Annotated in this window: 44 protein-coding genes and 2 pseudogenes; 29 read left to right on the forward strand and 17 right to left on the reverse strand. The window is 61.6% G+C overall.

Annotation, left to right across the window (positions count from 1 at the left end; translation table 11 throughout):
• Positions 1-601: 601 nt before the first annotated feature.
• The gene (locus D0550_RS23245; protein WP_116811585.1) at positions 602-1,078 is read left to right on the forward strand and encodes an Hsp20 family protein; all 477 of its coding nucleotides are present in this window, start codon (positions 602-604) and stop codon (positions 1,076-1,078) included.
• Between the two features lie 8 nt (positions 1,079-1,086).
• Here the strand turns inward: D0550_RS23245 and D0550_RS23250 are convergent, their stop codons facing one another.
• Positions 1,087-1,887, reverse strand: coding sequence for an iron-containing redox enzyme family protein (locus tag D0550_RS23250; RefSeq protein ID WP_116811586.1), 801 nt, complete (start codon positions 1,885-1,887; stop codon positions 1,087-1,089).
• 301 nt (positions 1,888-2,188) lie between these two features.
• Here D0550_RS23250 and D0550_RS23255 point away from each other — a divergent pair, with 301 nt between their 5' ends.
• Together D0550_RS23255 and D0550_RS23260 are read left to right on the forward strand one after the other, a co-directional pair.
• Positions 2,189-3,685 carry an FAD-dependent oxidoreductase gene (locus D0550_RS23255; RefSeq protein ID WP_161965995.1) on the forward strand — a complete coding sequence of 499 codons (1,497 nt, stop codon included), beginning with the start codon at positions 2,189-2,191 and terminating at the stop codon, positions 3,683-3,685.
• Positions 3,678-4,997: a flavin monoamine oxidase family protein gene (locus D0550_RS23260; protein WP_116811588.1), complete on the forward strand. Its 1,320-nt coding sequence runs from the start codon at positions 3,678-3,680 to the stop codon at positions 4,995-4,997. Before D0550_RS23255 ends, D0550_RS23260 begins: the two co-directional genes overlap by 8 nt.
• A 61-nt stretch (positions 4,998-5,058) precedes the next feature.
• On the opposite strand, the gene D0550_RS23265 is transcribed toward D0550_RS23260, so the two are convergent.
• Positions 5,059-6,171, reverse strand: coding sequence for an ROK family protein (locus D0550_RS23265; protein ID WP_116811589.1), 1,113 nt, complete (start codon positions 6,169-6,171; stop codon positions 5,059-5,061).
• An 80-nt stretch (positions 6,172-6,251) separates the two neighbouring features.
• The gene (locus tag D0550_RS23270) at positions 6,252-7,352 is read right to left on the reverse strand and encodes a sensor histidine kinase (protein ID WP_206606486.1); all 1,101 of its coding nucleotides are present in this window, start codon (positions 7,350-7,352) and stop codon (positions 6,252-6,254) included.
• A 187-nt stretch (positions 7,353-7,539) separates the two neighbouring features.
• Between D0550_RS23270 and D0550_RS23275 the strand changes: the two genes are divergently transcribed.
• Positions 7,540-9,111: an alkaline phosphatase D family protein gene (locus D0550_RS23275; protein ID WP_161965996.1), complete on the forward strand. Its 1,572-nt coding sequence runs from the start codon at positions 7,540-7,542 to the stop codon at positions 9,109-9,111.
• 40 nt (positions 9,112-9,151) lie between these two features.
• On the opposite strand, the gene D0550_RS23280 is transcribed toward D0550_RS23275, so the two are convergent.
• Positions 9,152-10,315 carry a CaiB/BaiF CoA transferase family protein gene (locus D0550_RS23280; protein ID WP_116811591.1) on the reverse strand — a complete coding sequence of 388 codons (1,164 nt, stop codon included), beginning with the start codon at positions 10,313-10,315 and terminating at the stop codon, positions 9,152-9,154.
• A gap of 87 nt (positions 10,316-10,402) precedes the next feature.
• On the opposite strand from D0550_RS23280, the gene D0550_RS23285 reads away from it, so the two are divergent.
• A complete protein-coding gene (locus tag D0550_RS23285; RefSeq protein WP_116811592.1) occupies positions 10,403-11,566 on the forward strand; it encodes an acetyl-CoA C-acetyltransferase in 1,164 nt (387 codons plus the stop codon).
• Positions 11,567-11,593: 27 nt separating this feature from the next.
• Here D0550_RS23285 and D0550_RS23290 read toward each other — a convergent pair whose 3' ends face one another.
• A complete protein-coding gene (locus D0550_RS23290; RefSeq protein WP_116811626.1) occupies positions 11,594-12,490 on the reverse strand; it encodes an enoyl-CoA hydratase/isomerase family protein in 897 nt (298 codons plus the stop codon).
• 230 nt (positions 12,491-12,720) lie between these two features.
• Between D0550_RS23290 and D0550_RS23295 the strand changes: the two genes are divergently transcribed.
• The gene (locus D0550_RS23295) at positions 12,721-13,413 is read left to right on the forward strand and encodes an SDR family NAD(P)-dependent oxidoreductase (protein ID WP_116811627.1); all 693 of its coding nucleotides are present in this window, start codon (positions 12,721-12,723) and stop codon (positions 13,411-13,413) included.
• A 55-nt stretch (positions 13,414-13,468) separates the two neighbouring features.
• Here the strand turns inward: D0550_RS23295 and D0550_RS23300 are convergent, their stop codons facing one another.
• From D0550_RS23300 to cofC, 3 genes are all read right to left on the reverse strand, one after another.
• The gene (locus D0550_RS23300; RefSeq protein WP_116811593.1) at positions 13,469-14,596 is read right to left on the reverse strand and encodes an acyl-CoA dehydrogenase family protein; all 1,128 of its coding nucleotides are present in this window, start codon (positions 14,594-14,596) and stop codon (positions 13,469-13,471) included.
• A gap of 168 nt (positions 14,597-14,764) precedes the next feature.
• Positions 14,765-17,206 (reverse strand): 5-amino-6-(D-ribitylamino)uracil--L-tyrosine 4-hydroxyphenyl transferase CofH, encoded by a 2,442-nt coding sequence (gene cofH / locus D0550_RS23305; RefSeq protein WP_116811594.1) that lies wholly within the window; start codon positions 17,204-17,206, stop codon positions 14,765-14,767.
• Positions 17,203-17,802, reverse strand: coding sequence for a 2-phospho-L-lactate guanylyltransferase (gene cofC, locus D0550_RS23310; protein ID WP_116811595.1), 600 nt, complete (start codon positions 17,800-17,802; stop codon positions 17,203-17,205). Before cofC ends, cofH begins: the two co-directional genes overlap by 4 nt.
• A gap of 174 nt (positions 17,803-17,976) precedes the next feature.
• On the opposite strand from cofC, the gene D0550_RS23315 reads away from it, so the two are divergent.
• On the forward strand, positions 17,977-18,720 hold the full coding sequence (locus D0550_RS23315; RefSeq protein WP_116811596.1) for a 2-oxo acid dehydrogenase subunit E2: 744 nt from the start codon (positions 17,977-17,979) through the stop codon (positions 18,718-18,720).
• Here D0550_RS23315 and D0550_RS23320 read toward each other — a convergent pair whose 3' ends face one another.
• Positions 18,721-21,243 carry a hypothetical protein gene (locus D0550_RS23320; protein WP_153067293.1) on the reverse strand — a complete coding sequence of 841 codons (2,523 nt, stop codon included), beginning with the start codon at positions 21,241-21,243 and terminating at the stop codon, positions 18,721-18,723. It lies immediately after the preceding gene.
• Positions 21,244-21,395: 152 nt separating this feature from the next.
• Complete coding sequence (locus D0550_RS23325; RefSeq protein WP_116811598.1) at positions 21,396-22,457, reverse strand: family 43 glycosylhydrolase; 1,062 nt, start codon at positions 22,455-22,457, stop codon at positions 21,396-21,398.
• Between the two features lie 148 nt (positions 22,458-22,605).
• On the opposite strand from D0550_RS23325, the gene D0550_RS23330 reads away from it, so the two are divergent.
• The 3 genes from D0550_RS23330 to D0550_RS23340 are packed head-to-tail and all read left to right on the forward strand — an operon-like array spanning position 22,606 to position 28,952.
• Entirely contained in the window at positions 22,606-25,374 is a 2,769-nt protein-coding gene (locus D0550_RS23330; RefSeq protein ID WP_116811599.1) for a TonB-dependent receptor, read from the forward strand.
• 3 nt (positions 25,375-25,377) lie between these two features.
• On the forward strand, positions 25,378-27,081 hold the full coding sequence (locus D0550_RS23335; protein WP_116811600.1) for an arylsulfatase: 1,704 nt from the start codon (positions 25,378-25,380) through the stop codon (positions 27,079-27,081).
• On the forward strand, positions 27,081-28,952 hold the full coding sequence (locus D0550_RS23340) for a family 43 glycosylhydrolase (protein ID WP_206606487.1): 1,872 nt from the start codon (positions 27,081-27,083) through the stop codon (positions 28,950-28,952). Before D0550_RS23335 ends, D0550_RS23340 begins: the two co-directional genes overlap by 1 nt.
• On the opposite strand, the gene D0550_RS23345 is transcribed toward D0550_RS23340, so the two are convergent.
• The 4 genes from D0550_RS23345 to D0550_RS23360 all read right to left on the reverse strand — a co-directional run bounded on the left by D0550_RS23345 (position 28,949) and on the right by D0550_RS23360 (position 32,063).
• On the reverse strand, positions 28,949-29,530 hold the full coding sequence (locus tag D0550_RS23345) for a hypothetical protein (RefSeq protein ID WP_116811602.1): 582 nt from the start codon (positions 29,528-29,530) through the stop codon (positions 28,949-28,951). The genes D0550_RS23340 and D0550_RS23345 overlap by 4 nt on opposite strands.
• Positions 29,531-29,604: 74 nt before the next feature.
• Positions 29,605-30,201 carry a type II secretion system protein D gene (locus tag D0550_RS23350; protein ID WP_116811603.1) on the reverse strand — a complete coding sequence of 199 codons (597 nt, stop codon included), beginning with the start codon at positions 30,199-30,201 and terminating at the stop codon, positions 29,605-29,607.
• Entirely contained in the window at positions 30,201-31,514 is a 1,314-nt protein-coding gene (locus tag D0550_RS23355) for a substrate-binding domain-containing protein (RefSeq protein ID WP_116811604.1), read from the reverse strand. Before D0550_RS23355 ends, D0550_RS23350 begins: the two co-directional genes overlap by 1 nt.
• Before the next feature lie 18 nt (positions 31,515-31,532).
• Positions 31,533-32,063, reverse strand: a complete 531-nt coding sequence (locus D0550_RS23360; RefSeq protein ID WP_153067294.1) for an RNA polymerase sigma factor — start codon at positions 32,061-32,063, stop codon at positions 31,533-31,535.
• A gap of 117 nt (positions 32,064-32,180) precedes the next feature.
• On the opposite strand from D0550_RS23360, the gene D0550_RS23365 reads away from it, so the two are divergent.
• The 13 genes and pseudogenes from D0550_RS23365 (at position 32,181) to D0550_RS23420 (ending at position 46,751) form a co-directional block, all read left to right on the forward strand.
• Positions 32,181-32,642: a hypothetical protein gene (locus tag D0550_RS23365; protein ID WP_116811606.1), complete on the forward strand. Its 462-nt coding sequence runs from the start codon at positions 32,181-32,183 to the stop codon at positions 32,640-32,642.
• 83 nt (positions 32,643-32,725) lie between these two features.
• Complete coding sequence (locus D0550_RS23370; protein ID WP_116811607.1) at positions 32,726-33,931, forward strand: OmpA family protein; 1,206 nt, start codon at positions 32,726-32,728, stop codon at positions 33,929-33,931.
• A 50-nt stretch (positions 33,932-33,981) separates the two neighbouring features.
• On the forward strand, positions 33,982-35,862 hold the full coding sequence (locus tag D0550_RS23375; protein WP_153067295.1) for a hypothetical protein: 1,881 nt from the start codon (positions 33,982-33,984) through the stop codon (positions 35,860-35,862).
• Entirely contained in the window at positions 35,841-36,653 is an 813-nt protein-coding gene (locus D0550_RS23380; RefSeq protein ID WP_116811609.1) for a hypothetical protein, read from the forward strand. The genes D0550_RS23375 and D0550_RS23380 overlap by 22 nt, the downstream gene beginning before the upstream one ends.
• 81 nt (positions 36,654-36,734) lie before the next feature.
• Positions 36,735-37,460 carry a protein-L-isoaspartate(D-aspartate) O-methyltransferase gene (locus D0550_RS23385; RefSeq protein ID WP_206606488.1) on the forward strand — a complete coding sequence of 242 codons (726 nt, stop codon included), beginning with the start codon at positions 36,735-36,737 and terminating at the stop codon, positions 37,458-37,460.
• Between the two features lie 2 nt (positions 37,461-37,462).
• Complete coding sequence (locus tag D0550_RS23390; protein ID WP_116811610.1) at positions 37,463-38,656, forward strand: glycosyltransferase; 1,194 nt, start codon at positions 37,463-37,465, stop codon at positions 38,654-38,656.
• A 217-nt stretch (positions 38,657-38,873) separates the two neighbouring features.
• Positions 38,874-39,662, forward strand: coding sequence for a GlcG/HbpS family heme-binding protein (locus D0550_RS23395; protein WP_116811611.1), 789 nt, complete (start codon positions 38,874-38,876; stop codon positions 39,660-39,662).
• Positions 39,663-41,006: 1,344 nt separating this feature from the next.
• Positions 41,007-41,240 (forward strand): annotated as a pseudogene (locus D0550_RS37180) (PAS domain-containing protein); the annotation flags it as partial.
• A 198-nt stretch (positions 41,241-41,438) separates the two neighbouring features.
• Positions 41,439-42,092 carry a sensor histidine kinase gene (locus tag D0550_RS36080; protein WP_241520896.1) on the forward strand — a complete coding sequence of 218 codons (654 nt, stop codon included), beginning with the start codon at positions 41,439-41,441 and terminating at the stop codon, positions 42,090-42,092.
• Positions 42,093-42,212: 120 nt separating this feature from the next.
• Complete coding sequence (locus D0550_RS23405) at positions 42,213-44,699, forward strand: TonB-dependent receptor (protein ID WP_116811613.1); 2,487 nt, start codon at positions 42,213-42,215, stop codon at positions 44,697-44,699.
• Between the two features lie 100 nt (positions 44,700-44,799).
• Positions 44,800-45,285 carry a nuclear transport factor 2 family protein gene (locus D0550_RS23410; RefSeq protein ID WP_116811614.1) on the forward strand — a complete coding sequence of 162 codons (486 nt, stop codon included), beginning with the start codon at positions 44,800-44,802 and terminating at the stop codon, positions 45,283-45,285.
• An 86-nt stretch (positions 45,286-45,371) separates the two neighbouring features.
• Positions 45,372-46,262: a glutathione-dependent disulfide-bond oxidoreductase gene (gene yghU, locus D0550_RS23415; protein WP_116811615.1), complete on the forward strand. Its 891-nt coding sequence runs from the start codon at positions 45,372-45,374 to the stop codon at positions 46,260-46,262.
• A 105-nt stretch (positions 46,263-46,367) separates the two neighbouring features.
• Positions 46,368-46,751, forward strand: a complete 384-nt coding sequence (locus tag D0550_RS23420; protein ID WP_116811616.1) for a DoxX family protein — start codon at positions 46,368-46,370, stop codon at positions 46,749-46,751.
• Positions 46,752-46,786: 35 nt separating this feature from the next.
• Here D0550_RS23420 and D0550_RS23425 read toward each other — a convergent pair whose 3' ends face one another.
• Positions 46,787-48,382 carry an amidase family protein gene (locus D0550_RS23425; protein WP_116811617.1) on the reverse strand — a complete coding sequence of 532 codons (1,596 nt, stop codon included), beginning with the start codon at positions 48,380-48,382 and terminating at the stop codon, positions 46,787-46,789.
• A gap of 227 nt (positions 48,383-48,609) precedes the next feature.
• Entirely contained in the window at positions 48,610-49,404 is a 795-nt protein-coding gene (locus D0550_RS23430; RefSeq protein WP_161965998.1) for a 2-keto-4-pentenoate hydratase, read from the reverse strand.
• Positions 49,405-49,522: 118 nt separating this feature from the next.
• Between D0550_RS23430 and D0550_RS23435 the strand changes: the two genes are divergently transcribed.
• Genes D0550_RS23435 through tsaA form a run of 3 tightly spaced genes read left to right on the forward strand, consistent with a single transcriptional unit; the run spans position 49,523 to position 51,487 of the window.
• Positions 49,523-49,843 carry a DUF1330 domain-containing protein gene (locus D0550_RS23435; protein ID WP_116811619.1) on the forward strand — a complete coding sequence of 107 codons (321 nt, stop codon included), beginning with the start codon at positions 49,523-49,525 and terminating at the stop codon, positions 49,841-49,843.
• A 19-nt stretch (positions 49,844-49,862) separates the two neighbouring features.
• Positions 49,863-50,600, forward strand: coding sequence for an SDR family oxidoreductase (locus D0550_RS23440; RefSeq protein ID WP_116811620.1), 738 nt, complete (start codon positions 49,863-49,865; stop codon positions 50,598-50,600).
• Positions 50,601-50,656: 56 nt separating this feature from the next.
• Positions 50,657-51,487 carry a tRNA (N6-threonylcarbamoyladenosine(37)-N6)-methyltransferase TrmO gene (tsaA, locus tag D0550_RS23445; protein ID WP_116811621.1) on the forward strand — a complete coding sequence of 277 codons (831 nt, stop codon included), beginning with the start codon at positions 50,657-50,659 and terminating at the stop codon, positions 51,485-51,487.
• Between the two features lie 44 nt (positions 51,488-51,531).
• Here tsaA and D0550_RS23450 read toward each other — a convergent pair whose 3' ends face one another.
• A complete protein-coding gene (locus tag D0550_RS23450; RefSeq protein WP_116811622.1) occupies positions 51,532-52,302 on the reverse strand; it encodes a hypothetical protein in 771 nt (256 codons plus the stop codon).
• 450 nt (positions 52,303-52,752) lie between these two features.
• Here D0550_RS23450 and D0550_RS23455 point away from each other — a divergent pair, with 450 nt between their 5' ends.
• From D0550_RS23455 to D0550_RS23465, 3 genes and pseudogenes are all read left to right on the forward strand, one after another.
• A complete protein-coding gene (locus tag D0550_RS23455; protein WP_116811623.1) occupies positions 52,753-53,616 on the forward strand; it encodes a hypothetical protein in 864 nt (287 codons plus the stop codon).
• 537 nt (positions 53,617-54,153) lie between these two features.
• Complete coding sequence (locus D0550_RS23460; protein WP_116811624.1) at positions 54,154-54,843, forward strand: DUF222 domain-containing protein; 690 nt, start codon at positions 54,154-54,156, stop codon at positions 54,841-54,843.
• A gap of 54 nt (positions 54,844-54,897) precedes the next feature.
• Positions 54,898-55,285 (forward strand): annotated as a pseudogene (locus tag D0550_RS23465) (hypothetical protein); the annotation flags it as partial.

Here is a 55,285-nt window from a genome sequence, read left to right on the forward strand (position 1 = left end):
GGCNCGTNAGATGTGTATAAGAGACAGGATTTGAGCTCGCGCTTTGTCGCAACGGCAGTTGCGGCCGCGCTAAAGCGCGGCCGCTCTGGCGACGTTGCAGCTGGCATTTCGGGGCGGTGGCTGTCGGGGGTCTCGGGAAGTTCGCAAGCACCGTGACTCTAAGCCCGCCGCCATTCGAGCAAACCGTTGCACGCTGGCAGTACAACCGACGCCCAGCGTTGCAGCTCGCAGCGCGTCAGCGCGTTAAGGGCGAGCGACACTGCCGGTGAAACGGCCACGGACCAAATCGTGCGGCAGCCATCGAACGCACGGCCCGCCAACGGTGAAGAGGCTCGCGAGTTTCCCGAGACCCCCGACAGCCACCGCCGAGCCACCGACACTCTTATCTCCACGCCCCCCGCCCAGCAAACCAATACCAAGCCCCCACCGGAACAAGATCAGGGCGACCCAATCTGACGCCTCAATAGCTGCCGCAAATCAACGCCGTTTCCCGCCACCAGGCCCCCTTGAAGCCCAATCCGGCGTCCCTACATACCTGTCGCGGTTGCTGAGTTTTCGGGGCCGCGAATATTTTTCCATTTCGCTCATTGAGGATATGGCTATGAGAACTGCGTTCGATTTTTCCCCTTTGTTCCGTTCCACCGTGGGTTTCGATCGGATTTTCGATCTGCTCGATAACGCGCAGCGCGTTTCCACGATCGATAACTGGCCGCCGTATGACATCGTCAAGACCGGTGAGGACCAGTACCGGGTCACGCTGGCCGTGGCTGGTTTCGGTGAGAACGAGTTGAATGTCACCCAGGAGCGTAATCTGCTGCTGGTGAGCGGTGAGAGAGCCGCTAACGACGAGACTCAGTATCTGCATCGGGGCATCGCTGGGCGTTCGTTCCAGCGTCGCTTTGAGCTGGCGGACCATGTTCGTGTTGCCGGTGCCGGTCTCGCCAATGGTTTGCTGACTATCGACCTGAAGCGTGAGATCCCCGAGGCCATGAAGCCGCGTCGGATCGATATCAAGGGCGATCTCAGCTTGCCGAAGGCGGATGCGCCGAAGATCGAGTCGGGCGTCAAAGCCGCCTGAGTTCGGTCTTAGCTGGCGAGTAGAGTCGGAACGCCGGGGCGGCACTGCCGCCTCGGCGCGTTCCGTTGTTCTGCCGCGAAACAATCGTCGAACGCGGCGCTCATGTAGTGATAGCTCTTCACGATCGCCGATCTCACATTCGCGATGTCGCGCGCTTCCGGTTTCTGGCCGAGCAGCGTTGCGATGATTTCGAGTGCCTCCCACGGATGAGTGTCATCGTAGTGCGCGTGAACGCGCAGCCACTTCATCGCCTGTTTGCGCGCCTCGTTCGAAAAGCCATTCTCATACGCTGACGAGCTGCACACGAATGCGGCCCATTCGCCTGTCGTGCCTTCGATCGCATAGTTCGTCGCGGCCATTGCGATTGCCAGGGGATCTCGCTCGCATGTGTGCCAGCACCAGTGGCTGAGTGCGTCGGCTGAGTTGGAGCGCCAGCCCGAGAGCAATTCGTCGCGGGTCAGGCCATGGGCCTGCGACCAGTCGATCCAGTACTCGACGTGGTTCTGCTCCACGCGAATATTTCGAATCAGATATTTCCTTGCCATGGCGTGGCCCGCGCCGAGGCCGTACTGCACCTTGAGCAGATTCATCGCCATGTACTGCGGGAACTGCTCGATGACCGGCCAGAAGCTGCCGAGAAAACGGCGCATCGCCGTCGCCGGCAACATACCTGCGTGCATTTGCTGAAAGATTTCGTGAGTGACGACCGCGTGTCGCGCGACATCGCAGTCGGCAATGAGCTCTTGCAGCCAGTGCGGATAACTTGCCAGCGCCATGAGTGGGCCGGTTCTAACAAACGGACTATCCATGTCGGCACGCTCCTGATCCTGTCGTCGCAATGACCGGAGCATGCTTGCCGCTCGACCACTCGTGCGTCAGGCGACATCGGGCACGTGCGTCACGAGTGCGCGTTGCGCATTGATTTGCCTTGCAGTTGCATTGCTCGAAGCAATGCACACTACAGCGGTGACAGAGTTGTGAAGTTGTATGTGCGGGAATATCGCACGCCTGCGGCCAGGTCGGAACTTGCCGGAAAACACGCACGTTCAGATCGGGATAGCAACTTACGCCGTTCCTATGTCGTCAGTACCCACCCATCGATCGCCGTGGATGAATGTCTCGCTGCCGGAATTTCCAGCGCTGCAGCGGGATATCGACGTGGATGTGCTGGTCGTCGGCGCCGGTCTGACCGGCATTACGACGGCGTATCTGCTGTTGCAGGAGGGCGTGCGGGTGGCGCTGATCGATCGCGAAAAAGTTGCCAGCGCCGACACCGCGCGCACGACTGCACATCTCACCTATGTCACCGATGAGCGCTTGCATCATCTGGCAAGTAAATTTGGCACAGATGCGGCGCGTAAGTTTTGGGAAGGCGGGGTCGTTGCTATCGATACCATCGAGCGCATTGCCGAGGAGACGGGCAACGATGCGGAGTTCGTCCGCGTGCCCGGCTATCTGCATGCTCGCATTGGGCAGATGCCGTACCCGCGGGACATCGAAGCGCTGAAGAAGGATGCTGAGCTCGCGCAGTCGTTCGGCTTCGATGCCACCTATGCCGAGAGCTTGCCCTACAGCAACATGCCCGGTGTGCACTTTGCGCAGCAGGCGAAGTTTCATCCGCGTCGGTATCTCAAAGGACTCTTGACCGTCATCCGCCAGCAAGGCGGCCTGGTGTTCGAGAACACCGCGTTCGAAGCCGTGGACGATGGCGATCCCATGACGGTGCATGCCAACGGTCGCAAGATTCGTTGCAAGTATCTGGTCATCGCCACTCACAATCCGTTGATGGGCAAGAGGGGCGCGCTGACCGCGGGCTTGTTTCAAACGAAGCTGGCGCTTTACACGAGTTACGTGCTCGGCGCCCGCTTACCGAACGGTGCGGTTCCCGAGGCTTTGTATTGGGATACAGGGGATCCGTACGAATATCTTCGCATCGAGCAGCACGACGATCATCAATACGCCATCTTTGGCGGCGAGGACGTCAAGACCGGTCAGGAGGACGATCCCGAGCGGGTGTTCGACAGATTGACGCGGCGGTTGTTCGAAGTGCTGCCGCAGGCCAAGGTCGATCGGCGCTGGCTGGGTCAAGTCGTAGAAACGGATGATGGCATGCCCTTCATCGGCGAGAACGAGGAGCGCGAGTTCATCGCGACCGGCTTTTGTGGCAACGGCTTCACGTTGGGCACATTGAGCGCGTTGATGGCTCGGGATCGGTTCCTCGGGCGCGACAACCCGTGGTTCAGCCTGCTCGCGGTGGGGCGCTCGCCGTTCCATGGGGGAGCGTGGCGCTACGTGCAAGAGAACGTCGATTACCCGTATTATTTTGTGCGCGATCGGCTGCGGCGGCCGCAGCTCGACTCCCCCGATCAGGTGGGCACGGGCGAGGGTCGGATCGTCAGCTATCAAGGCAAGAAGGTCGCGGCCTATCGCGATGAGTCCGGCAAACTGACGTTGTTGGCGCCGCAATGCACGCATCTGAAATGTCTGGTGAAGTGGAACAGTGCCGACCGCACTTGGGATTGTCCTTGCCATGGCTCGCGCTTTCGCCCGACGGGCGAGGTGCTGGGTGGGCCGGCGGAGCAGCCCTTGAAGCGGTTGCATGAGTAGGGCCAGCGACGAATACGACGTCATCGTCGTTGGGGCCGGTGCGGCGGGGTTGGCTGCAGCGGCGCATCTCAGTCGCAACGGCAAATCCGTGTGCGTGCTCGAAGCACGCGATCGCATCGGCGGTCGCATTCTCACCGTTCGTCCGCGCGGCGCGGCCGTGCCGCTGGAGCTCGGTGCCGAGTTCATTCATGGCGAATCGCCGGCGATTTTCGAGCAACTGCGCTTGGCGGGCGACGTGGCAGTGGACGCGGCGGAGACGCGATATCGCGTGCCGCAGCCCGGCCGGATGAAGCGCAGCGAAGATTTGTTCATGACCATGAAGGAACGGCTCAAGCGCATTCCCAAGCCGCGCGCCGATCTGCCGTTCGCCGAATTCCTCCAGAAACATCAGCGGCAGTTGTCGCCGACCGTCCGGGCGTTCGCGACCATGCTGGTCGAGGGGTTCGATGCAGCCGATCCCGCGCGGGCGAGCGCGGTCGAAATATTGAAAGAGTGGGCCGGCGGCAGTGCAGCCGATGCGCCGACGTTTCGGCCGCAACGAGGCTACGGCCCGTTGATGGACTCGTTGGCGGGCAGCCTCGATCCCGCGAAGACGTGTGTGCAGTTGGAATGTGCCGTCAACGAAGTGCGTTGGCGACGAGGGGAGGTGAATGTCTCGTTCGCCCAGCACGGAGAGCCCGGCTTGGTGCGTGCGGCTCAGGCGATCATTACGTTGCCGCTATCGGTGTTGCAGCTGCCGGCGCTAACGCCGGGAAGTGTTTTATTTACGCCGACACTGCCGCGGAAGCAGGTGCCGTTGTCGCGGTTGTTGATGGGGCCGGTGGTGAAGCTGGTGCTGTGTTTCTCCAGGCCGTTCTGGTCGGAGATCGACAATGGCCATCATCGCGACGTTGCGTTCTTTCATGCGCAGGGGGCGCCGTTCCCGACGTTCTGGACGACACTGCCGGTGAGAGCGCCAGTGCTGATGGCGTGGAGCGGTGGGCCGAAGGCGATGCGCCTCGTCGCGCGAAGTACGGACGAGGTGTTGCGGCCGGCGCTGGCGAGCGTCACGCAGATCTTTGGTAAGCGTCGCGATTATCGGAAGATGCTCGAAGCGGTGTATTGGCACGACTGGCAGAGCGATCCCTACTCGAGCGGAGCGTACAGTTACTCGGGCGTGGGCGGCGGTCCGGCGAGAAAGCAGTTGGCGAAGTCGGTGGAGCAGACGTTGTTCTTCGCGGGCGAGGCGCTGGACGCGGAAGAATCATCCAGCGTCGGCGGAGCACTCAGCACCGGGCAGCGGGCCGCCAAAGCATTGCTCCAGGGCTCATAACGCAGCAGCAATTCCTTTCTGTGGCTGCCGCCGGCGGCAATTAAAAAACGAGTCAGCGGCGTTATTCATCTTCGTCCGAATCCTTTTCTTTTTTCGTCTCATCCTCACTGAACCGATTCGTAAATCTCGCATTCCCCAAGCCCGTGCCAATCGTGAGCACGCCCCAGTGCTCGTACTCTCGCATGGTCGGCACTTCGCTCAGCCCCTGCACGACTGCGTCGTTATGCATCACGATCACGGTTTCGTGATCGCCAATTTTGGGAATGGCAGCGCGCAGTTTCTCCGGCAGATTGAAATTCTTGTGTTCCCAATCGCCCGGTAGATTCTGACCGCCGCGCTCGATCGAGCCGTCCGCGCCGATCACTCCTGGACAGCCGATACCGATGAACGGCGCAAGGTTCGCGCCATCCTTCTCCGCTCGCTTGATCAGACCGACCAACATATCGATGAGCCGCTGCACGGCATCTTCGCGCTCCGGTTCATCCTCGCGATGCCGCCACAGCTCTAAGTGTCCGACCGCAGCCTGCGCGAGATCTTCGCTTTTCTTGCGTCGCAGCTCCACGATGCCCGCGCGGATGTTGGTGCCACCGATGTCGACGGCGAGGATGCTGTCGTGTCCCGACAGAATCCAGGACGGCACCAGCTGAATGCAGCCGATCAATCCCGCATGATCGGCGTGATTGCGAATCGGTTTGAGATCCAGATCGAAGCCTTCCGCTTTGAGCAGCACCGAGGTGCGGCCGATCGCCAGTTCGCCGATGCGGCTGGTGCGCAGGCCGCCGCCGATCACGATGGCTTCGGTGTGTTTCCAGTCTTTCAGCTTGAGAAAGCGCCGGATGACCTGGGCGAACTCCTGCGCGAACTCCTCGATCGCGCCGTGAATCACGCCGGCCGCTTCCGCGTCGCCTTCGGTGAGCATCTTGTCGAGTTGTTTCTTGCTGATCTGCTCGCTCGGCTCGTCGCCGAGCGGATCGTCGCCAGCGCGACTGACGCGATCGCGCCAATCATCCAGGATGGCTTGAAAGGCGCGCCGGCTGGCGCGATCGCCGAGGAACCCCTCGGAGCCGCGCATCTCGGCGTTGTACGCGTCCACCGAGACCAGGCTCAGCACCTTGCCGCCATGAGCCAGCAGGGGCGGCGTGTCGTCCGTCTTCTTCGCGGTTTTCTTGGCCATTCGTGAATGCTCGAATCACCTTCGTGTAAGGCAAACACGCGCCCGAGGCATTACGTTCCAGCGGGCGCGGTGTTGCAAATCTACACACCCACGCGCGTGCCCTGATCCGGCAGGTTGCTGAGCTTCGTGGCCAGTTCGAAGCGCAGCCCGTCCGGCTCGTACGAGAGACTGACTTTGCCGCCGAAGTCCTGTGCGAGCACTTGTTCGATGAGCAGCGAGCCGAAGCCCCGCCGTTTGGGCGGCGAAACGGGAGGGCCGCCGGATTCGGCCCAGCGCAGTCGTAAGCATTGGTCGCTGTCGATGGGCTCCAGTGACCAGCGCACCGCGACCTCACCGCCTGCGGCGGACAGCGCGCCGTATTTCATCGAATTGGTCGCGAGCTCATGAATGGCCATGCCGAGCGACAGCGCCTGGCGCGCCGACAGATTTACCGGCGGTCCCTGTGCACATATTTCGCCGGGCGCCGTGCTGTGGGGGACCAATGCGCCTTCGATGATGGCGGCCATCGGCGCGCTGATCCAGCTCGATTGCGTCAGCACCATCTGTGCCTGGCCCAGCGCCTTGAGACGGCGCGAGAAAGTGATACGCGCCTCATCGAGCGAGCTGGCCGCCCGGAAGGTTTGGTCGCAGATGGAGTTGACGATGGCGAGCGTGTTCTGGATGCGATGCGCCAGCTCGGTGTTGATCAAGCTTGCCTGTTGTTGTGCCTGCATTTTGGGCGTCGTTTCGATCACCGTGTCCAGCATGCCCGCGACGCGTCCATCGTCGTCGCGGATCGGGCTGTAGCAGAAGGTGAAGTAGGCCTGCTCCGGGCGGCCGCGGCGTTCCACCATCAAAGGATAATCCTCGATGAAGGTAGGCTCGCCCGCGTAGGCGCGCTCCACGAGCGGCTCGATCATTTGCCACGCCTCCGACCAGACGGCACCGAACGGCCGGCCGAGCGCCGCCGGTTTATTGCCCAGGATGGGCTGAAAGGCATCGTTGTAGATCATGATGTGCTGTGGCCCCCACACCAGGCATTGAGGAAACGCGGAGTCCAGGACGGCGCCCACCATGGTGCGCAGTGAATGCGACCAGTCGTTGATCGGTCCGAGTGGAGTGTGGGCCCAGTCGTAGTGTCGTACCGCTTGCCCGCTGGCGCTGTGGCCAAGGAATAGATGCAGGGCGTCCGTCATTGTCATGCGCGCCGTCCTGAAGAGGTGGAGCGGAGCTGTCATTGAAATAGAGCGACGCTCTGGCCCAGGAATTCCGCGCGACTGGCATTTGTTCCGTCGCTGCCTTGCTTACCGTCACGAAATCGTCAAACACCTGACTTACTCTGGCGCGCCCGCAAAGTCTGTGCCTGCATTTGGAGTTCGTGGCGTAGCAATGACCTATCGTATGATCGCGCGCCGCGATGTTCTCAAGCTCGCGGCATCCGGCAGCCTCGCGCTGCTATCGGGAGTTGGCCAGCGCGTCTGGGCCAGCAATCCGTCCAAGGACTATCCATTCTCACTCGGCGTTGCCTCCGGAGATCCCTGGCCGGACGGCTTCGTGCTGTGGACTCGACTCGCTCCGGCGCCGCTCGAGCCCCATGGCGGCATGAAAATGGCGGTCGTCGCCGTCGATTGGGAAATTGCGGAAGACGATCGGTTCACTCGCGTCGTTCGCTCAGGGGTCGCTGCAGCTCGGCCGGAGCTGGGACACTCGGTGCACGTCGAGGCGAAAGGGCTGAAGCCGGGCTGGCGTTACTGGTATCGGTTCCGAGCCAACGGCGAATCGAGCCCGGTAGGAACCGCTCGCACGGCTACACCAGTGGGCGTCGGAATCGATCGGCTGCGCATCGGCGTGGCGGGCTGCCAGCACTACGAAGAGGGCTGGTACACCGCCTATCGTCATCTAGGTGAAGTGCCGGATCTCGACGCGATCTTTCATTACGGCGATTACATCTACGAAGGTCGCGCCCGCGACTGCGCGAAAGTGCCGAACTGCGTTCGTTCGCACGCAGGCGATGAGATCTATTCGCTCGATGACTATCGTCGACGCTACGCCCAATACAAGCTCGATCCGGATCTGCAGTTTGCGCACGCCGCCGCGCCGTTCCTGGTTTCTTACGACGACCATGAGGTGGATAACAACTGGTACAGCGAGTGCGATCAGGATGGCTCGCCCGCCGAGATTTTCCTGTTGCGGCGAGCGGCAGCGATGCAGGCGTGGTACGAGCATATGCCCGTGCGTCAGGCGCAGTATCCGACGAACGGTGGACTCAAGATGTATCGTCGGTTTGACTACGGCGATCTATTGCGCGTGCAGGTGTTGGACACGCGACAGTATCGTCACGGTGGCCTGATACAGACGGGACGGCCGCCGAAAGGTTGCAGGCTCGACAGTTCTGGACCGGTGACGATGCTGGGCACACAGCAAGAGGCTTGGCTCGCAGCGGGGCTGAGCTCGTCAGTACGCTGGAATCTCCTGGCGCAGCAGGTGATGGTGATGCCATTCACCTATCCGCAGAGTCGTGACGCGGGACGCACGAATGTCGATTCATGGAGCGGCTATGCACAAGCTCGCGAGCGGCTGGTCGCACAGATCGCTGCGCGTGATTTGAAGAACGTCGTGATTGCGACCGGTGACGTCCATCAGCATCACGCTGGCGTTGTGCCGGTGCGCGAAGGTGAGTTGGACGGGCCGGCCGCTGCAACCGAGTTCGTTTGCACGTCGATCAGCTCGGGAGGCAATGGGGTCGAGTTGAGCAAGGCGTGGCAGGACGTGCCGGCGGACAATCCTCATTGTCAGCTCTATGACGCGCGTCGCGGCTATCAAGTCTTCGATATTGGCCGCGACTCGTGGCGCACGAATGTCTGGACGATGGACAAGGTTTCGGAGCAAGGCGGCCGTGCGACGCTCACGACCAGTTTCGTCGTCGAGCATGACCGCGTCGCGTTGCATCGAGATTCCTGATCAGCCCGGCAAGCCGGCAACCGGCGCTCGATATATCGAACTAGCGATTGCGCGCGGGCAGGAGCTGCTCGATCAGAGCGTCCGGCACTTGCCACGCACGCAGCGTATTCGCGTCGACTCGGGCACTGTCCTGAATCGTCGTCGGTGTGCGCGAAAAGCGTGGCGCCGGCGCAGGTTGAACGATTCCGGCATGAGTGGTGAAGGTGCCCCGGGCGACGTTATGCGGATGGTGGATGGCTTCGCTCATCGGCAGCACCGGCGCGAAGCACGCATCGCTGTTTCCCAGCAGTTCGCACCAGTGAGCCTGCGTCTGGCTCTGAAAGATCGTCTCGAAGCGAGCGCGCATGGCCGGCCAGCAGGCCGGATTCCAATGATCCGGATAGTCGCTCACCGGAATTGCCAGTTTCCCGAGCAGCGCCGCGAAGAACTGCGGTTCGAGCGCGCCCACGCAAATCCATTTGTCATCGGCGCAGCGATAGGTGTCGTAGAAAGGTGCGCCACCGTCGAGCAGATTCGCATGCCGCTGCTCGCGCCAATTGCCCCCCGCGCGCATGGCGAACATCATGCTCATGAGCGACGCGGCGCCATCGGTCATCGCGCAATCGACGACTTGACCGACGCCTGTGCTGCGGGCATTCAACAGCGCTGCGAGTACACCCATGGCGAGATACAACGCGCCGCCGCCGAAGTCACCGACCAGGTTCAGCGGCGGTGTCGGCTTCGCGGCGTCGCCGACCGAATGCAGAGCGCCGGACAGCGCGATGTAGTTGATATCGTGACCGGCAGTGTGCGCGTTCGGTCCGTATTGTCCCCAGCCCGTCATGCGTCCATAAATCAGCTTGGGATTGTCTTTGAGCAGCACGTCCGGCCCGAGGCCGAGCTTTTCCAGCACGCCGGGACGGAAGCCTTCGATCAGCACGTCGGCGCTGCTGGCCAGGGCCCGGCACGCGGCGATGCCGACGCTCTGTTTCAAATCGACGGTGAGCGTGACGCGGCCGCGGTCGAGAATTGCGTCGAACGGTTGGGCCGGCGCATTGGGTCGCGAGATCCGAATGACTTGTGCGCCCAGGTCGGAGAGCAGCATGCCGCAGAATGGCGCCGGGCCGAGGCCGGCAAATTCCAGCACGCGCACGCCGTGCAGTGGGCCTTTTGCGGGTGCGTGCGTCGTCGCTTCGGACGATTTCGTGGGCTCGGTCGAGTTCATCGGTCACCGTGGGGTTTCAGTGCCCGANNNAAAATAGTAGTCCAGAGCAGGGCGTTCAGTACAACTGGAGTCAATGTGAGAAGCAGTATGGGCGAAGCATATATCGTGGCAGCAGTGCGCGCCGCCGGTGGCCGACGCAACGGCAAACTCTCCAGCTGGCATCCGGCGGACCTGGGGGGCGAGGTGCTCAATGCGCTCGTCGATCGCTATGGGATCGATCCGCGAGCGGTCGAGGATGTGATCGTGGGCTGTGTCAGCCAGGTCGGCGAGCAGAGCTTTCACATCGGTCGCAATGTGGTGCTGGCTTCCAAGTTGCCCGACAGCGTGCCCGCCGTTTCTATCGACCGTCAGTGCGGCTCGTCGCAGCAAGCAGTGCACTTCGCCGCGCAGGCGGTGATGTCCGGGACGCAAGACGTCGTGATTGCGGCTGGCGTCGAGAGCATGAGCCGAGTGCCGATGGGCTCGCCCGTTGCGTTGGCCGAGAAGGCGGGAATCGGTACGGGTCCCTGGAGCGAGCGCATTCGCAAGCGCTACGGTGTGCAGCAGTTCAGCCAGTTCACGGGCGCGCAGATGCTTGCCGAGAAATATGGCTTCAGTCGCGAGCAGCTGGATCAATACGCATTGCGAAGTCATCAACGCGCTGCCGCTGCGATTCAAGCCGATGCGTTCAAAGATGAGATTGTGCCTTTGCGCGCAGCCGACGGCAGTCTGCATACGACGGATGAGGGCGTTCGCTTCGATGCGAGCATGGAGGCCATCGGTTCAGTGAAACTGTTGCAGGAAGGCGGCGTGCTGAGCGCAGCGAATTCGAGTCAGGTCTGCGACGGTGCGTCCGCGGTGCTCGTCGTCAACGAGCGTGCTTTGAAGACGCACAACCTCCAGCCGCTGGCTCGCATCCACAATCTCACAGTCACTGCCGGCGATCCGGTCATCATGCTCGAAGAGCCGATTCCGGCGACCCGGCGCGCCCTGGAGCGAGCGGGCCTGAGCATCGATGACATCGATTTGTTTGAGATCAACGAGGCGTTCGCCTCGGTAACGCTGGCCTGGTTGAAAGCTACCGGCGCAGATCCCGACCGGCTGAACGTCAACGGCGGGGCGATCGCGTTGGGCCATCCCCTCGGGGCGACGGGTGCCAAGCTGATGGCAACGCTGGTTCATGCTCTGCGCAAACGCGGCAAGCGCTATGGCTTGCAGGCGATGTGCGAGGGCGGTGGTATCGCCAACGTGACCATCGTCGAGGCGCTCTGATCGGGCGCGAGCTGCGAACGCAGGTGATCAGAGCTTGGTGTCGTCCGTGCAGAACACGGGGCGACGCTTTTCCTGCATGGCCTTGACTGCTTCACGGTGGTCGGCGGATCGCGCCGACACCGACTCGTAGGCGATGCCAGCGTCCATTACACCGAGCGCGACGCGCTTCAGTTCCAGGTTCATCAGCACTTTGGTCCAGCGAATCGCCTGCATGGAACCGTGCTTCAGGCGGTTGCAGAACGCCGTGACCGCATCATCGAGCTGACTGGGACTGACGCAGTGATTGATGAGGCCGATGTCCGCGGCATGCTTTGCCGTCATCGGCTCGCCGGTCAGCAAATATTCCTTGGCGCGACCCAGACCGATTCGCTGCGCCCAGATCGCCGCGCCGCCGTCGCCTGCAACCAGGCCCACGCAGACGTGCGGATCGCCAATCTTCGAGCTGTCGTGTGCGATGACGATATCGCAGAGTAACGCCAGCGTCGCGCCGAGGCCGATTGCATGGCCATTCATCCGGCACACCAGCGGCTTGTCCAGATCCAGCATGGCGAACACGATGCGCTTGGCAATGCGAGCCTCGTGATCGAACAGTTCCGGCTTCGAGGCATTGCGAGCGAGATGCTCGATGTCGCTGCCGGCGCAGAATGCGCGCCCCGCTCCAGTCAATACGACGATATCGGACTGCGTATCAGTGGCGGCAAAGTTGAATGCGTCGGCCAGCTCATCGTGCATTTCCAGGTTGACGGCATTGAGTGCGTCGGGACGATTCAGCGTGATGGTCAGCACCCGATCCTTGTGTGCCAGTGTCAAAGTGTTATAGCTGCGCACGAGGTCACCTCTTGGAATTTTGCCCGGATCGAAACGCCCGCGGTCGCCGGAGCCCCCCAAGCCCGCGCGGATGCCGGTCGCATTGGCTCGAGCCATGGTGAGGTACTGCTCGTCTGTTAAGTTATCACCGTACACGGCGAAGGTGTATCGGTTCGACGGATCGGTCCATTCCGCCCGCAGCGACAGCAGCTCATAACCTTGCTGAGCAAACTGCTGTGTCGAAATAGAATTTTGACGTGTGATATAGATTGCCCGCGAGCGCCGGCGAACTGGTGAACCAGGTTTGATAGCATTCAGTCAACGAATGATTGGATGCGGAGCTCGCCATGAATCTGTCCGGCAGGAAGATCGTCATCACCGGTGCGTTCGGCGCGCTGGGTTCCAAAGTAGCTGTTGCTGTGCGCGCCGCCGGCGCAAGCGTCACTTGTATCGACTTCTCGTCGCCTGACAGGGCGCCGGAGTCGTTGCGGGGCTGCGTGCTGCTCGGCGGGGTCGATCTTGGCATACCCGACGCGGCGGCGGCGGCGTTGCGAGCCGCCGCCAAACAAATGGGCGGGCTCGACGGGCTGGTCAACATCGCTGGCGGCTTTCGCTGGGAAAAGATCCAGGGCGGCGGCATTGCCACCTGGGATCAGCTCTACGGCGTCAACCTACGCACTGCCGTCAATGCGGTGCAGGCCGCGTTGCCGTTGGTCGGCAAAGAGCACGGGCGAATCATCAACGTTGGCGCCGCCGCTTCAATCAAAGCCGGCGCGGGCATGGGCGCATACGCGGCTTCCAAAGCAGGCGTTGCGAAGCTCACGGAAGCGCTCGCCGATGAGCTGAAGGATCAGGGCGTGTGCGTCAACGCCATTCTGCCGAGCATCATCGACACGCCGGCGAATCGCGCTGACATGCCCGATGCGGATTACGCACGTTGGGTCCAGCCCGAGCAGATCGCCGATCTGGTGGTGTTTCTGTTGTCGAATCACTCCAGTGCGATCACTGGCGCACTGATTCCGATCGTGGGCCGGGTTTGAGGGCAAATGCCAGACCGCGGCGTGGAGTGTTCCACGACGCGGTCTGGCACCCCAGTCACAGCGAGCGTGCGATCACCATGCGTTGAATGTCGGAGGTGCCTTCATAGATCTGGCACACGCGCACGTCGCGATAGATCTTGGCCAGGCCGAACTCTTCGAGATAACCGTAGCCGCCGAGCGTCTGGATGGCGCCGGAGCAAACGGCTTCCGCGGTTTCGGATGCCACCAGCTTGGCCATCGAGGCTTCTTTCAAGCAGGGGGCGCCGGTGTCTTTGACGCTGGCGGCATGCAGCACCAGCTGACGAGCGGCTTCGAGTCGCGCGGCCAGATCGGCCAGACGGAAGCCGACGGCCTGATGCTCGATGATGGCCTTGCCCATCGAACGGCGTTCCTTCGCATAGCCGCTGGCGATTTCGAGCGCGGCCTGCGCCATACCGATGGATTGCGAGGCGATACCGATGCGGCCCGCTTCGAGATTCGACAGCGCGATCCGATAGCCCTGACCTTCGGCGCCCAGGCGCAGCGCGCTCTCGATGCGCAGATCGTCGAAACGCAGGCTGCAAGTGTCGGAAGCCAGCTGGCCCAGCTTGTGCTCGACTTTGTCGACCACGTAACCGGGACGATCGGTCGGCACCAGGAAGGCCGAGATGCCTTTCTTGCCCGCTTCGGGATCGGTGACCGCGAATACGATCGCGAGTCCGCCGATCTTGCCCGAGCTGATGAACTGCTTGCTGCCGTTGATCACATAACCGTCGGCGACTCTGGTGGCGCGCGTGCGCAGGGCGGAAGCGTCCGAGCCCGCATCCGCTTCGGTCAATGCGAAAGCGCCGATCATGCGGCCGCTGAGCAGGTCGGGCAGGAAGCGATCCTGTTGTTCGGCGTTGCCATCCTTCAGCAGCGCGGAAACGATCAGGCTGTTCTGGATGGAGAGGATGGTGGACAGCGCGCCGTCGGCGGCCGCGACTTCCATCAGCGCGAGCGCATACGACACATAGTCGGCACCGGCGCCGCCTTTCTCTTCGGGCGCGGTCATGCCCATCAGGCCCAGCTCGGCGAGCTCCTGGAACAACTCTGGCGGATAAGCGCGGGCGGTTTCGTAGCTCAGCGCGTTCGGGCGAATGCGTTCCTGAGCGAACTCGCGGACGGCTTCGGCAATGGTTTGCTGCGTGGGGGTGAGTAACATCGGCTCGATCTTCGGTAAACAGGACGACGGCGTCGGACGGCAAGGATGGCGGTGGAGCCGCTCGGGTGCAAATGGCAGCGGCTGCGGCCTGCTGCCGAGCGAAAATCATGTCGCATCCAGCCAAAACAGCGCATTTGTGTTGCAAAAAATGGCCATTCGACGGGCAGGTCAATACCGGACGTGAGGCGCTGATTCCGCCTGCCTTCCCGGGCCGAGGGGTGTTTTACTTCCAAGCGGCGCGTTATAGGGCTTGACCAGCGCCGCTGCGCAGCCGGCACGCTCGATCTGCTCCGAGCTCGCGTCGTGGTACAGCGTCGTTCGCTGCCGGCAAGGGCGGCCCAACTCCGCTATGAGCTGCTGCATTTGCCCAGGCTTGAGTTCCTGGCCGTGTGCTGCGCCGGCGGCGCGGCTGATGGACTCGTTCATGAGTGTGCCGCCCAGGTCGTTCGCTCCAGCCCGCAGACAGCGTTGTGCCCACTGCGGCCCTAGTTTCACCCATGAGACCTGCACGTTCGACACGAGGGGATGCAATACCAAGCGAGCCACTGCATGCATCAGCAACGTTTCTCTCAATGTCGGCCCCTTGCGTGCGCGGCCGCGTAGATACATTGGAGCTTCCATGTGAACGAAGGGCAGGGGGACGAACTCGGTCAATCCCCCGGTCACCTGCTGCAGCCGTCGCAACAGCAACAGATGCCTGGCACAGTGCTCATACCCTTCCACGTGACCGAACATGATCGTCGCCGTCGTCGACAGCCCGACTCGATGTGCCTCTGCGACGACGTCCAGCCATTGCTGCGTGCTCAGCTTGTCAGGCGCGAGGATGCGGCGAACGTCATCGTCTAGAATTTCCGCTGCCGTGCCTGGCAGCGACCCCAATCCCGCCCGCTTGAGCTCGATGAGAAACTCCTGCACCGAGATTCCCAACGTTTGCGCACCGTGGCTGACCTCGAGCGGCGAGAACGCGTGAATGTGAATCTGCGGTTGCGCCTGCTTCGCCGCTCGGCAAATCTCCAAATAGGTGTGTCCAGTAAAGGATGGATGGATCCCACCCTGCATGCATACTTCCGTGCCGCCGCGTTCCCAGGCTTCTCGCACACGCCGGCGGATTTCATCCAGGTCGACCAGATATGGCGCGCCACGAAGGTGTTCGTGAGTACGGCCTTTGGAGAAGGCGCAGAAGCCGCACTTGTACAAGCAAACGTTCGTGTAATTGATGTTGCGAACGACGGCATAGCTGACAGTGTCGCCGACCGCTTGCTGTCGCACTTGGTCGGCGATTTCACAAGCGCGGACGAAATCGGCGCCCCGCGCGGTGAAGAGCTCGGCGATCTCGCTTTCCGCCAGCTCGTTGCCAGCAGTCGCTCGCTGCACGAGGTCAGCGATTCGCGAGCGTCGCGGCACTGCTGACACCGGCACATCGCGATAGTCATCTTCATACGTCGGCTCTGCCGCTCCAGCACACCAACGACCGACGCGTGCCCATCCGGCACCGTCCGATTGTCTGAGCACCGGCGTTTGCAGCTCATCCGCCAGCCATTCATGACGAGCCCGAACATAGCTGGGGTAAACAGTGAGTCGCTCGACGAGATCACACCCTGCGCGAGCCGTCTGCGCCGCAAGCTGCTCCAGATGCGGCCAAGGCGCCTCCGGATTGACATGATCTGGAGTGAGCGGCGATACACCGCCCCAATCGTTGATGCCCGCCGCGATGAGATCAGTCAGATCGCCGTCGTACAAATTCGGCGGCGCCTGAATACTCATCTGCGCGCCGAACATCAATCGAGCGACGGCGATGGTCCAGCACAACTCATCATTGGACGGCTCTGGAGCGTGCTGCATTTTTGTGCCGGGTTTGGCGCGGAAGTTCTGAATGATGATTTCTTGCAGATGGCCGTAGCGATCGGACAGATCGCGCAATGCCAGCAGTGCATCGATACGTTCGCGCCTTGTTTCACCGATGCCGATGAGAATGCCGCTGGTCATCGGGATTCGTGCTGCGCCGGCCAGGCGCAATGTTTCCAACCTTCGCGCAGGCAGTTTGTCGGGCGAGCCGTAGTGTGGGCCGCCACGCTCGCACAGACGTTCCGATGCCGACTCCAACATGATGCCCATGGATGGCGCGACGTGCCGCAGCCGCGCAAGATCCTCCGCACTCATCAACCCAGGATTGAGGTGTGGGAGCAGCCCGGTTTTACGCAGCACTAGCGCCGCGACGTGTTCGAGATAGGCCAGGGTCGTCGCAAAGCCCAGCTCGGCGAGCGCGTCGCGCGCCCACGCATAACGCAGCTCTGGCTGATCGCCCAGTGTGAACAGCACCTCTTTGCAGCCTAACGCGGCACCGTCTTGGGCAATCCGAAGCACCTCCTCCGGGCTGAGATACGGTTTCGACAAGCGGCCAGGCGTCTTCGCAAACGTGCAATAGTGGCAGACGTCACGACACAACTGCGTCAGAGGTACGAAGACTTTGCGCGAGTAGCTGACGCGCGTTCCCCACCCTTGTTCGCGAAGTCTTGCAGCGAACGTAGCAAGCTCACGCCAGTCAGTATGCAACAGGAACTCGGAGCATTGCTCCGAGGCCGGTCGCGATTCCAGCCAGGGGAATGTCATCGCATCCCCCACAAATATTCCAAGTCGTCGGCGCAATCCAGATCGAGCGCGAGCTCCTCGATCTCCAGTACACGCGTCACGAGATTGGCCGCGCGAGTGGCTTCGAGATGTCGCGCGAAGCTGGAGTTGCCGAAGCACGGCGCAATCACATGCGGCGGCGAGCAGAGCAATGCGTTCGTGCCTTCGTGTCGACGATCGGGTACGAGCACCACTTGCTCGCGCGATGTTTGAGCGTCGAAGAGTGCATCCACCGCAGGAACGCAGATTAACGGCAGGTCACCAGGCACCATCAATACGCGCGCGGGTGCCGTATGCAAACACTGCAGCGCCGCTTCGAGCGCCGCCGACATCCCGATATCATCATTTTGCATGATAGTTCTCGCCCGCAGCGACCGGGCGAACCAGGCGACTTCGCGGCTCGACGTGACGACCGCGACGGCATCGATATTCCTGCTCTCGTGCAGGGCGAGGATCACCCGTTGCGCCAGCGTGAAGAAAAGTTGCTTGCGCTGTTCGGCATCGAGCACGTCAGAGAGTCGCGACTTGGCGCGCTCGCTCGATTTCAGAGGAAGCAATGCCCAGGTCGATGCCGGCATACCGAGGTCTTTGTCTGTCAGGATCCGCAGCGCCCATTCACGGTCCTGTAGAAAGCCCCTTCGTAGGTCAGTTGTTCCTCGACTGCCAGGCAGTGCCGGGCCGGGACCGGGCGTATGCCGATCAATACGGCAATGGGCAATTCCCGCCCGTGTTGCTGGAAGGTCAGGTAGCGAATGAGCACTGCAGCTGAGGCCCTATTGCCATGGCCGGTCGATGATTTTTCCAAGTACGGTTCGGTCGAGGCGCGGCCGGTCGGCAAGATCCAGGGATATGTGGGACGTGCGATGCACCGCAATTGGGTGTCCATCCCGCATGTCACGCATCACGACGACGCCGATGTCACCGATTTCGAGCGGCGCCGGAAGGAATGGAATGCCGCACATCCCGGCGACAAGCGCACGTTGCTGCCGGTCTTGATGAAGGCCAGCGTCGCGGCGTTACAGCGGCATCCGAGCTTCAATTGTTCGCTGAGCGCCGACGGCGCGACGTTGTTCGCGAAGAGCTACTTCAACATCGGCGTCGCGGTCGATGTGCCGAGCGGGTTACTCGTGCCGGTGATCCGCAACTGCGATCAGAAGGACGTGGGTCAGATCGCGCGTGAAGTCGTACAGATTTCGGAGAAGGCGCGCACCAAGGGCTTGTCGATCGCCGAGATGGCGGGTGGTTGTTTCACCTTGTCATCGCTCGGGCACATTGGCGGCACGGCGTTCACTCCCATCATCAATGCGCCGGAAGTAGCGATCCTTGGCATTTGTCGAACGCAGGATCGCTTCGTGCCGGACGCTGACGGCAATCCTGTTTTGAAACAGCTGCTGCCGCTTTCGCTCAGTTACGACCACCGGGTGATCAATGGCGCCGACGCGGCTCGCTTCGTGCGCTTCATTGCCGAGTGGCTGGGCACCTATCGGTTTGAATAGCTACGGATTGGGGATCGGTGCGGAAGCTGCTGTCGCTACTGGCTGTTCGGTCGGAGCAGGTGAAGCTTGCGCCGGCGGGGCAGGCGGCTCTGGTACAACCAGCGCCGCGACGTTGACGACGCTCGGATCGTCACGAAGTTTCAGATAGAGACCGCCTTGGCCCGGTCGCGGCACGGGCAGGGCGCGGCCCGGAAAGCCGACGGGCACGGCGACCGGTTCCTTGAAGTCGGGATTGCTGGCGACCGAATCGACCAGAAACAAATTGACGCCGGTGAGCTTGCAGGACTGGGCAGGATCCGACGGGCAATCCAGACCTTTCAGCACGGGCAGTCGAACCAGGGTCACCAGGGGCTGCCAGTCGCCCGCGACCCCTTTGTGCACGACGCGGAACTTCAACGGGCCGAACGCGGAGAACCCGAAGGCTTTGGTTGGATCGAACGTCGCGACCGCGACCTTGCTGTCAGCCAGGGTGAGTGTGCGATTGGCGAGGCTCAGCGTGGTCGAAAGGGCTTCATCGGCGCTGGCCACTTCGATGTTTGCATCACGGCTGAAGATGGCCGGCGATTTCGCGCGCACCGAGAAGATGAGCTGTGCGTCTTGCGGCAGCTGGTTCTCGCTCGCGAGCTGGATGTTGCTCGAGTCGCCCGACACCACTTGCACGCTCTTACCGACCAGTTCCACGCGCGGACGCGGTGCTGCCACCGCGACGTTGACTGCGTAGCTACGGCCATCGCGGAGGGTGACTTTCGCTTTCGCAGCGTCGCCTTGCTGCAAGCTCGGCGCCGGCGTGTCGGTCGCCTCGACAGGTTTCACTTCGAGCCGCAGCTGATCGCTCTCCGGATTGGCCATGTCGGCAGCGGGCACGAATTCGAGCCCCTTCAACGACAGCGCTGCGACGTCGGCGAGCCGGCTGCCTTTGAGCACGCCGTGGGATTCACCCTCATGCATGGTGAAGCTTTCGAACCGACCGGCTTCGGGGTAGGCACGCAGCTCGACGGGATGCGGCTCCGGCGAACCGAATTGTGAGACGAACAACGTCAAAGCGCCGGGCTGTGCCTGCTGCAAGGCCAGGTTGATCTCGACTTCGTTCGCTTTCACCGGCGACCAATCCACGCGCAGTTCCTTGCCGGTGGGGTCCTTCACCATGATGCGATCGATGCAAGCGACGCTGCCGCTTTGCAGATGAATCGTATTGGCGCGACCGATGATCAACGAGGTGTCGTCTGGCGACGCCGGCGCCCAGGTTTGCGAATGCGTGTTGACGAGCTGGAAGCCGGGGCCGTTGAACTTGTCGAAGCCCCAGTAACCATGCAGCGAACCGCGGAAACGGTCGGCCAGACTGGCGTTGCCGAGCGGCGAGGTGTCGATCAGGAAGCCGCCTTGCGTGGCATCCGCCATCGCGGGCAACTCGATCACTTCGCCATTCGCGCCCGCGACTCGAAGCACCGTGTGATGCGCATACTCCGTCGCGAACACCAGCGGCGCACCCTCGACGGGCAGCACGAGCCGATCCTTGCGCACGCAGTAAATATCTTTCGGGCTCACTGCGTGCAGCGGCGGCGGCAGCGCTTGTTCCACGGCGGGCAGGGCCGCGACCAGCACCGACTTTGGATTCTGAAATGACGGCGGCGTGTTGAGCGTCAGCGTGAGCTCTTTATCCACGGCCGTGGCCAGCGCCGGAATGTATTGGTAGTTGGCGACGCGAAACGAATCGAACAACCGGCCCAGATCTCGCAGCGAAGCAAGATACGGACTGTAATAGCCATAGTTCGCTTGTGGTGTCGCACTCGCCGCCATGACCAGATCGCTCGCGGGACCCTTCGTGAGTGCCTCGACGATGGACATGCTGTGGCCGTCGTTGAGAATCAATGTTTCCTGTCCTTGCATCAGACAGGGAGCCTGCAGTTGCGGCAGCCGGTCGAGACATTTCTCATCGACGCGAATGCCGAGGCTGCGCGCCAGTAGCGGCGTGGTGTCCTTCAGCACCGCGGGGTTGGCGGCGTTCAGATGGCGGATCGAAGTGAGATAACGCTCCAGCCGCGAGCGATCGAGGGTTGCCTGGTTCAGATCCTGCGTCGAACGCACGAACGCGCCCGGCCGGCCGCGCACTGCGTTGACCAATGTCTTGAAATCGCCGCCGTCCTCGGGCGCCAGGAAGATGAGCGCCTGTTGAGCGCCCTCTGGAACCGTGACGGTCAGTCCCTTTTCCATGCAGGCGCGCTTCCACGTCTCGCATTTGAAGAACCAGTTCTTGGGCGGCGGATTGGTGGGGCCGCGCAGGAAGCTGAGCACCAGCAGGTAGTGCTCGGACTGCGACTTCGGAAAATCGGCTTTGATCCACAGCTTGTCGCCCTCGGCCAGGTGTGGGACCTGGGCGATCGGCAGGGTGGTTTTATCCCGGGAAACCGTGGCCTCGAGCGTCGGCCCCTGCAGATCGAACGGGGCATTGGTGGCCGCCGCGTGGGCGGAAGTGACCGCGAGCACCGCAAGGGTCGTAAGCCATCGGCAAAGTCGCAAGCTCATGGGGGCGAATCGTAGGGCACAGCGTTGTTACGGCCAACCCGCTTGACAGCCCCTACCAACAAGGGGAGAGATTTATTCGTCCGCAGGATCGGAAAATAAACCTGTCCCCTTTTTCGCCGCTCAGCTGCCGTTCAGCTTGGGTCGATGAGCCCTCAATTCCTGGCGGACGAGGGCGGCGCGGACTGGTCGATGCCGAAGCGCTGGACCAGTGCGTCGTACTGCTTGCGCGAGATGGTGATCATGGCGCCATGCCGGACTTTCGGCGGCAGGCTGTATTTGTCCCAGGTCGAGAAGAACGTGTACCCGGAGATCTGGTACCACGGGCCGGACAGCTTATCGGCGACCGACAGGCCGTATGACACGCCCGGATACTGCTCGTAATAGAGATACCAGATTTCGCCATTTGGCGACGGAATCAGCATCGGCGCTTCGCGGAAGTTCGGGCTGAGCGGCGGGCTCAGGTTTTCATAGGGGCCGAGCAGCTTGTCGGAACTGGCGATGCGAATGGTCTTGCCGGTGACCCAGTCGAGCGTCGGATAGGTTTCGTCCTTGATGATCGCCCAGTACTTGCCTTCGGCCTGGCGCAGGAACACGTCGATGGTGCCCATCTCCCACGACAGCAATCGCTTGGGCGGCGCCGAGAATTTCTTCAGGTCCTTGGACGTCACATACAGCGTGCGCTGACTGGCCCAGTAGCGCTCGGCGTCCTCGGGCGTGCCTTCCAGGTGCGGCGTGTGCCAGGTCATCACGAACTGTTTGGAAGGCTCGTCGAAATAGATTTTCGGCGCGCCGATTCTTTGCAGCGCCTGCGAGTAGCCCGGCGTTGCTTTCAAGTCGGGCGTGTAGGTGCTGAAGCGCTTCCATTCGATCAGATCGCGCGAAGACCAGATGTTGATGGTCGGCGCAGAATCGCTTTCGTTGCCCGCAATGTAATAAGTGCCATCGGGGCCGCGTGCGATGTCGGGATGGCCTCGATAGTCGTCGGTGATGCGCTTGCCGTCGTTCAGGCGATACCAGTGCAGTCCATCGAGACTGACGCTGTAGTAGAGGCGGCCGTAGTCGGCGTGCGTCATGTGAGCGAACAAATATGCTTCGTTCACAGGCTGCTCGCCTGCGCGAACCTGGCCCGGCGGGTCCGGTTGACGCGCCAACGCGACAGCTGTGAACAATGTGGCGCCCAGTAGCAGTCGTCGCGAAATCTTCAATGCAGTCATGGCAATTCCCCCGATCACAGCGACGCAGCCTAGCTCGAACTGATTTATAAGACAAATAATACTTGTCAGATTTTAGTCGGTGTGATTCAGTACTAGGCCACAGTGCGCGTGAAGCGCGCCATCACGTTCCTTTGGGGGTAAAGGCAGCATGAGGCTCAGGAATTCCTTTCTGTATTCAGTATCGGCGGTGACGTTGCTCGGCTCGGCGAGCGGTGCGTTGGCGCAAGAGACCGCGGCCGCCGCGGGTGGCGCACAACTCGAGGAAGTCGTCGTCACCGGTTTGCGTCAGAGTCTGGAGCGCGCCGCTGAAATCAAGCGCGAATCGGCGCAGGTCGTCGATTCCATCGTCGCGGAAGACATCGGCAAGTTCCCGGATCCGACCACCGCGGCGGCGCTACAGCGCGTGCCGGGTGTGCAAGTCAGCGTCGGTTCCAACAACGAGATCACGGGTGTGTTGATCCGCGGCTTGGGCGACATTCTGACGACGCTCGACGGCCGTGAGGTTTTTTCGACCACAGGCCGCGGCTTCGCCATGCAGGATTTGCCCGCGGAAGCGCTCTCTCGTGTCGACGTCATCAAAAGCAGCACCGCCAATCTGATCGAAGGCGGCATCGCCGGCATGACCGACCTGCGTTTACAGAAGCCGTTCAACTTCAATGACCGCACGTTCGTGGTCACCGGGCGCGCCAATTATCCCGAGAACGTCGACGACATCAACCCGCAGTTCGGCTTCCTTGCGACCGATCGCTGGCAGGTGGGCGATGGCGAGATCGGCGCGCTGCTCAACGTCACCTGGTACAAGAACGACTTCGATCGGCCGATCTCGTTCGTCGGCGAGCGACGCAGCCTGGCCGCTCGACCCCACAATATCGATGGCGTGCTCGTGCCGAACACGTTCGGTGGCTTGAACGACTACGGCTGGTACGAGCGCCCCCAGGCGAACCTCGCCATTCAATGGCAGGTGACCGACAATCTCGAGGTTTACGCGGACGGTCTCTATGCGGGTTACCGCGCCGAGGTGCAGTCGGCGTTCACCGCGTCGCCGTTCTTCTTCGACGAGACGCGACTGGAGAGCCTGTCGGTCAATGAGGATCAGTGCTTCCTGGCGCGCGTGACGCCCGATGGATTCAATCCCAATCGCACCGACCTGAATCGGCGCGACGAATTCGGTCAGCCCGCACCCAATTTCACGACTGCCACGCTGTGCAATCTGGAGTCCGCGCGTTTCTCCGGTGTTCGCGGTCTGACCAGCACGCAGGCCAAGACGCAGGACGTCGACAACTATCTCGGCGCGCTTGGCTTCAAGTGGAACAACGGTCCGACCAGCGTGAAATTCGACACTGCATTCCAGAAGTCCAAGCAGGAGTTCTCCAACTTCATCGTCGATATCGGCAAGTCCATCACCGTCGACGTCTTCACCAATGTGAACGAGGGCGGAGAGGTCTGGCACCCCGGCAATCCGCTCGGCACGGACGGTGGCTGGTTCCTGCGCAACGGTCTGAACCAGACGTTCGACGAGTCCACCGGCGAGTTGTGGCAGACGCGGCTCGATTTCCGTCATGAGCTCGACGGCGCGTTCGGCTTCATCCGCGCAGTCGAGGCTGGCGTTCGTTACGCCGACCGCAGCGCGCTGTTCGAACAGGCGCAGGTCAATCAGGGGGCACCCGGTGGCGATATGGCCACGGCGGTCGACGGACTGGCGCTGCCGGCCGACTTCCTGGTGCGAGCACCCGGTATCGATCGCATCAACGGCGGCGCGTCGTTCCTGATTCCGAATCCGGATTACCTGCGCTCGTCGGCGGGTCGCGATGTCCTGCGCCAGATCTACGGCGTCCCAACGGGCAATCCAGCGTTCCAGCCGCAGCGTCGCTTCGATGCGTCCGAGGAAACCTACGCGGCCTACTTGCAGCTCGATTATTCGGTTCCCGTGGGCGGTCTGACCATCGACGGCCTGATCGGTGTGCGTCCGACCCGTACCGAACGGCACATCGAGGGTGCGGGCATCGTGAGCGGCGTGCTCGTACCGCGCATTGCAGACACGACCGACACCGAGGTGCTGCCGAACGCGAGCGCTCGTATCGACTTCAACAACGGTTTGCAGGCTCGTGTGTCGTACGCGAAGACCATGCGCCGTCCGGACTTCACGGCGCTGAATCCCGGCCTCAACTACGTGGTCGCGACCAATCCTACCGTGATCAACTCCGGCAGCTCGGGCAATCCAAATCTGAAATCGCAGATCTCGGACAGCTACGATGCGACGCTCGAGTATTACTTCGGCCCGAGCATGGTCTCGGCGGCGGTGTACTACCGCGATCTCGCGGATCGCGTGATCACTGCCGCGAATGCCGAAGAGATCGATGGCATCATCTACAACATCAGCCGTCCGCGTAACGTCGGTGCTGCCACTTTGCAGGGCATCGAGTTGAGCGGCCAGACGTTCTTCGACTTCCTGCCGGGTGCCTGGTCCGGCATCGGTGCGTTCGCGAACTACACGTATGCGGACACCGAAGTGAAGGGCAACGATCCGCTGGCGGGCTATCCGTTGCAGGGTGTGTCCAAGGACAACTACACCGTCGGCTTGCTGTACGAGAAGTTCGGCATCTCCGGACGTCTGGTCTACACCGCGCGCTCGCGTTACTACGATCAGGATACGACAGGTCTCAACATTCCCCGCCCGATCGAGGCCGATCGCGTGAACGACCTGGATTACATTCCGACTGCTCTGAACTACGTGCGTCCGGGTGGCCGCATGGATTTCAGCATCGGCTATGACATCACGGATGCCGTCCGCGTCGATATCGGCGGCAGCAACATTCTGCGCAACCGCTACAAGAGCTACTTCGACTATTCCTACATCAATCGCGACTTCCGCTACGACGACACGATCTATACGGTCGGCGTGCGCGTGAGGCTGTGATCGATGGCAGGGAATAGTCTGCTCAAGCAAGTTGCAACGGCGCTGGCAATCGGCGCCGCGCTCTGGGCACAGACCTCATCGGCGGCGCAGCCCGCCGATGAGCGTCCCAACTTTCTGATCATCATGGCGGACGACCTCGGTTATTCCGATGTCGGTGCCTATGGCGGTGAGATCGATACGCCGAACATCGACCGGCTCGCGTCGGGCGGGTTGCAGTTCACGAACTTCTACAACTCGGCTCGTTGCTCGCCGTCACGTGCGAACCTGCTCACCGGGCGCTACGCGCATCGTGTGGGCATGGGCGAGAACGGCGGCAGCATGTCTGTCGACGTGCGCACGGTGGCGGAGGAGTTCAGGGATGCGCGATATCGGACCTCTATGGTCGGCAAGTGGCATCTCACGCGCGCGACTCCGATCGCCGATCCGAAAGAGCATCTGAAGTGGATCAATCACCAGGCCTATCTCGATCGTGATTTCGGCGATCGCTCGACGTATCCGGCGGCGCGCGGCTTCGAGACTCACTTCGGCCTGGTGTGGGGCGTTTCCAGCTATTTCGATCCGTTCTCGCTGGTCGAAGGCTTCGAGCCGGTGCGCACCGTGCCGAAGGATTTCTATCTCACCGATGCGCTGAGCGATCGCGCCGTGCGCGATATCGAATCGTTTGCCAAGGAAGAACGTCCGTTCTTCATGTATCTCGCGTACACCGCGCCTCATTGGCCGTTGCATGCGCCGGAGCAGGCCATCGCGAAGTATCGCGGTCGCTACGACGGCGGCTGGGAGAAGCTGCACGCAGAGCGGTACGCAAAGCTGGTGCAGCTCGGTCTGGTCAATCCATCGAACACGCCGAAGACACAGCTGTCCGGCGACTGGGCGGTGAATCCGGAGAAGCCGTGGGATCAGCTGAGCCAGGCCGAGCGCGCGCAGTCGGCGGCGAAGATGTCTGTGCATGCCGCCATGATCGATGTCATGGACCAAGGCATCGGTCGAGTCATCGAAGCGCTGAAGCGCACCGGTCAATATGAGAACACGGTGATCGTGTTTCTCTCCGACAACGGCGCGTCACCGGAGACGATGAGCGGATCGAGCGGCTATCAACCTGGCTATGACCGCCAGAGCGAGACCCGCGACGGCCGGAAGATCCAATACGGCGCCGAGCAGCCGACCTTGGGATCGGAGACCAGCATGGCAGGCATCGGAGTGTTCTGGGCGAATGCGGCCAACACACCGTGGCGTTTCTGGAAAGCTGAAGCCTATGACGGCGGTGTACACACGCCGTTCATCGTCAGCTGGCCGAAAGGACTCAAGCTCAAGCCCGGCACTCGGGTGGACAGCCTGGGGCACATCATGGACATCGCGCCGACGTTCTACGAACTGGCCGGCGTGAAGCAGCGGACCGAAGGTCAGCCGCCGGTCGATGGCGTTTCTCTGGTGCCGGCGCTGACGGGCAAGAAGATGTCGCGCGGCAAGCCACTGTTCTTCGAGCACGAAGGATCGCGCGCTGTGATCCTCGATGACTGGAAGCTGGTGGCACGTGCGCCAGGGCCGCAATCGAAGGTATATGCACCCTGGTCGCTCTACCATTTGGCGGAGGATCGCAGCGAGACGCGCGATCTCATCGAAGCGGAACCGAAGCGTGCGGCCGCCATGGCCAAGCTTTGGAATGAATGGTCGACCTCCGTCCAGGCGCGTCAACGTAGCGAGCCGTAATGACAGGTATCGTTGGAAACGGAAAGGCAGCTGCAGCGCTGGCAGTGATGCTGGCGCTGTGCGCAGCGACGGCATTCGGCGAGGCCAAACGCCGTCCGCCTGCGGATGACATCTTCCTCGATCATCCGTCGATGGATAAGAACGCGACTGTGCAGCCAGCGGCGAATGCACGTCCGGTCGAATCTCTCTTTTCCTCCAGGGCGCTGCTGGATGCGTCGATCGCTCGTGCCTCGAACGACCAATGGTTCCTGACGGGTACGGTGCTGCGTGATTTACCACGCGACGGCATTCATCTCTGGACCTCGACGGATCGTCGTAACTGGCGCTCGCTGGGCATCGTTCATGCGAAGGGAGAGCGCATCGCCGCGCCGGACGTTTCAGTTCACGGCGACTCGCTCTATCTCACTTATGCTGATGCGAGCGGCTGCGCGCGCGTCGCGCGTGGCTCGGTAGCCCGTCCTGCAGAGCCTTACGCCGGCTCGCCCTGTCTCGTTGAAAATGCGTCCGACGCATCGTTGTTCATGGATGACGATGGCTCCGCCTATCTGCTGTGGGGCGCGGGAATGATCGCGCGGCTGGCGCCCGACCTGCAGCGACTCACCGAAACGCCGCGTTTCTTGAAACCAGATCCCGCGCTGTTTGCGAACAACCCTCCGCCCGGCAAAGACTGGCCGGTGCGAGGACGCGTCGGTTCGGCGGGTGCTGCGATGTTCAAGGACCACGGTCGTTATGTGCTGATAGCCAATGAAGTCACTGGCCGGATGCGCAGCCCGACCGACGATGTGTTCATGGCGGAAGCGCCGACACCTTACGGTCCGTTTTCGCTGCGCTATCTCGCTGTTCCTCACGCAGGTCAGTCATCCATCGTGCGCGATGAGCAGGGCGCGCTGTACGCGAGCTACAACCCGAAGTGTGAAGACGACTTCTCGCTGTTCTGTGAACAGGTCGGCTTGGTGCCGCTGGAACGTTCGCCTGACGGGCGGCTGCGTCAGTCAGCAAACATTCTCACGGAGAACAGCGCGGTTGCAGCTGCGCGTCCGCTGATGGCCGGCGAATTCTTGCGCGATCCGTCCGTCGCGCTCGGTGGCGACGGCCAATATTATTTGGTCGGCACGCAAGGCGGTTTCGGCCTCGTGTATCCCCACGGTGGCATCACGTTCTGGCGCTCGTCGGATTTGCAGACATGGGAGCAGGGCGGCACGGTTTTCAACTGGAAGGGATTGGGGCGCACCTTCAAGAACACAGCCGAGCTGTGGGCTCCCGAGATCACATGGGTGGCGCGCGATAACACCTATTACATCGCGTTCTCCATCATGGAGCGCGATGTCGGCGGCAAGACCTGGATCTATCGCTCGACCAGCGGCAAGGCCGAGGGTCCGTATGAGAACGTCGCGCGCGAACACTTCGTCGAGGGCATCGACGGCTTCCTGTTCGAGGATGGCGGCGAGCTGTATCTGCTGTGGGGCGGCGGCAACATCGGCAAGCTGAATGCGAAGCGTGATGGCTTTGACGGACCGGTGCGTCGACTCGTCGATATCGACGGCGCGCACATCGGCTACGAAGGCAACGCGCTCATCAAGATTGGCGACACCTATTTCGTCACCGGCGCCGAGTGGAATGGTCCACTGCGCACTCATGGAACCTACGACATGATGTACGGCAGCTCGAAATCTCTGTTCGGTCCTTACACCAAGCGCCGGCTCGGGGCGCCGCACGCCGGGCATGGCACGCCGTTTCGCGATAAGGAAGGTCGCTACTGGTCGACGATGTTCGGCAACGACGTGACGTCCCCGTGGCGCCGCCAGTTCGGCCTCATCCCACTGGAAATTGGTGACGAGCGCGCGCTTCGCGTGCCCGGCATCCAGCGTTAGGACTGCGGCTGGTTGAGCTCGGGCAGCTGACCGAGAAAGTCATTGAGGCTGCGGCGTCCGTCCTGCCATTCCTCATAGCGACGCGGCGCCTCGGGCACGCCACGGGCCGTGAGCTCGATGCGGTTCGAGCGGGAGATGGCGCGCAGGTCGTCGCGACTGATGGGAAAATAAATATGCTTCGATCCGGGGATAGGTAAGGGCAGCGCCTGGTTGATGCCCAGCTCCGACACCTCGCCGGTGTGCGGTGTGAGCGCGACGGTTCGCTCGCCGACGTTCACGTCGATCTGGTCGAAGGCGCTCTGAGAGCTGCCGCTCTTATCCGACCAGAGATCGCCCGAGTTCCACAGAATGGCCACGAGATACAGCTTGCGCTCGCCCATGCGATTCACTTCGATCGCGGTCAGCTGCGCGTAATCCCGCTCGTTCATGCTCGGTGCCGGTGCGGCACGCACCAGCACGAGTGGCTCCGTTTGGGCCGTGATCGTCACGGACGACTTGGGATCCATCCACGACTTGACCGTCGGCTGCGTGGCGCAGCCCGCCAGCAGCAACGATAGCAGCAATGCTGAATATTTCATGGACGGTCCCCCCAGGGCCTGGATGGGCTGGATCTTACAAGAAAGCGCGGAATGCGCGCTCCGGTTCCGACCGTTCAGTCTGCCTTGGTGGCTGCGCCGCATTTCTCGGGTTGATACGGCTCGCCGGTGTCGAGAATGTTTACGATTTTTTCCATCCGAGTCACATTGGCGTAAGTGTCCGCGAGCAGCAGCATGTTCTTGCAGGGGAGCGCCACCATGTGAGCGTGTTGCGGCAGCAGCGGGCGCAGGATCGGTACGAACATCGCGGCCGGCGCGTTCTTCAGCTTGAAGACGCGAGTGACGTACTCGGCACTCGCATACGAGCCATCGCCGGTGATCACAGGGGCGGACAGTTGCCGAGCGTACGAGTCAGGGACTACGCGAACATATTTGCCATCGTCGATGGCAACGAAGCCGTGCAGCTGAAGCACGGATAGAAGGGTGGGATAGTCGAGGCCGTTGGGATCGAGGCCGATCACAGTTACGTCGCCAGTTACGCGCGGCTCGAGAAGAAACTTCTTGCCGGTTTTCTTGGCGGTGCTCGCGATCACTTGTGCGATGGGAACCGAGTCCTTGCTGGCGGGCGATGCGCTTTGCGCTTGCACTTGAGGTGCGCTCAGCAACGCGAGAACGGCGCAGACGTGCGAGGCGATACAAGCATGAGACTTCATCAGGGAACACTCCTTTGAGGGACGAGGTCGGATGCGGTCAGGGGTGGTTTCAGACGCCAGTGCCGAGGGGTTTCCTGTTCGTCGAGGCGCACGAAGCCGAAACGATTCGGGACCCACAGTCCAAAACGCTGCAAAGACTGCAGAGGTTCGAAAACATCGGCGATGCGACCGATGCGCGTGTCGTCCGCATAGAGATAGATGGGACGTGCGAGTGGATACGTGCCGTCGGCGAACGTTGCCAGCGAGGGCTCCGGCCCGGCCATGGCGCTAGCGCTGAGTTGCGATTTGTTTTCGAGATAGAACGGGTAGTCCACCAGCACGAAGCCATGCGGGTCGGCCCACAGGCTTTGCGGAATCAGAATCGCCGTTTGCTCGACTTCCGAGTACAGGCGATCGTCTCGCACGGCATGACAGAGCTCGGCGTGGCGCTCCGGAGCCGTGAATTGCGGCGCTTCGCTGGTTCGCTGCGCGTTGCAGCCCGGTTCGAGCAGCAGCGTCTCGAACAGCAAACGCAGTGGTGTATCGCGCATCGGCCCGAACACCGCGATGGGTCGGTAGGCGAGCTTGTTATTCACCTGATCCCAGGTGAAGTTGGTGTTGGCGATGATGCGCGACAGATCGGCCGCATCGGGGATTTGTTTGGCGACGGCCAGATAGACATCGCCGACGGAGAGCTGCACGGGAGCACTGTGCCGAGCGCTCGCGAGCACCAGCGCCTGATAGCCCAACTTCAATTCGATCATTCTGCCGACGCCGTTGGTACGGCAATTCATGAATTCGGCATGACTGATGCGACGTGAGGTCACGATCAGATCGAGCTGTCGCTCGTTGCCGGGCGCGCATAGCGCGGTAAAGGCAGCATCTGGTTCCAGCGTCTGAATTCGAGGCGCGTCGGATTGGGGGCGCTGCCGGCTGGCCAGAAAGCTGCGTACCAAAGCGTCCGTGAGCGACGATGTCGCGATATTGGCCACTGGTCGCGAGTGGATCGCTTCGGTGCTCGGGGTTGGATCGGCGGGACTCGGTGCCGCCGCGGCGGGAATTTGTGTCGCTGCTTTGGGCGCAGCGGGCAGAGCACTGATTGTCGAAGTCGCTGTGGCCACTTCTGTGTGCGACTGCGCGACCTGCGGCTGTTCGTCAGACTGCTTCTCGAAAAAAAACATTCCGGCCGCGAACGCCGATCCAGCGATCACGAACAGCAGGGTCCGCAGCGACCAGGAGCGCCGCGCCTCCTGCGACTGCAGTTGCCGCTTGAGCCGACGTGCGAACTGGGGCGGTGGGTCGCGCCGCAGTGACTGCAAGAATTCGTCATTCATCGCTGCAGGTTCCTGTCGTTACCATTGCGAACGCAGCGTCTGAACGATTCGATACAGCGAGGTACCGACGTTCGATTCGCTCAACCCGGTGAGGCGCGCGATCTCGCGATTGTTGAGTGCTGCGCCATACTTCAATGCGATCAGCTCCTGCTCGCGCTCTGGCAGTCGCGCCGTGAGGCGGCCGAGTCGTGACAAGTCGGAGTCGCGCGCAGCTTCGACTTCCGGCGTGATCTCGGCCGCAAGATCGAGGGCGATATCCAGCGGCGCATGCGGGCGCCGGGAACGCAGATGGTCGATGCCGACGTTCTGGGCGATCCGGAACAGCCAGGTCGAGAATCCGGCCAGGTCGCGTCGATAGCGCGAGCGGGCCGACCAGGCCTTCTCGAAGGTGCGGGCGGTCAGGTCCTCGACATCGGCCTCGCGGCCCAGGCGGAAGCGGAAATAGTTGTAAATGCGTGGCAGCTGGTCCGCATACACAGCGTCCCAGTCCACTTTGTCCGCCGGTTCCTCCGGGCGGGCGGCCGCCGTGTCCGTGTGTTGGAAGACCATGAAAGCTATATACGGCGCGACGTCGGAAGTATCACGGCCGCCGTGCAAAAAGGCGGTATCGAACTGGACCTGGCGCGCAGGATTCCGTCAACATAGGGCCGAGGTAAAGAATCACCCATGCGATCCCCAGTCATTCTGCTCGTTCCCGCCCTGCTCAGCCTGGTCGCCGGTTGCGGCGAACAACGCGGCCCGTTCGTTTATGTCCTCGAGGGACCGCAGACCGTCGAATTGAAGGCATCGGCATCCCCCATGAAGGTGCAGCCTGGCGGGCAGGTGGTATTGCACGTCGAGCGACACACGACCGGGCAATGGAAGAAAGTCTCTCGCAGCGAGCTTGCACCCGGTCAGTGCTGGGTGTATCGGCCGCCGGTCGAGGTCGAGCCGGAAGTCGCGCAGAGCGTGCAGTGGGAAGTGGTGCCCGAGAATGCGGTCGAGTTCCACACCGAGTACCAGCTCAACCAGTCGCGCGTGGCCACCGTGCATGCCTCGGGCAAGATCTCGTTGACGCCGCTCGAGAAAGTCAAATGTGAAGAAGACCGCGTGGTGGCCGGCAACACGATCGAGCTCGACGCTTCCTGATCGGCTCCAGCCACCCATTGGTGGCATGATCCGCGCGCCGATTGCGTCCTTGGAAGGGGTACTGCCCAACAAGGATTCATTCTGTGATTCGCAGTGGATGGATTGCCGTGCCGCTGGCCTTCCTGGCACAAGGCGCTGCCGCAAGCGGCGTGCCCCGGATTCCATTATGTCCGGGGCTGCAGATCGTTACGGCGGTGAGTCAGCCGAACGGCGATTACGAGTCCATTAAAACCATCGAGTCTGTCGACGGCGCGACGGTGCGCCTGAAGTACGCGGCGGAACATCCCGTGACGGACTTCCTCGCGAGCGACTTCGGTCAGGTGCGCAAGACGACGATGTATCGTTCGATCCGCCGCCAGGACCTGAATGCCGCGACGCTGTACGCGCAGCGTTACATCGACGGCATGCCGGAGCTGATTCCGGAAACGACGGCGATCGGTGTATCGAGCGCCACACTGAAGGCCCTCAAAGCCAAGGGCCGCGCGGAACTGGGCCTGTCCAACGCCTATTCGGGCGACGTTCCCGCAGATCGAAACCAGAGCCCCAATCTTTATGACTTCATGACGACCGCCGAGATCCAGCGGTTGGCAACGGTGCAGTTGCCGGTCGTCGTCAACGGCGCAGAAGTCATGCTGCCGGCGGTGCGTGCGCGCGGCGATTTCGTCGGCGATCTCTCCGAACTGTTCATACTCGATGACGAGAGCAATCCGCTGGCGCTGAAGTTTCGTCTCGGCATCGACGGCGTGCCGCCGATGAATCGCGAAACCATCGAGCTGTGCCAGACCATGCAGCAGGCCGCGCCGGACATGGCCAAGACGCTCTGTGGCCGCACCACTGCGTCGGATCGAGAAACGCTGCAAATCGTGAAGATCTCCTATCGATGCGAGACGCCGGCAGCGCCGTCTGGCAGCGGCGGCGCGGCGGACCTCGAGCAGCAGCTCGCGGCTGCCGGCAAGGTGGTGGTCTATGACATTCACTTCTCTTTCAACAGCGATCGAATCCGAGAGGAGTCCACGCCACGTCTGGTCGAGATCGCCGACGTTTTGCGCAAGCATACGGATTGGTCGCTATCGATCGGCGGACACACGGACTCCATCGGCGGGCAGACCTATAACCAGGACCTTTCGCGCAGACGTGCGGCGGCGGTGAAGGATGCCCTTGTGAAACGCTACGGAATCGCGGCGTCACGGCTCGACACCGCGGGCTACGGAGCGAGCGCGCCTCGCGATACCAACGACACCATCGAGGGCCGGGCGCGAAATCGGCGTGTGGAGTTGGTAAAGCGATGATGGTGCGCGGTGTCTGCTTGCTGCTGGCTTGCGCGTTCGCATGGATTGACTTGGCGAGCGCCGCTGAGAGCGAGCCCGAGTCGAGCTCGATACAAGCGCCGATTTATTTCTTCATCGAGCCGGCGAATGTCTCGCCGGGGATGCCGCCCGACCCGTCGCAGCCAGCGAAGGGCATCACGGGATATCCGATGAAGATATACGGCGCGACTGGCTCATCCCTGTTTGGCAAGACGTTGCGAGTAACGATCACGCCACCGAAGGTCTTTCAGCTGGACGCCAGTCCCGAGGCGGAGTCGCGCTGTCCGCAGGATGCCAGTGCCCGGGTGGTCTCGTCGGCGCCCGCGCGCCGGTTGCCGCCGACGGTCATGGATATAAAAGTCTCCAGCACGGGCCGCTTCGAAACGACTTACACGCCCAAGGTCGATGGAGAGTATGAGGTTGTCATCGAGGGCGGCGGGCAACGCGGCGAAAAATCATTTGAGACGGAGACGCCAGCATTCGAAGATGAGTGCGCGGAGATACCCGAGCAGGAGATCGACAAGGAAGCGACCCAGCTGCGCCAGACGGTTTGCAAGGCGGTCGACCTGATCGAGGCGCGCATCAAGACGATTCCCGAATCGCCGGCCAAGACGGAGTTCGTGAAGCAGATCGCCGAGTTCCGCAAAGCCTTGCATGAAGCGCCGGACTGTGACGATCCACCACCCTGGATCAACGGCGTGATTCATATCAAGAAGCTGCATCAGATCGAGCCGCGCACGCGACGCGCTACCGCCGGTCTGACCAAACAATTCAATACCTGGCTCGACACGGCGCGTCGTGCCAACGCGGAAGCGCCGCGAGCGCTGGCGCAGCTGAGCACTGGCAATGTCGCGTGCGATCAGCTGGACGTCATCGTCAATGGTTTGAAGTTCTGCGACTTCTATCTGGGCTTGCTGGTGGAACCGGGCAAATGGCTGATCGACTGGGCCAAGGAGAATGTGCCGACCAAGCTGGTCGGCATGGTGCCCGCCGTGAATCGTTCGCCGGCCATCAAGGAAGCCATCGAGAGTGCGTGGAAAGGCGCGACCACGTTCTACGAGCCGAAGCGCAGCGGCGGCCGCGTGTCGATCGTGGGCGTGGAGGGCCATGAGCGCGAGCTTGGCAAGCAGAAGATGGCGTTCAATCTTTCCATCTACGCGGCCAATCGGATCTTCGAGCAGTTCTGCCAGCAGTTCCAGGGCCCGGTGAGCGGCTCGATGAGTGTCGAGATCTACGAGAACGGTCAGGCGTGGTGGACGTACACCGTGACCATCGCGGGCGAGCTGGTGCTCAGATATCCGCGCAATGCCAAGGGCGATGCGATCGCGCTGACGGGAGAGTTCCTGGGCAACGCGACCAGCTTCAAGTCCTGGGACAATGCGGTGCCGGTGCTGTTTCCGAATCTGGCGATGGGTACGGTGTTCAGAACCCTGCGCATCGAGCCGTACGCCATGAACGACTTCGGTCCGCTGCTGAAGAATCCGCTGGCGGGCAGCAATCTGCCCGATCCGAATCCGATCACCACGACCATCGAGCAAGGCGGGCTCATTACGCGGTATGTGCTGACGCCGGCGTTCTATCGCGTGCCGGTGCGTGGCGACCTCCGAGGCGACACGCTGCGGATCGAGTTGCAGCCCGCGGCGCTAGACTTCGACGATCGCCGCGTAAAGGTGGTGCAGGTGTTACTGCCAGTGCTCAGTCTCTGGCCGACCGTCAATGACTATGCACTGCCCTACAAAGGTGCGCATTTCATAATGACGCGCGCGATGAATGATCGGCCGGCGGAGTTCAAAGTCAAACGGACCGGCGACACCATGAGCATCGAGCGTAACTTCACGCGCGAGCGCAAGACGGCCGAGAACAAAGGCAATTATGTTTTGAAGGTGAAGGCATGCAATCCCGCCTGCAACTGAGCCTGGTCGTGCTGTGCCTCGGCGCGCTCACTCTTACTGATGCAAGCGCGGCTGACGACAGCGCCGCCTGCGCCAAGCCTGGCATTCAAGCAGGGGGCTGCGTCGTACCGAAAACGTCGGAACGCGCGGTCGCGCCCGATCCGGTTGAGCTGCTCACCAAAGTGCGGGCAACGTATGCGGCGCTCCAGTCCTATTCCGACCAGGGCATGATCGTGCTGGAGGAACAGCCGATCGGAGCCACCCTGATTCGGGAGCGATACAGCTTCGAGACCCGATACAGCGCGCCACGTCGTTTCTATTTCGACTTTCGCAAGGGGGCCGGCGCGGACGCCGAGCGGTTCGTCATCTGGTGCGGCGGCGAGACGTTCAGTTCCTGGTGGTCTGCCACCCAGGTCAAAGAAGAATATCCGCAAGGGCAGGGAGCGCAGGCGTTCGCCATGGGGATGCTGCCCACCTCGGGAACGGCGCTGCTCATTCCGCCGCTGCTGTTCCAGAACGCCGGCCTGCAAGGCGCGCTGATGACGATGACGGAGCCAAAGTATGGCGGCACGCAGAAGCTGGGCGGCCGGCTCGTGCATCTGTTGACCGGCAGCGTCCGGCTCAATCATTGGAGCGACAGCGTGCGGGTCACTACGCTGTGGGTGGACGCCGAGACCCTGATGATCCGCAAAGTGTTCGAAGACTCGCCCACGGGCCAGGGGGCTGCCATTCAGCGGGCGACCACGACCTTCGAGCCCGTGCCGAAGGCGCGTCTGGATGCCGCTGCATTCCATTTCGCTCCGCCCCGCTAGCGATGTCCTGATTCAGCGGCTGTCCCGGCAGGCTCGGGATCTATATCATTGCGGGAGCGCTCCGCCTGTCCGGAGACTCACATGGCCAAGTCCCGCTGCTTGTTGTCCCGTGCCCTCATGTTTTCTCTGCTCTGTGCTCCCGAAGCCGGTGCCGCTGGCGGGGGCTCGGACGACTTTGCGTTACAGCGGGCCGAGATGGTCAGTCGGCAGATTGCGGAGCGTGGCGTTCGCGATGAGCGCGTGCTCGCAGCGATGCGTAAAGTGCCCCGGCATGAGTTCGTGCCGGAGAGCGAGCAGCGCCTGGCGTATCACGACACGCCGTTGCCGATCGGCGAGAGCCAGACCATCTCGCAGCCATACATCGTCGCCTTGATGACCGAGCTGGTGCGGCCCGCCGGCAATCATCGCGTCCTCGAGGTCGGCACCGGCTCCGGCTATCAAGCAGCGGTGCTGGCAGAGCTCGTCGAGCAGGTTTATTCGATCGAGATCGAAAGTACGCTCGCGCAGCGAGCCGATGGAGTCCTAAAGAAGCTGGGTTATGACAACGTCACCGTGCGAGCCGGCGATGGGTACGCCGGTTGGGCGGAATACGCTCCGTTTGACAGTATCGTCATCACTGCGGCGCCCGACCATATACCGGAGCCGTTGGTCGAGCAGCTCAAGCCGGGCGGTCGGATGGTCGTGCCTGTCGGGCCGATCGCCGCCACACAACAATTACGCGTGCTGGAAAAAGACGCGACGGGAAAAGTGACCTCGACGGTCGTGGCAGCGGTGCGCTTCGTGCCGTTGCGAAGGCGGGATGACTAGCGATGATAGATGTCGATGCTCGGCCGCTGGCGCTGGTATTCCGCGCCAGCCTGCTGCCGCTGTCCGAAACATTCATTCGTAATCAGGTGCTGGCGTTGCAACGCTGGCGTCCGCGGCTGATCGGTCTGCGTTATGTCGAGGGGCTCGATCGCAGCCAGCTCGATTGCCAGTTGCTGACCGGCTGGAACGGGCGACCGATTCCGGATCTGCTGCGGGCGGCATTGCGTGAGCTCAATCTGCCGCCGCCTGGAGTACGAGATCAACTGCGACGCCTGCAGCCAGCCGTCGCGCACGTGCATTTCGGGACCGACCTGGTGGCGCTGTGGCCGATGTTGAGTCATTTGCAGATTCCCATCTTCGCGACCCTGCACGGTTACGACATCAACATTCATCCCGAACACTGGCGTCGCAGTTGGCGCGCCAGTCGCAAGTATCCGCAGCGTTTGCTGCAGATCAGTCGTGATGAGCGGGTGCAGTTCATCGCCGTGAGCGAGGCCATCAAGCAACGCGCGATCGAGTTCGGGCTGCCGGCGCAACGTGTGGTTGTGCGTTATATCGGCGTCGACACGAATCAGTTCGCGCCGGGCGGCATGCCGGTGGAAAAGCGTCGGCTGCGCATTCTGTTCGTCGGCCGGATGGTGGAAAAGAAAGGTGCGCGCACGCTCATCAAAGCGTTTGCCGAAGTGCGCCGGCAGGTGAGCGAGGCGGAGCTGGTGATGATCGGCGATGGTCCCTTGCTCGAAAGCTGTCGCGCGCTCGCCGACTCGTTGCAAACGCCCGTGCAGTTTCTCGGCGCCGTGCCTCACTCCAGAGTCAAACAGGAAATGGAGCAGGCGCGTGTCTTTTGTCTGCCGAGCATCACTGCCGAAAACGGCGACGCGGAAGGATTGAGCATCGCGATCCTCGAAGCCCAGGCCGCTGGCATCCCGGTAGTCACATCGGCTCGAGGCAGTGGCGAGGCGATCGAACATGGCATCACCGGTTACACGTTTCCGGAATCGAATGTCGCTGCGCTATCGACGGCGTTGGTTCCTTTACTAACCGACGATGCTTTGGTCGCAGCCATGTCGACGGCGGCGCGTGCGCGGGCTTGCGAATTGTTCGATCTGCAGAAATGCACAGCAAAATTAGAAACACTCTATGACGCGAGTCTGCAGTGTTTTCCCGTTGTGCTTAGGAAACAACCGGTTTGTTAGTCGGTAACCTGATGTTTGTTTTGTTGCGATCGCGAGGCGTATAAGAGTCGCGGGTCATCGACGAGCGTGATGCCTTCGGGCCGCTTGAGTTTCATGTGCAGGGCGCACCATTGGAGTTTGTTTGCAGGAATACCCGGAGCGTAGCAGCCATGCCGCGTACGTCCGTTTAAGTGATCGACCGTGCAGTCAATCCGCAACAAACAACGGGAGCCAGCTAATGAACACGAATTTTCTACGGACGTCGTGCATGGCCGCCTTGGCGGTAGTTTCGGCGTTGTCGGTCGCACACGCCCAGGGGCAGGGCAGCAGTTGTGCGGGCTTGCCATCGTATTCGCAGCTGAAATCGGCGTTGACCGCAGCGCGCCAGCAATCCAACGGTGGCTTCAATCTCGACATGTGGGGCGCGGTCGTCAATCGGGACGGCTTCGTGTGTGCCGTCGCGTTCACGGGCGATGACCGCGGTTCGGAGTGGCCTGGCAGCAGAGTCATTTCCGCGCAGAAGGCGAATACCGCGAATTCTTTCAGTCTGCCGAGCCTGGCGCTTTCGACCGCGAATCTATATGCAGCGGTGCAACCCGGCGGCACGTTGTATGGCCTACAGCACAGCAATCCGGTCGACACGCAGGTCGCCTATCAAGGCAACGCTGCAAATTACGGGCAATCGAACGATCCGATGGTCGGTTCCCGTATCGGAGGGGTGAATGTGTTCGGCGGTGGGCTGGCGCTCTACAATGAGGATCAACAGCTGATCGGCGCGATCGGCGTGAGCGGCGACACCTCGTGTGCCGACCACAACATCGCGTGGCGAACCCGGCACACGCTGAATCTGGATTTCGTGCCGGCTGGTGTCAGTGCCGCCGACGACGACAACATCAACTACATTGGCCTGGTGCCGGTGCCGAGCCTGGCGAATGATTTCTCGCATCCGGTCTGTGAGATCGCTGGCCAGGACAATGTGTCGGAGATCAGTGCCGGGTTGCCGCCGGTGCAGAAGCCCGAAACTTGAACGAGGCAGGTGGCGGGCGAGCGCCGCCCGCCACCTGTTGCGAAGCACAATCCCTTTTGGCGCGCTGCAGGGAACTGCGGGCGGGCGCGGCAATTACTGTTGCAGGTCGTTCATTTAGAACCTCGCATCGATGGTCGCGGGTGAGGGCAAGTTTCCAGACGCGTTCGGCGCGTTGGGTCCGAAACAGCACGACGGCAGCTTCAGGAGTGTCAGGCCGCTCGTGAAAATCTGGGCTGTTGCCCTGGTATTGCACACGACCCTGATCTCGAGCGGGATCGCCGACTACAAAACCGCGACATTTATTAATGACATCGCGTGGACCATTGCCGCGCTGCTGGCCGCAGTCAGCAGTTTTCGCGCAGCGTCGTCATTGCAAGGGCGGGATCGCGCGGCGTGGCTGATTTTTGCGCTCGCCTGCGTGGCCTGGGCGATCGGGCAGATCATTTGGGATGTGTACGAGCTGGTGCTCGACATCCGGGCGCCGTTTCCCAGCTATGCCGACCTGGCCTATCTGCTGTTCGGGCCGCTGATGCTGGCGGGTCTGTTCCTCTTGCGCGCCACTCAGCAGGAACGCCGGATGACCTGGCTGCGCGTCGCCAATCTTGGCTTGCTCTTGTGCGGCCTCGTGTCCGTCCTGATCACCACGCTGGCCCGGCCTTTCGAGATGATGCCAGGCTCCATCAGCGGTGCGCTGGTGGTCGTGACCGAGAATGCAACGATCGCGGTCGCATTCATCGTGGCGGTCTATTTCCTCTGGTCTTATCGCTGGGGCGATCGATTGCTGACGTACGGGCTGATCACGCTATCGCTCGGTGTGCAGGTGGTCACGGGGCTGTTGTATACGCGTGCGCTGATCGGAGCGAGCTACGACACGACGAGCTTTTTCAACATGGGCTGGATGCTCGCGTTTGCGCTCCACCAATGGGCCGCGGAGGCGCAGGTCACTGCTACGAAACAGAGTAACGAGGAATCGATCGCGACCCGGCACAGTCAGGGCTGGGTCGATGCGTTGGTGCCCTCGTTCCTGCTACTGAGCATAGCGGTGCCTGCTGTCTGGTTCGCGGAGGAGACAACACCACGAATGATCCATTTGCGAACGGTCGTGCTCATTGCGTTCGCAGCCATTCTGGCTTCGCGTGAGGCCTGGCTGTATTGGCAGGGACAGCAACTGCGGGTCGCGCTCGACAACTCGGCGAATGCACTGACGCGCGCTCGCGAGAGATTGGAGGCGGTCGACAGTCAGCGACGTGACCTCGAGCGCGTGATCGACGTTACTGCGCGAGCCGGCAGCGTCGGACTGTGGGAATGGGAGCCGGCCTCGAACCTGGTTCGCTACTCGCGCGAATGGAAGCGGCAGCTCGGCTATGGCGAAGACGAGCTTCCGGACGAGTTCACGGCCTGGAGCGATCGACTGCATCCGGCAGACTACGCCCGGGTCATGGGCATCCTGGAGAGATTCGTACGGCATTCCGCAAAGGCGAGCTCAAANNTTTCGAATACCGCTTACGCCATCGCGACGGCTCCTACCGCTGGATGCTGGCGCAAGGCTCGGCGTTGCTGGATGCAGAAGGTCGTCCGGTGCGCGCGTTGGGATCGCTGGTCGATATCACTCCATTCAAAGAGCTGGAGCAGTCGTTACGCGAGAGCGAACGCCGCTATCGCGAGCTGGCCGATGCGCTCGAATGCCGCGTCACTCAGCGCACGCGCGAGCTGTCAGACGCATATCGTGAGTCGCGCAATTTCGCTCACGCGGTGGCGCACGACCTGAAGGCGCCCTTGCGCGCGATCAACGGCTTCAGTGCGATGCTGGAGCAGAGCGCAGCGAGTAAGTTGAGCGACACGGAGCGCAGTTATCTCGAGCGGGCTCGCCAGGGCTCGGTGCGCATGTCCGCGTTGATCGACGATCTGCTCGACTACTCGCGGCTGGAACATCGCGAGCAGCGCCTGCAAGCCATCGATTGTCGAGCTTTCGTGCGAACCCTCATCGACTCGATGAGCGAGCGCATCCGCGAAGCCGGGGCGGAAGTGAGTATCGAGCTCGACAGCACGCCGGTCATGGCCGACAGGGAAGGATTGCGGATCGCGCTGACCAATCTCATCGAAAACGCGTTGAAGTTTTCACGCAAGACCGAAAGGCCGCGCATCGTCATCGAGTCGAGCATCGAATTCGGGCGTTACGTGCTGAGGGTGCGCGACAACGGCATCGGCTTCGATGCCGCCTATCGCGAAAAGATCTTCGAGATCTTCAACCGGCTGCATGCCTCGGGTTACGAAGGCACGGGCATCGGTCTGGCACTTGTGCGTAAAGCTGTACGACGCATGGAAGGTGAAGCGTGGGCGGAATCGACCCCTGGCGAAGGCGCAACGTTTTCGTTGAGTTTGAAATTGGCTGACAGCTTGGAAACTACTACGACTGCCCCAGGCGCGTAATCATTTCTTGCGTTGACAACCTATATCCAACGACTTTTGTTGGTGATAGATCGAACAACGTTGTCAATCGCTGGGTTGCTCGTATCGTCGGCGCGACATTCGCGTCGATCAGGGGGAATCATGAATACGACTCGGCACCGGCTACGAGCCGGTTGGGTGACCGTGGTCTCCGCGTTCACTCCGGTTCTGGTCCAAGCACAACAAACATCGCCGGAAGCACCGGCCGCGCCTGCGACCGGCCTCGAGACGGTAGTTGTTACAGGCAGTGCGCTCGGCGGAGTGAAGAAGCTCGAAGCCAGTTACAACATCGTCACTGCCAATGAAGAACAGATTCGTCAATCGAATCCGAAGAGTACGGCGGATCTGCTGAAAATATCGCCGGGCATGTGGCCGGAATCGACCGGCGGCCAGACCGGCGCCAATATCGAGATCGCGGGCTTTCCGGGCGGCGGCGATGCGCCGTATTTCACTACGTTGCTGATGGGCTCGCCGGTTTATGGCATGCCGACACTGTCGTTCTTCGAAACGACCAGCATCATGCGCCTCGACGATACGGTGCGCTCCGTGGAAATCCTGCAAGGCGGACCTTCGGTGGTGTTCGCCGGCGGTCAAATCGGCGCGACGGCGAACTTTCTACTCAAGACTGGCACGGAGCAGCCGTCGGGCAGTTTGGGACTGACTTACGGAGATGAGAATCTTTGGCGTCTGGACGGCTTCACCGGATTCAAGGTGGCCGAAGGATGGTACGGCAGCGTCGGCGGTTTCTATCGCACCTCCGATGGTGTGCGTGATCCGCAATTCCCCGCCGACGAAGGCGGCCAGTTGACGGTCACCCTCAAGCGCGAGTCCGATCGCGGCGATCTGCTGCTATATGCGCGCTATCTGAACGACAAGAATCAGTTCATCACGCCGATTCCGCTGATCCAAAGCGGTACCGACAGCTTCCACGCCTATCCGGGTTTCGATCCGCGGACCGGCACCTATTACAGCAAGGCAATCCAGCACGTGCGGTTGCCGGGCTATCCCAATGGCGGCACCACGGCCGATCTTGCCAACGGCCGCGGCGCCGACATGTGGTTTGCCGGCGCGAACTACGATCATGAGTTCGACAGCGGCTGGTCGATCAGCAACAAATTCCTTGCCAATGCCGGCGATGCGGATACGAATGCGCTGTTCTCCGGCACCAATCCGGCTTCGATCAGCGACCAGCTCTACAGCATTTCCACCGCTCTGGGCGGCTTCGAGTTGCCGGCGGGCTCGGCGACGGCGACTTTCGTCGGCGGTGGTGCGGTCGCGCCGACACAGGATGTCATTCACCAGGGCTGGTGGTTCATCCACAAGGAACTGAAGAATTTCAACAACGACTTCCGTTTGAGCAAGGAAGTGTTCGACGGCAACACGCTGACGGTGGGCGTGTACCTGGCGTACTACGAGATGGCCGACGAATGGAATCTGGGCAATCAGATGTTGATGACGAATACGCCGAACGCGCGGCCCATTGCCGTCAGCTATGTGGACGGTGGACAGGTACATCAGCTGACCGACGGCCAGGGCTTTCTCGATTACGGCACATTCAACATCACCCAGCGCGGTCACGCCTTCAACCACGCCATTTATCTGTCCGACTCCTGGCGGATCGATCGGTGGTTGCTGGATGCTTCGGTCCGCTACGAGAACCAGGACGCCACCAATCGGGTGTGCAATCTGGAGAACGTGAATCTCGACGGTAACCCACTGACGATCTACGACAATGCGGTATCGGTGTGCGATGGCACGCTGGCCGTGACCAACTACGACAAAGACCTCACATCGTGGACCGTCGGCGCGAACTACAGCTTCACCGATTCGATGTCATCATACGTGCGCGTAAATCGCGGCGGGCACTTCGCGGATTTCGATAACGGCATCCGCGGCAGCACCAATGACAATCTGCCTCCCATGCAGATCGTCCGGAACTACGAAGTCGGCTTCAAGTTTCAGAACGAGTTTCTGTATGCCGACATCAGCGCTTACTTCCGCGACTTTACCGGTTTGCAGTATCAGCAAACCGATGCCTCCGGCGCACCGACCGGAGTGAGGCTGTTCCATGGCTCGGAGTCGAAGGGCGTGAACTTCATCGGCACGCTCACGCCGGTGGAGAACTTCCGCTTCCAGGTGGTGGCCAACTATCTGGATGGTAAGTACACCGACTACGACGCCTGCGTTCCGTATACCAATCTCGTGACCGGCAACGGCTGTGCGACCATCGAAGGCAAGCAGCTGCAACGTCAGCCGAAGCTGCGCTATGTCCTCACACCAAGCTATCGTTTCCCGTTCGAGTGGGGCGATGTCGAGGCGTACGTGACTTACACGCACGTCGGCGACCGCACTCAGGATCAGTCCGGGTTGCAGCAGTTGGGCTCGTATTACACCTGGGACTTCGGCGTCACATCGCGCGTCGGCGAGAACTGGCAATTCGCCTTGCGCGGTACCAACGTGACGGACGAGCTCGGTCTCACCGAAAGCAATTCGCGCATCTTCGGTACGGCCTCCGGTACCAACGGCGTGTTGCTGGCCCGTCCGCTGGAAGGCAGCGAGATCAACTTCCAGGCCAAGTACCTGTGGTAGAAGCTTCAGCAGTTTGTATCGCCGAGCAGCGCTTCGTGTGCGAGCTGAGAGTGCCCGATGACGTACAACGTCGCGGGCACTCTCATTTCAGGAGCAGAGCATGCGAGCCAACAGTGGATATCTGGCACTCGGCTTGATTGCGGTGGCCGCCGGTGCGTGGGCGGCGACTAATGCAGCGCCGTCGGAACAACAGCTCGATGGCGCAGCTGTCGCTGCGGGCTGCGCTCGTCAGTTCGAGCAAGCGCAACGAGTCGACATGGAATCTTTCCGCGATTACGACGCGGAGACTTTCAGAGCAGGGCATCACCCCGAGGCCACGACGATCTTCGCCAGCGGCGCAGTTCGCTATGGCATCGACGCAGTGATGCAAGCGTTGCGCTCCCACTTCGCGGATCGCGAAGCCGTGTGGGCCTGGACCGAGCGCTATCGAGTCGTCGATGGCTGCAAGACGGCCTTCATTCTCTACGAGACCACTTACGATATCCCCTCGAACGGCTATCACCAGCGTGCGCTCACCGGCGTGACCTACACCTATCTGCGCGGCAAGTGGCTGGCTGTCGCGGATTCGGGGACGCTCTTGCCGTAGCGGCACGATTGAGTTGCCGAGGTTGGAATGCGGGGCTGGCTGTTCCATTCTTCAGCCCAGGCCCGCAAACCGACCTAAGGTGTCCGATGACCGACCACGCGCCCGACCCCGCCACTGAACAGTACACGCCCCCAAAAGTCTGGACCTGGAACAAGCCGAGCGGCGGCCAGTTCGCGAACATCAATCGACCGGTGGCGGGAGCAACGCATGAGAAGGAACTGCCGATCGGGCGGCATCCGTTGCAGCTGTATTCGCTGGGCACGCCGAACGGTCAGAAAGTCACGATCCTGCTGGAAGAGCTGCTTGCGCTCGGGCATGCCGGCGCCGAGTACGATGCGTGGCTCATTCGCATCAACGAAGGAGATCAGTTCGGCAGCGGCTTCGTGGACGTGAATCCGAACTCGAAGATTCCGGCGCTGATGGATCGTTCCGGCCCGCAACCGATTCGCGTATTCGAGTCAGGCGCAATCCTGCTGTACCTCGCGGAGAAATTCGGAGCATTCCTGCCGTCACAGCCACAGGCACGCGCGGAGTGTTTCTCGTGGCTGTTCTGGCAGATGGGCAGCGCGCCGTTCCTCGGCGGCGGCTTCGGTCATTTCTACGCCTATGCGCCGGAGAAGTTCGAATATCCGATCGACCGTTACGCGATGGAAACCAAACGCCAGCTCGATGTGCTCGATCGGCACCTGGCGCGCAGCACGTATCTCGCCGGGGACGAATACACGATCGCCGACATCGCTGTGTTCCCCTGGTACGGCGCCCTGGTCAAAGGCTGGCTGTACAACGCTGGCGAATTCTTGTCCGTGCACGAATATAAGAACGTGCTGCGCTGGGCCGATGCGCTACTCGCTCGCCCCGCGCTGGTGCGCGGTCGCATGGTGAATCGCACCAGCGGCGATCCCGCCAGCCAGTTGCACGAGCGTCACGACGCCAGCGATTTCCAGACCCGGACGCAGGACAAGATCGCGGCGCAGTGATCGAGAGCGAGCCCATCGCCAGGCTTCATCCGATGTCGGTGGGGTCTACAATCGAGTCGAGTGGGCGGCTCGAGTGAACTGCTTCAATGAGACCGGGGGGGCAACATGAATGACGGCATTGGCAAGCTGATTCTGCGTTTGGCGCTGGGCATCCTGATCCTGCTGCACGGCATAGCGAAACTCAAAGGCGGCGTCGGCGGCCTGACGGGCGCGGTTACCGGTGCCGGTCTGCCGGCCTTCGTCACTTATGGTGTCTATGTGGGCGAGGTGCTCGCGCCCATTCTGGTGTTGCTCGGCTGGTACAGCCGCATCGGCGCCGGGCTGATCGCAATCAACATGCTGTTCGCGTTCGCACTGGTGCATCGAGGCGACTGGCTCGCGCTCAGTAACACCGGCGGCTGGGCGCTCGAACTGCAGGGAATGTTTCTGTTTACGGCGATCGCCCTGGCGCTGCTCGGGCCAGGGCGATTCAGCCTGAATGACAAATAACCAACTCGATCGACCCAACTCGATCAATTATGGGATTACGGCACCGTGACCGTTTCGTCGGGCAGCGCCGGCGTATTCACGGGCAGTCGCCGTACGCGCGTCGCCTGTTCGAAGCTGTAACCCAGCGCCAGCAACTTCGGCTCGCTGAAAGCCGGGCCGAAGAACGACATGCCCACCGGCAGATCGTCGGTGGTGAAGCCGGCGGGCACGATCAGATCGGGATAGCCGGTGAGATTGGCGATATTGGTCGCCGAGTTCACATCGGGTGGCGGAGTGTCCTGCGAGATGAGGGTAGGGCGGCGCGGCGACGTGGGATAGACGATTGCGTCGAGTTTCTCGGCGGCCAGCATGCCGTCGACCACGGTTCGTACCATCGGCAGGGCGTAATCGCGGACCGACAAATAACGGTAGTCGTCGAGCTTGCCGCTTTCCGCCTCTTTCTTGAACAGCGTCCAGCGCACGGGGTTCGGCCCGCCGCCGCCGGGACGCAGCGATCTCACCTCGTTGGAACGCTCGATCAGTTGCTCTAGGTTCTTTGGATAGCCGGCACCGGTGGCCGCGAGATACTCGCCGATCTGTACGACGAATTCCGGGCGGCGGACCGCCGCATAGAAATCCTCTTTGCTATCCAGCAGCCACTTGGGAAAACGCACGTCGACTACGGTCGCGCCGGCTTTGCGCATCGACTCGAGGGCCGATTCGATCACCCAGTCGACGTCTTGATCCGTGCCGAGGAAATCGCGTGCGATGCCGATGCGCGCGCCTTTCAGGGCATCGGCCTTGAGATAACGAGTGTAGTCGGTGACGGATTTTCCTTTGCTCTTTTGGGTCGCCGGATCGGCGGGGTCCACGCCCGTCATGATGCCGAGTGAGACGGCGACGTCATAAACACTGCGTGCCATCGGGCCGCCAGTGTCGAACGTGAGTGAGAGCGGAATGATGCCGTCACGGCTGAGCAGTCCGTGCGTGGGTTTCAAACCTACGATGCCATTGGATGTCGCAGGTCCGCGGATGGAGCCGCCGGTGTCCGTGCCCAGGCCAAGTGGCGCATACGCCGCTGCAATTCCGGCGCCGGTGCCGCCCGATGAGCCGGAGGGCGTGCGCCTGAGATCGTGAGGATTGAGCGTCTGGCCACCGAGCGAGCTGTGCGCGGCTCCCGAGGCGAACTCGGACAGATTGACCTTGGCGAGAATGATCGCACCGGCATCGCGGAGTTTTTTGACGACGTACGCATCGTCCTTCGGCACCCAGTTTTCCAGCAGCACCGAGCCGCCGGTGGTGGGCATGTCGAACGTATCGAAGTTGTCTTTCAACAGTACCGGTATGCCGTGCAACGGCGAGCGCGGGCCTTTGCTCTTGCGCTCGGCATCGAGCGCGCGGGCGGTCTCGAGCGCCTTCGGATTCAGCGTCAGCACTGCATTGATTTTCGGCCCTTGCTTATCGTAGGTCTCGATGCGGGCGAGACAGTGCTGCACCAGTTGTTCGGAGGTGAGCGTTCCGGTCTTGAAGGCCTGGTTGAGATCGCTGATCGTCGCCGAGTCGAAGTCGACGGTCGCTGCGGGCAGGCAGGCGGTGTAACCGATCAGCAACGCGGCCAGCGTTGCCAGGCCGAACGAACGATGCAATCGCATTGGAACTCCATGAAGGGTGTGGTCTTTTGCGGCGAAAGCAGGATGCGTGCCAGTAAAAATCAATCCACGCGAGCGGCAATTCGCGCGGTTTTTTATCGCGTGAGGGCGTTTGTGAGCAGACGGATTGCCGCGCGCGAGGACTATGCGCGACTGCTGCGCCACGAACGAGCGTCGTTGGCCCCGCGTGCACGGTGACAGGTCGCGAGATCATTTATCGCGATGCTGACTCAGATGATTGCTACGTTCACCGCCGGCAGCGGGCCGAGTTGGAACGAGTAGGTATCCCCTGCGACCGCGAACCTGGTCGGGATGATGGAGCCGGTCATGATCCACTGACCGGGTCGCAGTGGCTGTCCCGCGGCTTGCGCGAAACGAGCGACCCAGGCGAGCACCCACAGCGGGCCATTCATCACGTCGTTGCTGGAGCCGGTCGCGACCGGTTCGCCATTGACCAGCAACTGGCCCTGCAGGCTGCGCAGATCGCCAAAGGCCGCGGCCGAGGTGGCTTCGCCGAGCACGACACCTCTGTTCCAGCTGTTCTCGGCGGCGATGGAGCTGGCTTCGAGATGGGCGTAGTCGGCATCGCGATCGTCGATGATTTCGAACGCGGCCGCGATGGCGTCGACGCACTCGATCAAATCGCGGACATTGGCCTGCGGCCGCCAGGCGGGCACTTCTTTGCCGAGGCGCAATGCCAGCTCGCTTTCGATGCCCAGCCGATGAAACTCGGACTTGCGCAGCGTCGCGCCGCTCGCATGCACCGTGCTTTTCAGAATGCGGCCGGCGATGGGCTCGCCGACACCGCAGAACTTCTGCATTTTCTCGGTGGTGAGGCCGATCTTGTAGCCCGCGACGCTATCGCTGCCGGAACGAAGCGCGCGCGCCAGGATTTCATCCTGGATGGCATAGGCTTCGTCGAGTGTCGCCGGGCGACCGTCGAAGCGATACAGCTGGAATCGGGTGCGATTCCTGACATGGGTTTCGAACTGATCGACGACCGCGCGCACCTGATCGGCTTGCATTCTTCGACCTCGACACAGCAGGCTTCGGCAAAGGTTGCCGGGCACTGTAGCACAGGCCATTTAGGAAAAATTTGTGCTACCGGGACAGTACACTCGGCTCGACACTCGAGGAGCGCGCATGGCCGCTTACATGATCTGCACGATGAAGGTCCACGATCCGGTCACTTTTCGAAAGTACTCGGATCACACGCCCAAGACGCTGCTGAAATACGGGGGGCGATTTCTGACGCGCGGTGATCAGGTCACGACGTCGGAAGGCCAGAGCTTCACCGAGCGCATGGTGATCCTCGAATTTCCAGACCGCGCCTCCGCTGAGGCCTGGTACAACGATCCCGAGTATCAACGACTGTCCGAGTTCCGGCGCGCGGCCACCACGGATGGCCGCATGATTCTTCAGGAAGGCCGGCCCGATCAGGCCTCGCCGGATCCTCGCGTCTGATTTCCGCCAGAGGTTTGTTATGGATTTGAAGATATCCGGACGCCGTGCACTCGTTTTCGGCGCGTCCCAGGGACTCGGCAAGGCGGTCGCGCAAGAGCTGATTGCAGAAGGGGTTCAAGTCGCTATCGTTTCTCGCGATCCCGCTCGGATCGCAGCGACCGCGGCTGAGATCGGCGCCATCGGCATTGCCGGCGATGTTTCCGTGCCCGGCAATAGTGAAGCTCTGGTCGCCCAGGCTGCGAAGGCTCTTGGCGCACCCGTGGACATCTTGGTGACGAACACCGGCGGGCCGCCTGCTGGTTCCTTCGAACGCCTGTCCGCCGCCGATTGGCAGAAAGGTTTCGACAATCTGTGGATGAGCACGGTGGAAAGCATCCTCGCCGTGTTGCCTCATATGCGGGAACGCAAGTGGGGCCGTATTCTCGCCATCACCTCGATCGCCGCCCGCGAGCCGCAACCGAGCCTGGTGATATCAAGCAGCTTGCGCGCCGGTCTGCTGGGACTGGTCAACTCTGTCAGCCGGGATGTCGCGAAAGATGGCATCACGATGAATGCGCTACTGCCGGGCTACACGGCAACCGAGCGCCTGACGGAACTGGGCGTCGACGACGCGACCATGGGGCCGAAGATCCCCGCCGGTCGCATCGGCAGGCCCGACGAGTTCGCCGCCCTCGCGGCCTTCCTCGCGTCGGATCGCGCGTCGTACATCACTGGGCAGGCAATTGCGGTGGATGGCGGGCTCTTGAACTCGATCTGATCCCGCTTCGACGGTGGGTGGGGCAGGGGCGCGGCATTGGCGTATCCTGCGCCCCCATGTCGTCGGCTCAAGATAAAGACCTCGTTCTCAACCCCATCGGCATCGTCCGCACGTCGCTCGTCACCAAAGTCGAAGCGGCACGGCAGCCGCGGGCCGCGCAGGGCGCCCCTGCTCGCATCGAGCTATTCCCCGGTCGAAACTTCGAGCACGCCCTCGAAGATCTGTCGCGCTGGCCATTGATCTGGGTGATCTTCTGGTTTCACCACAATCCCGGCTGGCGCCCCAAGGTGCTGCCGCCGCGCAGTACTTCGGGACGCAAAGGCGTGTTCTCCACGCGCTCGCCTCACCGACCCAACCCCATCGGCCTGTCCGTCGTCCGGCTGGAGAAGGTGGATGGTTTGAATGTTCACGTTCTCGATGCCGACATGCTCGACGGCACGCCCGTGCTCGATCTCAAACCGTATGTCGCTTATACGGACTCCCATCCCGATGCCGGCAATGGTTGGCTCGATGACGCCGGCAGCTCGCCGGGCTCGACTCAGCCGGTCGATCCGGTGTCTGCATACAATGTGACATTCCTGCCGCTGGCCATCGAACAAGCGCTTTGGATCGAGACGCGAACCGGGCTCGGTATCGAGGAACGAATTCGCTCCACCCTGATGCTCGGCCCGGAGCCACACCCCTATCGACGCATCCGTCGGACCGCCGAAGGTATGCAACTGGCGGTCAAAGAGTGGCGTGTTCGATTCAGCGTCGAAGGACGCGACGTGCGCGTGCTCGCGATTGTCTCCGGTTTCCGGGAGTCGCAGCTGGTGGGTGAAAGTGACGATGACGTGCTATCGACCCATCGGGAGTTTCGTGAGAAGTGGTCAGGTCGCGTTAGCTGACATAGCCAGCGCACGGCGTCAGATTGTTTGCCGAATAGGCTGTTCTAGTGAGCGCTGCCCAGGGCCGCTTCAAACACAACTTCGCCGGTGACAGCGTTAACGAACACCTCCTTGGACAGAGGTCCACCGTCCCTGGTCAGGTAGGTGATGTTCACGGCCCAAACCAGTGCGGCTGCATCACTTTCGGGGCCGCCTGCGTAATAGACAAGCGCAGGATCGTTCACAATGTCCGCACTGTTCTCTTCGCTGTCCTTCTGTGCTACGACGTATGTCTTGGCTCGCTCGGCGGCAACAGACGACAGGATGAGCGGCGCAGGAGCAAGGCCACGGTCAGGGAGAAAGTGTGAGGACAAACCGCGAATGTTCCCCGTCGCCTGATGGAATTCGATCGCGAGCCCCCCGCCGTGAACGACAGGAATTCCACGGATCGATTGCGTGAGAGCGATCGTTCGAAGCCCTGGCAGAGAATCGAAGACGGTCCTGACCGTGAACTGCTCGGTGCCAACGGCCATGAGCAGGTCGGATAAGTCGCGGAGTACCTGCGGAGCCGGATCCCCCTCTGCCAGATTCTCCACGCCGGTGAGCTTGAACCCGGTATCGCCGTTCTTCGCGAAGACATCGCGCACCGCGCCGCGCGTTGTGTAAGTAACATCGATTCTGTTCGGAATTCTCAACAGGGCTTGGTACTGCCGATCGAGCAGTTCGTTGCTGAAGGCCGTTGTGCTCTGGCGACTAGGAGGTTCTGCCAAAGCATCGAGCGGAGCTGGCAAAAGCGCAAAGATGAGAACGGCGTGAGCGTGCGTCCACTGTCGCATGCCAGACTCCTGCTCACATTTTCCGTAGAGGTGATGCTGCGAGCAACGTATGTCGAGTACGGTTACGCTGTCAATGGAGATGGACTTCTGGCCGCGAGCGCGATTGTTACTGCAATGAACCGAACGAGCGAATCCATGCCGAGCTTCTGTTGTTGAGAGGAAGCTGGCAGCATGCGGTCGAGCCGACGACTACGGGGGCGTCGTCGGTGGAGCCGTCTGAAAAACTCAGCTAGCCTTGGCATTTGCTGTCTGATCGCCAGCCAACCGCCCCAGTGGCAGGATTATCAAACATGACCGCAACTGGTTCAAAAGCTCATCCGGCACGCGTCACTTCGAGGCGATCGTTCCTTACCGGGATCACAGCCGCGCTGGCGGGTTTCGCCGTCGACGATGCCTTTTCTGTTTGTTATCTCGTGATCGGTTCTAGTAGATCGCAGCAGGGAAATCGTCATGCTTGACACAACCTCATGGTTTCACAAGATCTGCGTCATCGAATCACAACACGATGGCGAGCTAAGAATCGGGAGGAAGCTCGTTGATGGTGCGCTCTTCGTCGCAACCTTGAAGCGTCCTGAGCTGAAGGTCGAGTACCGAAATCCACGATCCAAAGAAGAACTGTTTCGCGTACTTGATCTCATCGAGAATGAGGCGAGAGAACAGGGCATATATCCGATGCTTCATTTTGAATGTCACGGATGTCCAGACGGCTTGGAGCTGGGGAATGGCGATCTGGTTGGCTGGGATAGTCTCAGGGATATTCTTATATCGATCAATCGTGCGTGTCGATCGAACCTTGTGATTGCAGTAGCAGCGTGCGACGGTGCGCATCTCATCAAAGCCGCGACTCGGCTAGAACGTGCACCATTCTGGGCCCTGATCGGGACTGAAGGTGCCATTGCAGCGGGGGCGCTCATGGACGATTTCGATGCTTTCTACACGACGTTATTCGAGTCGCTTGACGGCGATGCCGCGCTTGCAGCCCTTAATAGAGGGATACGAGGTGACTCCAGGCGATACAAATTCTTGACGGCAGCGGGATTGTTTGTGCGAGCCTACAGGAGATATCACGAAAGGTACTGCATAGGAAAGGGTAGGCGGGCCCGAATCGAAGATCTCGTTAGTCAGGCCATGGAGAGGCAAACCATTCGACGAATGGGTATTGGCGCCGTTCGCAAACTCGTCAAGCAGCAGCTATCACAAGAGGAGATGTATTTCGAAGCCAAGAAGAGAAAGTTCTTCTTTGCTGATGAGTTTCCGGAGAACGAAGCCCGGTGCTCGTTCACGCGTGAGCAGGTGCTGGGTACTGGCACATGAGGGGTGGGTTTACGTGCGTCGAATAGTCATGACCTTATTGTGGCGAGGTCGCTCCTGGCCGACAGCAGCCGTCTAAATTGGTCACGATTCACATCCCTCTCCTAAGCACTTCGCGCGCCTGTCATCTCGCTACTGAATACACTCAACCAACCCGCGCGTGAATCCCGCGGCACGCACCGCGCATCATCGTGCGCAAGCAAGTCAAAAACATTAGAGTCAAAGTGGAAACTTCGGCCTGTTGTTATATACAGATAGGCCACGCCGAGCTAGGATCAGGTCGTGCTTGAGCCACAAGGCCGCGCGGTGCATTGGTGAGTCGGCGGCGCAGCTGGATCTGGTGGCGCTGAGGCCATTGATCGATGCAATCTGCCAGGGGGACGGGTTGCGTGGGACTCCAAGCGACTATCCGCATCAGGTCAGAGAGCCGACGCCGGTGTACCACGCTTAGCGGACGAGTGTTGAACGTCCTCTGCCGCCGAGAGCGGTGCGGCGGCAGAGGGGGGCAACGATTCGAGAGAGTTTCGCGGAGAGCACACGATGATGATCTCGCAAGATACTCACGAGGCCGAACGGCGCAAAGCCGAGTGGAACCAGGCTCGCTTCGCCGAGCGAAAGTCGCTCGAAGACCTCGGTTACCAGATCATCGAACTCGCCGGCCACTTGAACGCCGCGAACTATCGCTTCCTCAGGCTCATCGCCGAATGGGACCGCCGCAAAGGCTGGGGCGGCGACGGCGCGACGCAGTCCTGCGCGCATTGGCTCAACTGGAAGTGCGGCATCGACATGGGCGCAGCGCGCGAGAAAGTGCGCACGGCGAATGCACTCGCGAACCTGCCGAAGATCGCCGCGGCGATGGAGCGCGGGGAGCTGAGCTACGCCAAGGTCCGCGCGCTCACGCGCGTCGCGTGCCCAAATACTGAGAACACGCTGCTGGACTACGCGATCCACGGCACGGCAGCGCACGTTGAGCGAATCGTGCGTGACTTCCGCCGCTGCAAGGAAGCCGAGGAACTATCGCGCGATGCTCAGCAGCAAGCGAATCGCAAGCTCACCTGGTTCCATGATGAAGACGGCATGCTCGTGATCAAAGCGCGCCTGCCACCGGAAGCCGGGCAAATATTTATTAAGGCGATCGAGGCCGCCCAGGAAGAAATCCCGGCAGCGGAAATTTCCGCGGAAATGATGGGATGGACTCCCCCTGGTCTTCGGCATCATTGTGCCAACTGATGTTGAGGGTCAGTACGCCAAGAGGAGTCCGCCATGCATGCTACAACCTGTGCTGTGGATCTCGCAAAGAACGTGTTCCAGCTGGCGTTTGCCGATGCGGATTGGAAGCCCTGTGGCACGCAGCGTCTGACACGAGCTCGGTTTTCTCACTGCTTCGACAACAGCGCGACGTCGTTAGTAGTCATGGAGGCGTGTGGCAGCGCGCATCATTGGGCCAGACAGATTAGCGCCCAGGGGATCGAGGTGCGGTTGCTGCCGGCGCACTATGTCCGCCGATATCGGGTGCGCAATAAAACCGATGCAGCGGATGCGGCAGCACTGCTGGAAGCGGCGCGCTGGCGCGGACATTCAGCCGGTGCAGATCAAGTCCGTCGAACAACAGGCTTTACAAAGTCTGCACCGCGCGCGTGCCTTATGGATGAGAGACCGAATTCGGCAGATC

This window comes from Steroidobacter cummioxidans (assembly GCF_003104955.1).

Bases quoted from the DNA above. Each gene is read 5' to 3' on its own strand.
- D0550_RS23280 (WP_116811591.1), bottom strand. From the start codon at position 10,315: ATGAACTCGACCGAGCCCACGAAATCGTCCGAAGCGACGACGCACGCA.
- D0550_RS23300 (WP_116811593.1), bottom strand. From the start codon at position 14,596: ATGTTACTCACCCCCACGCAGCAAACCATTGCCGAAGCCGTCCGCGAG.
- D0550_RS23260 (WP_116811588.1), top strand. From the start codon at position 3,678: ATGAGTAGGGCCAGCGACGAATACGACGTCATCGTCGTTGGGGCCGGT.
- D0550_RS23435 (WP_116811619.1), top strand. From the start codon at position 49,523: ATGGCCGCTTACATGATCTGCACGATGAAGGTCCACGATCCGGTCACT.
- D0550_RS23315 (WP_116811596.1), top strand. From the start codon at position 17,977: ATGAGCACTGCAGCTGAGGCCCTATTGCCATGGCCGGTCGATGATTTT.
- D0550_RS23365 (WP_116811606.1), top strand. From the start codon at position 32,181: ATGCGATCCCCAGTCATTCTGCTCGTTCCCGCCCTGCTCAGCCTGGTC.
- D0550_RS23320 (WP_153067293.1), bottom strand. From the start codon at position 21,243: ATGAGCTTGCGACTTTGCCGATGGCTTACGACCCTTGCGGTGCTCGCG.
- D0550_RS23345 (WP_116811602.1), bottom strand. From the start codon at position 29,530: ATGAAATATTCAGCATTGCTGCTATCGTTGCTGCTGGCGGGCTGCGCC.
- tsaA (WP_116811621.1), top strand. From the start codon at position 50,657: ATGTCGTCGGCTCAAGATAAAGACCTCGTTCTCAACCCCATCGGCATC.
- cofH (WP_116811594.1), bottom strand. From the start codon at position 17,206: ATGACATTCCCCTGGCTGGAATCGCGACCGGCCTCGGAGCAATGCTCC.
- D0550_RS23410 (WP_116811614.1), top strand. From the start codon at position 44,800: ATGCGAGCCAACAGTGGATATCTGGCACTCGGCTTGATTGCGGTGGCC.
- D0550_RS23395 (WP_116811611.1), top strand. From the start codon at position 38,874: ATGAACACGAATTTTCTACGGACGTCGTGCATGGCCGCCTTGGCGGTA.
- D0550_RS23340 (WP_206606487.1), top strand. From the start codon at position 27,081: ATGACAGGTATCGTTGGAAACGGAAAGGCAGCTGCAGCGCTGGCAGTG.
- D0550_RS23325 (WP_116811598.1), bottom strand. From the start codon at position 22,457: ATGACTGCATTGAAGATTTCGCGACGACTGCTACTGGGCGCCACATTG.
- D0550_RS23330 (WP_116811599.1), top strand. From the start codon at position 22,606: ATGAGGCTCAGGAATTCCTTTCTGTATTCAGTATCGGCGGTGACGTTG.
- D0550_RS23360 (WP_153067294.1), bottom strand. From the start codon at position 32,063: ATGGTCTTCCAACACACGGACACGGCGGCCGCCCGCCCGGAGGAACCG.
- D0550_RS23275 (WP_161965996.1), top strand. From the start codon at position 7,540: ATGACCTATCGTATGATCGCGCGCCGCGATGTTCTCAAGCTCGCGGCA.
- D0550_RS23380 (WP_116811609.1), top strand. From the start codon at position 35,841: ATGCAATCCCGCCTGCAACTGAGCCTGGTCGTGCTGTGCCTCGGCGCG.
- D0550_RS23245 (WP_116811585.1), top strand. From the start codon at position 602: ATGAGAACTGCGTTCGATTTTTCCCCTTTGTTCCGTTCCACCGTGGGT.
- D0550_RS23290 (WP_116811626.1), bottom strand. From the start codon at position 12,490: ATGGCTCGAGCCAATGCGACCGGCATCCGCGCGGGCTTGGGGGGCTCC.
- D0550_RS23425 (WP_116811617.1), bottom strand. From the start codon at position 48,382: ATGCGATTGCATCGTTCGTTCGGCCTGGCAACGCTGGCCGCGTTGCTG.
- D0550_RS23405 (WP_116811613.1), top strand. From the start codon at position 42,213: ATGAATACGACTCGGCACCGGCTACGAGCCGGTTGGGTGACCGTGGTC.
- D0550_RS23285 (WP_116811592.1), top strand. From the start codon at position 10,403: ATGGGCGAAGCATATATCGTGGCAGCAGTGCGCGCCGCCGGTGGCCGA.
- D0550_RS23265 (WP_116811589.1), bottom strand. From the start codon at position 6,171: ATGGCCAAGAAAACCGCGAAGAAGACGGACGACACGCCGCCCCTGCTG.
- D0550_RS23460 (WP_116811624.1), top strand. From the start codon at position 54,154: ATGATGATCTCGCAAGATACTCACGAGGCCGAACGGCGCAAAGCCGAG.
- D0550_RS23450 (WP_116811622.1), bottom strand. From the start codon at position 52,302: ATGCGACAGTGGACGCACGCTCACGCCGTTCTCATCTTTGCGCTTTTG.
- D0550_RS23335 (WP_116811600.1), top strand. From the start codon at position 25,378: ATGGCAGGGAATAGTCTGCTCAAGCAAGTTGCAACGGCGCTGGCAATC.
- D0550_RS23355 (WP_116811604.1), bottom strand. From the start codon at position 31,514: ATGAATGACGAATTCTTGCAGTCACTGCGGCGCGACCCACCGCCCCAG.
- D0550_RS23420 (WP_116811616.1), top strand. From the start codon at position 46,368: ATGAATGACGGCATTGGCAAGCTGATTCTGCGTTTGGCGCTGGGCATC.
- D0550_RS23385 (WP_206606488.1), top strand. From the start codon at position 36,735: ATGGCCAAGTCCCGCTGCTTGTTGTCCCGTGCCCTCATGTTTTCTCTG.
- D0550_RS23390 (WP_116811610.1), top strand. From the start codon at position 37,463: ATGATAGATGTCGATGCTCGGCCGCTGGCGCTGGTATTCCGCGCCAGC.
- D0550_RS23440 (WP_116811620.1), top strand. From the start codon at position 49,863: ATGGATTTGAAGATATCCGGACGCCGTGCACTCGTTTTCGGCGCGTCC.
- D0550_RS23430 (WP_161965998.1), bottom strand. From the start codon at position 49,404: ATGCAAGCCGATCAGGTGCGCGCGGTCGTCGATCAGTTCGAAACCCAT.
- yghU (WP_116811615.1), top strand. From the start codon at position 45,372: ATGACCGACCACGCGCCCGACCCCGCCACTGAACAGTACACGCCCCCA.
- D0550_RS23255 (WP_161965995.1), top strand. From the start codon at position 2,189: ATGAATGTCTCGCTGCCGGAATTTCCAGCGCTGCAGCGGGATATCGAC.
- cofC (WP_116811595.1), bottom strand. From the start codon at position 17,802: ATGCCGGCATCGACCTGGGCATTGCTTCCTCTGAAATCGAGCGAGCGC.
- D0550_RS23270 (WP_206606486.1), bottom strand. From the start codon at position 7,352: ATGACAATGACGGACGCCCTGCATCTATTCCTTGGCCACAGCGCCAGC.
- D0550_RS23455 (WP_116811623.1), top strand. From the start codon at position 52,753: ATGCTTGACACAACCTCATGGTTTCACAAGATCTGCGTCATCGAATCA.
- D0550_RS23295 (WP_116811627.1), top strand. From the start codon at position 12,721: ATGAATCTGTCCGGCAGGAAGATCGTCATCACCGGTGCGTTCGGCGCG.
- D0550_RS23250 (WP_116811586.1), bottom strand. From the start codon at position 1,887: ATGGATAGTCCGTTTGTTAGAACCGGCCCACTCATGGCGCTGGCAAGT.
- D0550_RS23350 (WP_116811603.1), bottom strand. From the start codon at position 30,201: ATGAAGTCTCATGCTTGTATCGCCTCGCACGTCTGCGCCGTTCTCGCG.